Genomic DNA, 57,671 nt, shown 5'->3' with positions numbered 1-57,671 from the left:
AGGAGCAGGATGGGCCAGTTGGTGGTCCCCGGCAGGTTCGGGACCAACCCCGCGTGCGCGGGGAGCAGACACCGGCCGAGGACAGGCCCCGCCAGGTGTCGGGACCAACCCCGCGTGCGCGGGGAGCAGGACGCCGATGGCGACTTTTCCCAGCTCACGCGGACAGGGACCAACCCCGCGTGCGCGGGGAGCAGCGGTCGGGGGGTAGAGAGCCGGGCGCTAGGGGGGACCAACCCCGCGTGCGCGGGGAGCAGTCGGTCATCTTCCAGACGTGGGCCGACGCCTCGGGACCAACCCCGCGTGCGCGGGGAGCAGATCTCGTCGGCCTTGGCCAGCCACGGAGCCTTGGGACCAACCCCGCGTGCGCGGGGAGCAGCAGGCGGGAGACGATCGCGTGCAGGGTGGACACGGACCAACCCCGCGTGCACGGGGAGCAGACCGCGTCGCTGCTTACCGTGAACCGCTGCGGGGGACCAACCCCGCGTGCGCGGGGAGCAGGAAGGCGTGACCGTCGGATCCGAGATGGTCAGGGGACCAACCCCGCGTGCGTGGGGAGCAGAGGAAGGTTGCCATGCGGAGATCGGAGACCACGGGACCAACCCCGCGTGCGCGGGGAGCAGGGACTGAATATGCATCTGCACATTGGGTTCATGGGACCAACCCCGCGTGCGCGGGGAGCAGGAAGCGGGGCAGCGGAGGAAGCGCGCGCGACGGGACCACCCCCGCGTGCGCGGGGGAGCAGGCGAAGTTCCTCACCCCTAACCAGAAGTCCTGGGCGGGACCACCCCCGCGTGCGCGGGGAGCAGGCCGGCATCATCACCGCGCCGTTCCGGGCCGCGGGACCACCCCCGCGTGCGCGGGGAGCAGAGGCTCTCTGTGCTCCACCTTTGGGCTCCCTAGGGACCACCCCCGCGTGCGCGGGGAGCAGGTTCAACTCGCGAAGCACGCGCTGGGGCGCCGGGGACCACCCCCGCGTGCGCGGGGAGCAGGTCGAGTCCGTTGCCCCACACCTTCGGCTGTCCGGACCACCCCCGCGTGCGCGGGGAGCAGATGGCTCGATGACGCGGTCAACGGCCCGACCGAGGACCACCCCCGCGTGCGCGGGGAGCAGCTGCAACCGCAACGGCGCGAAGACCGACTTCGGGGACCACCCCCGCGTGCGCGGGGAGCAGAGGCCGCGCGCTTCCTGCTGGACGGCGTTGGCCGGACCACCCCCGCGTGCGCGGGGAGCAGATGAGGTGCCACCCCACGATGCTCGTGTCGGTGGGACCACCCCCGCGTGCGCAGGGAGCAGGGGTCGGCGAGTCCGTCGGTGGCGCCGAGGAAGGGACCACCCCGCGTGCGCGGGGAGCAGATACCCCCACGCTTCCAGGAATTCGGGCCCCAAGGACCACCCCCGCGTGCGCGGGGAGCAGACGCCCAGGGCCGGGTCCACTGCTGGCCTGCGAGGACCACCCCCGCGTGCGCGGGGAGCAGATTGGCGTGTCGCCCAGCCGGGCAGCGAGACGGGGACCACCCCCGCGTGCGCGGGGAGCAGGGTCTTCGTCTCCGGGGCATCGCCGGCAGCCCGGACCACCCCCGCGTGCGCGGGGAGCAGTGGTGCGCTGGACGGGCAGCGCCGCACCTCCGGGGACCACCCCCGCGTGCGCGGGGAGCAGGCGATCCCGGCCGCGCGGACGTTCGGCGCGACCGGACCACCCCCGCGTTCGCGGGGAGCAGCTAATCAAGTGGCTGGCCGATTCCATCAACTCCGGACCACCCCCGCGTGCGCGGGAGCAGACCTGGCCGCCCTGCACGGCCGAGGCGGAACGGGGACCACCCCGCGTGCGCGGGGAGCAGGCTACCGGGACGTACGGCTGCCCATCCGCCCGGGGACCACCCCCGCGTGCGCGGGGAGCAGGTCCGCATCGGACGGTCCGTGCGTCGCCATGAGGGGACCACCCCCGCGTGCGCGGGGAGCAGACCGCAACCACTCCCCTAGGGTGACATTGGCGGGGACCACCCCAGCGTGCGCGGGGAGCAGGTCGATCCGACCGCGGCGCGAGGCCGCGAGAGGGGACCACCCCCGCGTGCGCGGGGAGCAGTCCGGCTTGGGTGGTGGACCCATTCCAGCCATGGGACCACCCCCGCGTGCGCGGGGAGCAGCAAGCCGAGCAGCCCGGAGGCGTGCTTGGCGAGGGACCACCCCCGCGTGCGCGGGGAGCAGGACACTGGCGGCGACCCGAACCCGCCGATCCCGGGACCACCCCGCGTGCGCGGGGAGCAGCGGGCACCGCACGTACATGGACGCTGGAACTCGGGACCACCCCCGCGTGCGCGGGGAGCAGCTCGTCCGCGCGCTGGAAACCCAGTGGCCCTGGGGACCACCCCCGCGTGCGCGGGGAGCAGAGCTGGTCGCCGAAGTCGAGGACCCGCACCGCGGACCACCCCCGCGTGCGCGGGGAGCAGTGAGCATCGATCCACGCGCTCGCCTCGCGCTCGGGACCACCCCCGCGTGCGCGGGGAGCAGCTCAGACAGCCTGCGCCGACGCCGTGGCCGACGGGACCACCCCCGCGTGCGCGGGAGCAGAGCGTCACAGACGGGTATTGCAGCGGCGTCGCGGGACCACCCCCGCGTGCGCGGGGAGCAGGCGAGGTCGAAATGGCCGCGTGCGGGGCGTTCTGGACCACGCGACGGCCTTCAATATCCGCCTGGCCAGCTCGCTGTACCGGCCATGCCGCACGGTCAGGCCGTCGATCTGCTCGGCGAAGATCCGGCGCACACAGCCGATGAACGTGCAGAAGAACCGGCGTACGCGCAGGTGCAGCACGGTCTCCCGGCCAGCGACCGCACCGTCCAGCAGCCGCCGCTCGTACCGGCTGTGCACCCGCCGCGACAGCGTCGCACAGTCCGGACACCTCACCGCGGCGCTGCTCGTCTCGGCGTGCACTCGCACCGTCGCACCCCTGGCCAGCACGTTCGTGATACGCAGCCCGGACAGGCGCGGGAAGAAGACCGCAGGAAGCTCCACTATGGATACGAGGCATGATCTACCATCGACCGCCCGGATCATCGAGACCGTGCCAGAGCCGCTTCGTCCTGACCCTTGACACCGCCCGCTGGCTGACTCCTGTGCGCTGTCATGCGCGGCGGCAATCTGTTACTCGGTATTCGAGCATGCAAAACTATGCGTGTGGGGGTACCTACCCAACGCCAGGGTACCGGCGACGACGCGTTCACTGATCGCGAGTCCGCCCTCGATGCGTTTGCGCAGTTCGCAACCCAAGATCGCTGCAGGGTACTCATCTTCTGGGGCTTGGCAGGGCAGGGAAAATCGACTCTATTGCGACAACTCGTGCGTTCGGCGCCGCCCGGCCAGCGACGAGTGTTGATAGATCTCGATGGGCTGCTCGACTTCGATGACCGACGGGCGGCCTCGTTTGAACTGGTGGAAGTCGTTGTCCACCGAATCAGCGAGGTCCTGCTCGACGCGGGGGGCTTTCGTCGCATCAAGTGTAGGTTCCGCCATGCCCGCTTTGTCCGCCAGGTACGTCGCGTTCGCCGCGCGGCATCTCAGCACACGGTATCCGTCGCCTTGAACGCCCAGACGGGAGGGCAGATCAGCGGCTCGACCATCAAGGTCGCTACAGATGGCCGGCGCACCCTCTCCGAACAGACCAGTTATCGCAGGGGCCTTCTGACCGCTATGACCCGAGCAGTACGCCGTCTGCCAAGCCGTAATGTCGTGCTGCTTTTCGATACCACGGAACGTCTGCGTTACCTCGATGACAGCACAGTCATGGATCCGGCGACGATGGCCGTGCGGCATTGGTTCGTGGCCGAGCTAATCCCGCAGCTGTGCCTGGCTGTCCCGGACCTCAAGATCGTCCTCGCGGGCCGTGAGGATGTGCGGATCCCGACATCGATCGAGGTGCGCTCTGTCGAGCTGACCGAGTGGACCCGGGAGGACAGCAGGGCGTACCTGCGCCGGCGAGGCATCGATGCGGCCGGCGTCGCCGATGCGATCTACGACTACTGTCGCGGCGTGCCTGTTTGGACAAGCCTGATGGCGGATCTCCAGCAGGAGCGCGGCGAGGACATCTCGGAGGCGTGGCTGGCTGCCGCGTCCCGAAATCGGCTCGCCGGTGAGTGGCTGCCACAGGAGTTCCTGCGCAGGTTGGCAGCTGACCGGCGGGCGGTCGTCCTCGCGGCGGCGACCCTGCGGTCAGTGCGGAAAGAGGCGATCGAATTCATGCTCGCTGACGACGTAGCGTTGACCGATCCGCATTGGTACGCGGACTTCCTTGAGCAATCCTTCGTTCGGACCTCGTACGGCGTCGACGGTGGGCGGGACAATCGTGTTCACGAGCTGGTGCGGGTTGCCGTGCTGGAGTACCTAAGCCACGACGAACCTACGAAGCTCGACCTTTTGCACCACCGTGCCGCGCACTACTTCGCGGCTCAGGGGGCCTTCCTGGAGGAGACTTACCACCGGTTCGCTGCGGGCGACATGTCATTGGCGGTGTTGTGGAGCGACCGTGTGCGCTCAGCGTTGGAGACGTACAAGGTTGGCAGTGTGCTGGCACTTACTAGCGTCTTGCTTGCACCTGAGGTTGTGGGCCGGCTCGCCCGTACGGCGCCAGAGATTGTTGGCCATGCTGAGCAGGCCGCCGGACGAATCGCATTTCACCAGGGCCACCTGCCCGAGGCCGCGCAGCTACTCGCCAACGCGATCGGGCGTCTTGACGGAAACGATGCAACCTGGCGGGCGGCCACCCTCGAACTGCTCGGCGATATCGCGGTGAGGGTTGGCGACCTTGATCAGGCGGAGCGGCACTACCGGGCCGAGCTGGAGGTGGCGGAGCGGCTCGGGCAGGTTGAGGAGCGCATGGGCGCGTTGGTGTCTCTCGGGGATATCGCTCGGCGCCAGCGCCGGGTCGAACAGGCTACGACGCTGTACGAGGAGGCTCTGGAAATTGCCAGACTCCACGGGCATCACCTGCGGTACGGGAAGACGCTGCGCTCGCTGGGCCGGGTCGCGTTGCAGCAAGGAGACCTGAAGGTGGCAGAGGAGCGTTTCCGGGCGGCCTTGTCGCAGTTGGAGAAGGCCGGCGATCTGCTCGAAAGGGCCCGAACCCTCAACGCGCTTGGCGAGCTCCACAGTGGGCAGCGGACGTACGGCCAGGCGTTGGCGTGGCTTGAGCAGGCACTCGCCCTGTGCCGATCGGTTGGCAGCCCGCACCACGAGGCGAATACTCTGGTGCTGTACGCAGACGCCCTTATTGGCTTGGGGGAGCTCGAGCGAGCAGCGGAGCACTATGACGCCGCGTTGCAGATTTTCGATCGAACCGGCGGGCTCCTCGGACGAGCGCGCGTGTTGCGCGGACTTGGCGATGCGGCTATCGGCCAACGGGAGGCAGCCGTGGCAGCCGAGTGGTATGGGCAGGCGATTGAGGCATACCGGCGGGTCGACGGACGACTCGGTGAGGCGCGTGCGGCCTACAGTCGCTGGTTCGCTATGGCAAAGATTAACGCGGTCGGCCTCAAGGAGGCAGAAACGACGGCCGAGCGTCTGCTCACCGAGTCGCGCAGCGAGGACCTGCGGCGACGAGTTGCGACGTACGTACAGAACCTATGGGCGACCGGCTGCGGCCCACAACCGCAGACGTGACCGGTCAGCTAGCCTCAAGGGTGCCGCCCTCGATGACGCCGCCGTCACTCGTTCGTCGGACAGTGGCGTTGTCCGCATCGATCTTGGAGCGTCGTATTACCCCCTCGTTCGTCGCATGTTCTTCGACGTCAGCCTCGCGCATGGCGCGGATGACGCCGTCGGAGATCCGGCCACCCTTGCTGGCCGACTGAATTACGGTCGTCTTTGCTGGCCGTGCGGTCGTTCCAGTCATCACTGCCAGGACAGTGGCAGTTACCACCAGTCCCAGGAGCGCCACTAGCGCGATCCAGTTCCAACTGTCCGTCCACACATTGACGACCACGGCCAGCGCTGTCGTGGTAACGACGCCAGCCACCGCGAGGATGATCGGTCGGGAGAACAACTTCATGTACCACCCCGATGTATGTCTAATTCGTAGACCCAAAGTATCAGCCTCGGTCGAGCCCGAGTGCGACGCGCATAAGAAGAACATCCCGATGGTCAAAGACTGGCCGCCGTTCCGGATGCCACATCATCCCGGTGATAGGATACGACACATGCCTGACCTGTTCGATGACACTGCCTGCCCGCGTGAGTACCTCAAAACCTGACGGCGCGTCATAGGCTCCCCAGCGGTGGTGGCAACGCACGTCCCTCGCAACTCCGTTGATCAACATCGTGTGATCGACACCAAGATGCCCGTCGACCCGTCGCAATTTCCCGCCGAAGTAGTCGAGTAAGAACTGCATACCGCGGCAAACGCCGACTATCGGGGTGGCGTTGTGAAGCGCCCACGCCAGGAGGGCGCCCTCCGTGGCGTCACGTGCGGGCGACTGCCCATCGCATGGAGCAATCGCCTCACCGCCAGAGAACACAAGAGCTTGTACGCCAAAGCGTAATGCGTGCCGTACCGCGATCGACGGGTCGTTTGGCAGCGGCAGACAGATCGCCTCGACCGCCTGGAGAAAATGATGCCAGCGGATGTCCAGACCGTCTCGACGCTCATACTGGGTTTGCGTCGGGCGGAAGGCCCGTTGGGTCACGCCAACGATCGGATATGTGTGTTCTGGGTTCATCGCAACACGGGTGTCGAACGGATGCGGTCACCAGATACGGCGGAGTGCACAGGGCTCCTGTCGCGAGTTGCAAGGCTCGCCCCCCACCGCATCAATACGTTTCGGGCCTGGCTAACCAGATAGAGGGAACCGGTGACCACGACCGGAGCAGATGCGTCGAGCGCCCGGCACAGCGCCTCCTCGGTGTCCTCAACGGGCTCGGCCGATGGCACGCCTTTGGACAGCGCGATGTTCGCGAACTCCGTTGCGGACACTGACCTCTTAACCGGAACCGGCGTCGACTGGAAGCTTGGAACGATGACATGATCGCCGAATTGCGCCAGCTCAGCGCACGTGTCAGCGATCCGGCCGCCTGTACTTTGGACCATATTCGCGACGATGTTCCTCCGAGCACGTGAGCTGCTGGTCAAGTGTCTACGCAAGGCTCCCATCTTTTGAGGATTGTGCGCGCCGTCCAGCACCAGCTCGCGACCACCCAATTGCCATCGTTCCATCCGCCCTGGCGGTTGGTCGAGCGCGACGGAAGCGAGGGTACCTGGTGAGAGTTTCGGGAGCCTATGAACGCTCGCCATGTGCCGATATGCAGCAGTCGCCAGCGCCCAGTTACGCCGCTGGAAGGCCGGCAGCCCGGCAGGAGCACTGCCGGCCCCATCCACGTATTCGACCGTAGCGTCGCGAGTTGCAGCCGCCGAGGAGATGACCGACATCGCCACTGGATGTTGTTCTAGCGCTACCACATGACATCCCCGCTTGATGATACCTGCCTTGTGGACCGCGATCTCGGCGAGCGAGTGGCCTAGCACGCCAACATGATCAAGGCCGATATCGCCGATGACACACACTTTGCCCGTAGCGGCGAGGAAGTTAGTTCGATCGTGGAGACCGCCCACACCCACCTCGACGACGGCGCAATCGACCTTCGCACGGGCAAACATCCACCACGCGAAGGCCATCATCAGGTCAAGGTAGGTAATGGTGTTTCGAACGTCGCGGGGCAGTTGGCCCAAGAAGATACCGAGGTTTTGTAGCATGTCGTCGGCCTCGACCGGACCATCACCGATCTGGATCCGATCGTTGACAGCGACTACATGTGGCGACACCGTAAGGCCCGGCGTCCAGCCTGCCAGCCACAACAATGACCGCAGGTAATAGCAGATCGACGTCTTCCCAGATGTCCCGGCGACGTGAATGGCCGTCAGGCTGTCCTGAGGGGAGCCGACAACGTCGAGCAACCTGCGAAACCGGAGCGATGCGCGAGGAACGGCGCCCTTGCTGGGGCGGATCATGAACGAGCTCAGCAACCGCTCGACGTCAGCCAAAGCATCCACCATGCGACTACCCCCCAACGGCGTGTCCGTGGGAGCCTACGATGAGCAGCAGCGACGAGTCCATGCGCACAGCGAGTGCTCCTAGTGACTGGCCGACGGCGCACGTCGACGAACGATGCCGGCCGGGCCGGCAAAGCCACGACCCCCGTTAACCCCCGAAAATCCCGGTATACCGTTGGCAATCAGTAACAAGTGACGATCATCGACTGGTTGGGTTTGCGCAGCTCATGCAAGGTTTCGACAACCAGCAACAAGCGCGGGATGGTCGCGGTTGGTATTCGATCGTCCCGGTTCGAAGGGGGGCACCGCCGGGCAGATCTCCGCAGGCGAGGGCGCGACGGCGGAGGCCGGCATCGTGACCAACAGGGCCTGGCAGACGCCGCAGGAATCGACCGGTCATTCATCTTCGACGTGGAGACCGGCAGGCACAGCATCTCCGCCGACCGCGCCTACCAACTCGCCGCCCTCCGCGTGCCCGTCGACGCCCCATTCGTCGCTCGTGTACCCGAGCCACTGGACAGCGGCAAGAGCGCCGATCAGGTTCTGCTGATCGCCTCGCGAAGGAGGTCGACGACCGCCTCCGACGTCAGCGGCTCCCTGTCCATGTGCCACACGTGCATCATGGGGCGGACCATGAAGGGGCGTTGTGCGGCGAAGACGTGCCAGGCGAATCCGTGTGGCCGATCCCGCGGGCCGTACTCGTAGCGGCTGGTGAGCGCGCTCGCCCTGAATCGCAGCATCGACCAGGACAGCCGGCCGTCTTTCGTCTCGCAGACGATGTTCGCGTACGGGTCGGTGTCATTCGGGCCCGCAGCCACGACACCGGCGATAAGCAACGGATCGTCTCCCGGCACTTCCAGCCGGGGCGTCGACTGTGTCCACACGTCTACCACGATCCTGCGCCGCTCCCAGCGCATCTCCCACGACAGTCCCTGTTTGGTCAGCTCTGCCTCTGGCAGCGCTTCCCTCGCCTGGTCGGCCGCCTCCTCCAGCACCGCGTGAAGATCGGCGAGAGCCTGGGTGATCTGCTCTTCTGTTGCTGCCTGCTTTGCCGCCAGGGCCGCGCCGACCGCATCCTCACGAGAACGGCGCTGCTGTGCCGCGAAAGCTGCCTCCCGCAGCGCCTCCTGCTGCGCGCTGAGCCGTCGTATGGCGGCGTCGAGGGTTTCCACCACCGCTCGCGCGTCCTGCGGGCGGGCGGCGGGATCCTTGGCCAGCAGGCGCAGGACAAGCCGACCGACGGCGGCGGGCACGCCCGCGGGCAGCTGGGGCGGCGGGTCCTGCTGGTGCTGGCGCCGCAGCGCCACCTCGTCCCCACCCAAGAACGGCCGCGCGCCGGTCAGGACCTCGAACGCCAACACCCCAAGGCATACAGATCGGTCTTGACGGTTGCGGGTTGCCCGGTCCACAGCTCAGGCGCCATGTAGGGCAGGGTCCCCGCACCGCGAAACGTGTACGTATCCGTCGACTCCAGGAGATTGCGGGAAATCCCAAAATCTGCGAGCTTCCACGTGTCCCCGAATTCGAGCACGTTGGCGGGCTTAAGATCGCGGTGCAGCACGGGTATCTCAGCCAGTTCGGCCAGTCCCTGCGCCACCTGGCGCAGCACCTCGACACGGGCCACATCGTCAAGGTCACCGGCCCCGAGCGCTGCGGCAAGCGATCAATCCGCCCGCGGCATCACCAGCATCAGGTCATCGCCGACCCGCCCGACATCGAGCAGACCCATCACGTGCTTGGCCGAAGTCGTGGCGAGAACCTGATCGATCTCGACCTCACGCTCACGACGTCGCCGCTCGCTCTCGACATCCCAGCGCAGCGGGACCCGCTTGACCGCGACCTCCTGACCGGTCGGACCCGTCCCACCAAAGACGAGCCCGAAGCCGCCCCTATCGCCAATCTGAGCGCTCGGGTCATACGACCACCGCGCGCCGCTCTCACCGTCGAACGACCTCACAGCTGCGATGATGGCAGACCGCGCCGGGCGAGCCCCACAACACCGGGGCACCGGGGTGTTGGACGGCTCGGCTCGCGGGCTCACGCCAGCTCAGCCGATCCAGCGACCGCGCCGGCTGCACCGATGAGGGCAACCACGCGACGCTTGACTCCTGTTAGGCAGTGTGAGCACGTGGTGCTCGGGCCGTGGTGGAGTAGTAAGCAGCCGGACTGGTCGCGGGCTGATGACCTACGGTTGTGGGGCGTCCCTTGATCGTCCGCAATTGATCTGCGGCGAGCCGGGCTGCCCTGGCTTGATGGAACCTTTGCTGGGATTCACGCAGGTCCGCGAGGTTGTCCGCGAGCATGGCCATCTGGAGCACCAGTTGTAGCGCAGCTGCGGTGTCATGGTCGTCCGTAAGCCGTCCCACGACGGCGATGAGGCGGGACATCGCGCGGAGCTCAATGGCCGGTCGGGAGAAGCCACGCCGCCGCCGGGATGCTTCGCGGGCAGCGCGGTCGAACGTGTCGGCGGCTTCGGTCAGAGGCCCGCCGCGGCGGCCCTCGAAGGCGCGCGCCGTGGAGGTCAGGACGTCGGCTGCGGAGTAGGCCAGGGCGGATGTGTCGTCGTTGGCCTCGCTACGAGCGAACTGCCCGGCGGCGTTTCGAGTTGCGGCTGCCGCGCGGCGGAAGGCGTTGGCGCGTTGACGTGCCCGCGTTTCCGGCCGTCGCGTGCGTGGTGCGGTGCCTCGGACTGGATGCCAGCGGCGGCGAAGCTGGGGGAGGGTCAGGTCGGGCGCAAGGCGACCGCCGCCGTACCACACGGTGTCGCCGGCCGCGGTGTGGTGGTCGGGGAGCCCGACGGCGTAGCCGGTTACCTCGTCCGGAGTGACCGTACTGTGACGGAGCCGGACGAGAACACCGGCTGCTCGCAGCCCGCTGAAGAAGTCGGTCTCGTCAACGGCTGCCGCTGCAGCGGCACGTACCTCGCGGCGAAGTCGATCCCGAGGGATCTCGGCGCGTCGCTGGCGTTCGGCTTTGCTTTGCTCGGCTGAACTGGGTCGGCGGTGGCTGGTGTGGTCGACTGGGCCGACGCGGTACAGCCCGTAGCGCTCTTCGAGGTCGCGTGCTGCTGCCTGGGCTTTGAGGCGTTCGTTCCAGGCCCACACGGTCTCTCCGTTCTGGCGGACCAGCGTCGCCACGATGTGGATGTGGTCGTCGGCGTGGCGGATCGCGATCCACCGTACGGCGTCTGGATCGCCATGCGGCGCGATGCCTACGGCGGCGACAATCTCGGCAGCGATGTGCGCCCATTGGGCGTCGGTGAGGGTGCGGTCGGTGATGTGGTTGCGGATGGACGCATGCCAGACGGGCTTCTGCGGGGGGTTCCTCCCTGCGCGGACCGGCTGTTCGAGTAGACGAGCCAGCTCGCGAATGTCGTGGCGACCGGACGGGGTCCTCGGCGGTTCCAGGGACTGGAGCTGGGTGGGGCCGGACCACGCGGCGACGAGGTGTGGGTCTCGGTGTTCTTCTCGTTTGCCCGGGCCGAACAGGTAGCGGAGTAGGCCGCCGACGTTCTTGCCGCGGGGGTGGATGGCGGGAATCAGCGCAGCCGCCGGTCGATGTCGGCCACGAGGGCGTCGAGTTGGTCCAGCGAGCGCTCGCACCGTTTGACGGCTCGGTCGAGCCATGCCGGCGGCTCGCCCGTTGCGTTGAGCGCGGCCGTCGCCTGGTTCAGGTTGGTGCCGGTGCGGATGACGGCAGTGCGGGCGGCGAAGAGTTTCCGCTGCACCTCGGCCAGTTCGTAGCGGGTGACGCGAGTGCCAGAGACCAGGCTCCCCGGAGCGGCGGTGCCGCGGGCGGCGGCCAACGCAGAGTTCGCGCTGAACCCGGCAGGAGTCACTCCGGAGCGGGCGGCAGCCGCTGCTACGTCCTGGTACTCCGTCGCATCGAGCCGGAGGTTGACCCGCTGGTGGCGTCCCGGGAACTGGTGGCGCCGGTCGGAACCGCGTACTACGGGGTTCGCTGTGTGCCCAGGTTGGTCCACGCCCGTACCTCCGTGCCTGGTTCGCGTCGCCGTCGTCGGAAGCGTTCGTCGCGAGGGTTGTCGGCAGGGCTACGGGTAGCGCCGTACGGCTGTGTCCCGGCGGCCGAGGAGGAGGGAATGGAGCGCCCTTTCGAGTACCTGGACCTGGAAGAGGAAGGAATCAGGAAGCGGAAGGAAGTACCTCCGATCTATCGGCCTGATTGCGGCGACGAGCGGGCAGACGGCTCCGCATTTCCATCACCACCTGGACGTTGCCGTCTCGGCCAGAGGTAGCACTGGCCGCGGCGGACCTGGCCGTCACCGGGTTGCGTTGCTCCGTCGCGCGATCCTTCTTCGTAGCCGTTGCCACGCCCTAGGGTCCGCCGCGCTGACCCCGCTGGGTCAGCGTTTTCACCGGTTCCCGGATGTGCCGACCGCGCTCGGTCGGCACATCCGGGAACCGGTGCTACAACTTGCTCCGCCCCTGCCGCTGTCTCTCGGGACCGCTACGTGTGTGTGATGTCCCGTCCACCGGCGACGTCCCGTCGCTACCCGGCCGTTGGTTCGGACCGTCGACTCCGGCGCCGTTCGAGCTCGCGAGAGATGATGGCAAGATCCTCGTCACAGGCACGAATGACCGGCCGCCAACCCTCGCGGGCTTCCCTCATCACGCTGGTATCGGCTGTGCCCCACGCCTTGGTCATCTGCTTCTCCGCGTAGGCGCGCCTCTTCAGCAGGTCGCGCATTGCGCGGTTCAGGTCGCCCGTCCGGATCCGGTGCACGGGCGTCCCGTTGTAGCTGGGCCCAGTCATCGGCAAGCCTCCCATGTGCCGCTAGCTAGCGTCCCCTGCCGTCGACCAACAGCACGATCCACCGAATCCGCCAAACCAAACCTGGACGATCAGCCACCCCGAGCGTCCAGATCGAGCTACGAGGCGGACTCCATGACGACGACTTTGACTTCACCTGGACTAGACAGTGCGCACGGTGGGGGCGTCGTGAGGTTCGTGTCGCCGAGGTTCTGAGAGGGCGGTTTGTGAGTTTTTCGTAGTTCGTCATCGCTCGATGAAGTGATGTTGGGGCTGGTCCGGTGTCTGGCGATAGGCGCTCGCGTTGGCTGGTTGTGGGCAAGCGCAAGGCGTATCCGAGCGACCTGACCGACGAACAGTGGGCGGTCGTCGGCCCGTTCCTGGCGGCGTGGAAGGCGAAACACCCGTCGGTGTCTGGGCATCAGGGCCGTTACCAGCTGCGGGAGATCGTGAACGCGATTTTCTATCAGAACCGGACCGGGTGTCAGTGGGCGTACCTGCCGCACGATCTGCCGCCGAAGTCAGCGACGTACTACTACTTCGCGTTGTGGCGCGATGACGGCACCGACCAGACGATCCACGACCTGTTGCGCTGTCAGGCGCGGGAGAAGGCCGGCCGGGCCGAGGATCCGTCCGCGGTTGTGCTGGACACCCAGTCCGTCCGCGCGGCCAACCACGTCCCGGCGGCCACCACCGGAAAAGACGCCGCGAAGAAGGTTCCGGGACGCAAGCGCGGCCTCGCGGTGGACACCCTGGGCCTGATCATCGCCGTCGTCGTCATGGCCGCGTCGGCCACCGACAACCAGATCGGCGTAGCCCTGGTCGACCGGGTCGTCGAGCACACCCCGACCGTGACGAAGGCGTGGGTCGACGCCGGGTTCAAAGACGACGTCCAGATCCACGGCGCGGTCAACGGGATCGACGTCGAACAGGTCAAACGGTCCGACACCAAGCCGGGATTCATACCGGTGGCCAAGCGGTGGATCGTCGAACAGGTCCACGGCACCCTGATGCTGCACCGCCGGTTGGTGCGCGAGTACGAGACCCGACCAGCCTCCAGCGAGTCACGCACCTGGTGGGCATCGACAGCAAACCTGGTCCGCCGGCTGACCGGCACTACCACCCCGACGTGGCGCCAACCGTTGCCCCACAACGGATGAACCACGAACGGGTCCTGGAACTGATCGCCACACGGGAAACCGTCGCCGGCGCCCAGGCCGAGCAGCTGCGCGTCCAGATCGCCGAGCTCACCGAACAACTCGTAGTCGTCAACGCCGAGTTAGCCGACCTCGCCACGACCCGCACCACGCTGCTGCGGCTCACCGGCACCACCAGTAGCACGCCGCCAACGGACGCCAGCACGGATGCCACCGTGGCAAGTCCCGCCTACCAGCAGATCCTCGCCGTGTTCGCCGCCACCGACAATCCGTTACGCGCCAAGGACATCTGCGTCGCGCTCGGCACCGGCACCGCCGCGAAGAACACCGAAAGCCTGCGCGCCAAACTCAAACGCCTCGTCGCCCGTGGCGTCCTCACCGAGCCGGAGTCCGGCATGTTCACCCTCACCCAGCCCGCCGGAAACAAGCCCGAGCCGACGCCAGAGTCATAACGGACATCGGCTCCCGAACCACCCTCTCAGACCTGTCCCGAAACGCGGTGCCGGATCGGCGGGACGACACTATGCGCCAGTGGTGATCGATTCCCCAACGGTAGTCGATTCCGCGGTGATACCCCCTGCCGTTGCGGTGCCTTGGTCGATCGACGGGACCGCGGACCTGGGCGCCGACTGGCCGGCCACTTCTTGGGAGCCAAGCGCAATCGCCTCGCCGCCAGACGCGACGCACCCAGTTGGTACCACGCGCCGCGCTGTCCGCCTCACCCGTCAGGTTTGCCGCGGCAGCGACCTGTCCTCAGGCCCGGCCGGAATCCGGTGACCTGGCAGCACTCGGGGGCAAGATTCGTTCTGCGGCTACAAGCTGGCGAGGACTTCGGCGATGAGCCGTCGGGCGTCGTGGCCGTAGATGGCTTCTGCCTGCAGCTGACTGAACAGGGACAGGTAGAGCGCGACTTCTTGCGGCCTTGTTACCTTGATCGCGGCGGTGGGGGTCTCCAGGGCGACGGCTGACTCGTCGAAGATCCAGAAGCCGATGCTGGCGATCGCCTGTCGTTGTGCGTCGGCGGGGATGATCCCGACGGAGACGAACGGCAGCCGGCTGACTTGCATGAGGTGGGTGAGTTGGTCGGCGTGTTCCTCCGGTGTGCCGCGTCGGGTCCGCAGTGCCTGCTCGCCGAGGACGATGACGATGCGTTTGCTGGGGTGCAGCGCGGTCGCGGTGCGCTGTGCCCGCATGTCCAGCACCGCTTCGGTGTCGTCGGGAGCGTCGAGGAAGGTGTACCACCAGGCCAGCATCCTGCGCTGGTACGCCTCGGTCTGGACGATGCCGGGCAGCACGCCGGGTTCGTGGATGCGAAACGTCGAGGTGCGTTGGTAGGTGGCGATCGAGTGGAGGTCGCCGAGGCGTCGCATGCCGGCCCGGGCGGCGCGGGCCCATTCCATGTATGCGGTTTCGACCGCTCGTGCGGTGGCGAGCAGGTCGGCGAGTTCGTCTTCGGCGCCGCAGGCGGTGCACCAGGCGCGCAGGTTGGCCTCGGTGGGTGGCTGGCGGCCGTTCTCGATGCGGCTGATCCGGGTGACGTGTTGCCCGGTCGCCGTCGCGATGTCACGTCCGGTCAGCCCGGCGGCCTTGCGGAGCTGGCGCAGCCGGGCGCCCAGTTCCTTGCGGGCCCGGGCGCCGGAGCTACTCGGGTCGGTACTCACGGGCCGGGATGCCGCTGGCCCAGACGCCCGCAAAGACCGCCGAATCCTCAAACACCTGGGCATGCTGACCAGCACAACCCATAGAAGATCGACTTTGCCGTGCCCGTGGCGCCTACCGGTCCCCGGCTGCGCCGACGAAATCGGGCCCGGGTCTCACCACGGTGAGGACCGAGCCCGATTCAGGGCTACGCTAATACAAATACCATGTGCTTGTTGAACTGAGCGTGTACCAATCGGCCTGGCCGTGTCCGACCCGCAGGATGTACATCCCGGACTTCGGCCAGTTCCACTGGCATTTCACCCAGGTGCCGTTGCCGGATGAGTTCGCCTTGTTGTTCTGGCAGCGGTAGATGTTACTGGAGCTGCCTCCGGCGAACTGTCCGAGCTTGAAGTAACCGTCGGCCTTGTCGCTTCGTACGTAGAGGGTTCTGCGGTCGTACCGGATGCACATTGTCGCGTAGAACCCACCGGCGGTGAAACATTGGATGTTGTTGTTGTTTGACCCGGAAAACACCGTGGAGTGCGATACGGCCGTTCCGACTTTCCAGTACAGATCCTGGGCGGAGGCCGGGGATGAAAACACCGTCACGAAGCCAATCGCGAGCACAGTTCCCATCAGCGCCGCGTACACCTTCTTGCGGATTCGTCTCACTGTCTTTTCCCTTCCAGGATTCGCCAGTTCCGACAGCAATTGGCCTCCCCCTTGGATGCCAACGATCACCGCCGATGCGAAGAGATGTTGGCATCCGGTGCTGTCGTCGTCAACGAATGTCTGATGCGTAAGACGAAACTTGAGCAAATCTTGCGCTGGCCGGAGAGATTCAGCCGATTGAGCCTTTGTCAGTAACGACCTGGGGATCAATAGTGGAGTATTGATGTAACCCGGCGTGTCGGCTTGATCAAAGTGGTGGCGGGCCGCACGGTCGCTGATTTGTGACGATCAAAACGGCCCGTGCGGCCCTGTCCCATTCTGTCTTCACCGGGATCTCCCGCAACCATCTCGACCGGCTTGTGACCGAACTGGCCGGCCCGTTCGCCGCTGCGCGGGAAGGCCGGCTGTACCACCGTCGCGGTGGCCGGGACCGTGTAACTGCCGACAATCACATCCGTGCAGGTCAAGCGGCGTGCTCGTACTCTAGGAGGACGCCTCCGAGGCGGTCGCGTCGACGGATGTTCAGGTGGGCGAGCCGGTCCGGATCGGTGACCGGTTCGGGTAGCGGTGCCAGTGGTCGGGCGTTCGCGAGGCCCTGGTGCGGGCGGTGTGTGTTGTAGAACGCCTCGAACTCGCGCAGCGCGTGCAGTAGATGCTGCTGGTTCCAGATCAACGTCCGGTCCAGCAGCTCGTGGCGGCAGGTCCGTACCCAGCGTTCCATGATCGCGTTCATTCGGGGTAAGCGCACACCGGTCAGTACGACCTCGATACCAGCGTCGGCAAGGACTTCGTCGAACAGGTGTGGGTACTTGCCGTCCCGGTCTCGGATCAGGTATTTCACCCGGCAGCCGGCGTCCTCAAGGTCCATCACCAGGTTGCGGGCGGCCTGGGTCACCCATCCGGTGGTCGGATGCGCGGTCGCGCCGAGGATCCGGATGCGGCGGCTGGCGTGCTCGATCACCGCGAGGATGTACATCCGGGTGCCGGCGAGTGTGACGGTCTCGATGAAGTCGGCCGCCAGCAACGCTTCTGCCTGCGAACGGAGGAACTGTGTCCAGGTCGTGGCGGCCCGGTTCGGGGCAGGGTCGATCCCGGCCTGGTGGAGGAGCTCCCACACCGTGGACGCTGCGACCGTGATCCCGAGCGTGAGCAGCTCCCCGTGCACCCGGCGATACCCCCACGACGGGTTCTCGGCCACCAGACGGAGCACCAGCACCCGGATCGAGCGTATGGTCGGCGGCCGGCCCCGACCTGGGGGCCGTGACGCGACCGCATGCCGGCGGGCGGCGAGATCCCGATGCCAGCGCAGCACCGTGTCAGGACGCACCAGCAACCGCAGGCCCTGCAGGCTCGGTTTCGGTAGCCGGTGCAGCAACGCCGCCAGCCATGCCCGGTCGGCCGGGTCGAACCGCACCCGCTGCCCGTCGAGCTGACGCTGCAGCACCGTGAGCTGGTGGCGCAGAGCGAGAATCTCCGCGTCCTTGTCCCGATCGCTACCCGGCAACAGCCGCAGCAGCGCGAACGCGTTGGTGATCCCCAGGTACGCCAGTCGCAACAACACGAACGGGCATCATCGCGTAGTCACCGACTGCGATGTACAAGGAGGACATGACGGAGCGACTCAAGATCGACGCATCGGCGCCGGAGACGGCCCTGAACAGCACGGATGCATTTGTCGGCAGGCACAGGGCTCAATCCTAATCACTTCCCTGGTAGTCCTGGAAACAACCCTGATGGATCTGCTCATTTTGGAAACAAGCTGACGGCGACAGAATGGGCGCAGAATCATGGAGATACCCACGGTGTCGGATTTGGCGTCAAGGTGCCGAATGACTGGCTCAACGAACATGTCAAAGCTGGTAGAATCGACGTCTATGATGGATTGACGGAAAATCATTTGGAGTACATTATTCCGAAAGAACTCTTCGAGGCGTTCAATCGATTCCCACGTTTTCCCTGGTCAGGTAGGTAACGGTGATCGACAGGTTGTCAAGGTGGGCGATAGTGGAGGGAACGGTGGTTGACCACGTTCCATACGGACTGCTGGTTCGCATTCCGTCCGGTGAAACCGGGGTAGTGGATCGTGCGTTAATAGCGGACTCTCCAACCGAACGGCACGACTGGCCCGCCATAGGGGAATCCATCGCGGTCGTCGGCGCCGGCTATACGAGTGCTGGCCAGCTGCGTCTAAGTGCTCGGCAGAGCCATCTCTCGGAGGCGCGGACCCGATCGGCGGAGAAGGAAGAATGAGCCCGATCTGATGGTCGACGATTGCGAGTTCAGGTTACTCAGAGTGGCACCTGATGGTCAGGGCGTGTCGGAGGGCGCGGTGGCGCGGCTTCGGTTGGTTGAGTGCGGCGGACAGATGTTCACATTAGACAATAGGCGCCTCGTTGCCTTTCAGAAGTCAGGCGTTTCGAGTGTCCCATTCGTGCGAGCAACCGCCACAGAGGCTGCCGCGGAGGCGTGGAGGTTCACAACCTGAAGTTCCCCCGGTTTCCGGACAACCCAGGTGTGAGGGCAGCAGTTGTCCTCACTGAGAGGAGTCCGGACATGCCCGCACCACATCCTGCGGAGTTCCGCCGTCGTGCGGTGGAACTGGCGCGCCGGCGTGAGAAGCCGGTGGCCGAGCTGGCCAAGAGTTTGGGGATCTCCGAGTCGTGCCTGCGGAACTGGATGTCCCAGGCCGACGTCGAGGAAGGGCACCGTGAGGGCCTGACCGGCGCTGAACGCGAGGAGCTTCGTGTGCTGCGCCGTCAGGTTCGGGTGCTGGAGATGGAAAAGGAGATCTTGGTAAAAGCCGCGGCCTTCTTCGCCCAACAGAACGTTCTGCCACCCCGATGATCTACCGGTTCATCGAGGTGGAGAAGGCCACCTACCCGATCACCCTGCTGTGCCGCACCCTGGGCGTGTCCCGTTCCGGGTTCCACGAGTGGCGCACCAACGGCCCCTCCGGCCGCGATCTGGACGACGCCTATCTGACCAATGCGATCATCGACATCCACGCCGACTCTCGCGGCAGCTACGGCTCGCCGCGGGTACACGCCGAACTACGGCTCGGCCACAAAATCCACTGTGGACGTAAACGGGTCGAGCGGCTAATGAGAGACGCTGGCCTGCAAGGCATCCACCGCCGCCGGCTCCACGGCTGCACCGTCCGCGACCCCGAGGCGGCACCCGCCGACGACCTGGTCGCACGCAAGTTCACCGCCGAGCAACCCAACCAGCTCTGGGTCGCCGACATCACCCAGCAGATGACCTGGCAGGGCTGGCTTTACCTCGCCGTCGTCCTGGACGTGTACTCCCGCCGCGTGGTGGGCTGGGCCATCGGCGACCACATGCGAGCCGAATTGGTCTGCGACGCCCTGGACATGGCCACCTGGACCCGCCGACCCACCGACGGCACCGTGATCCACCACAGCGACCACGGCGCCCAGTACACCTCCTACATCTTCGGCAAACGGCTCCGCGACGCCGGGATCCTCGCCTCCATGGGCAGCATCGGCGACTGCTACGACAACGCCATGGCCGAAGCGTTCTTCGCCAGCCTGCAAACCGAACTGTTGGACCGGCACACCTGGCGCACCCGCGACGACCTCGCCAACGCCATCTTCGAGTGGATCAACGCCTGGTACAACCCGACCCGGCGACACTCCGCCCTGGGCTACCTCAGCCCCGTACAGTACGAACAAACCCACCACACGCCCGCTCAACGAGCAGCGTGATCACCACACGTCCCCGTCCGGAAAACCGGGGGAACTTCACTGCAACGCACAGCCCTCAGCGAACACCTCACCAGCCTGAACACGCTGATCGACGAGATCAACGGCGACGGCCCTACCCGGCGCCGGCATGAGCCCCGATCGGACCGGCGAACACATCAGGTCCGCGTTCGCCCAGCTCACCCGAGAACAGCGAGACCTGTCCGACCTCGACCGCGCCGCCATGGCCGCGTTCGAGCGCCTCATGCAGGGCCGGCCCGAACTCACCGACGGGGCCATCACCGTCACCAACATCTGCACCGAGGCAGGGATCTCCCGCGCCTCCTACTACCGCTCGCCCGCCGCACCGGTCATCAAGAGCATCCTGGCGGCCCCCGAAACCACCCGTCCTGAACCCGACGAGCTGCGTGAAGAGGTCACGCGGCTACGCCAGACCGAACGGGCACTACGCCGCGAGCACGCCGCACAACTACGCGAACTAAAGGACACCATCACCACCTACGCCAACCAGATCCAGCTGCTGACCCTCGCCAACGCTGAACTGCGGGAGGAGAACAACCAGCTCCAGCGCCAAGCCGCAAAGCACACCAACCTGCGAGTGCTAGACCAGGACGTTCCAAGAACAGGCGGCAGCGAATCCGGAGGAGCCTTGCGAGTGTCCGGGCTACCTCACGAGTGATCCTGCGAGCTGTCGAGAACGTCGCGAGCTGGCCTTGGTTGTCCGGTTCGCGCGAGGTTGGCAGGGTTCTTAGCGATCCGAACGGTTGTGACGGTGGATTCTCGTGCAAGCAAGGACTGTCCAGCTGTGGGGCGACGCGCGGCGGCTACGGCAGGCGCGTCACGCCAGTTCCTCCTTGAAGCCCTGCCGCCACGAGGGGTAGCGCAGCGTCCAGCCGAGTTCTCGCTTGGCCTTGGCGTTGGAGAAGCCGCGGCCCTCGGTCATCAGGATTACCGCTACCTGTCCTGCGAGCGGCCGGGCCAGCCAGACTGGAACCCGCATCGGTTTTTTCGCCCCCGCGCATGCGGCCGTGTAGGGCAGCCATTGGTTCGCCGGGGCCGGTTCGTCGTCGACGATGTTGAACACGCCCTTGGCGTGCTGCTCCACGGTCAGGATGGTGGCGCTGGCCGCGTCGTCCAGGTGCACAAACGATGTGTGGCCCGCGCCGTCGCCGACGATCGGGAACTGGCGCTTGCGGACCGGCTCGGCCAGGGCCTCGGTGGCGTCCGGCCCGTAGAACCAGCCATAGCGAAGGACCGCGCCGCCGGCCTTGACGACGGCATTTTCCACATGGCCGATCGCCGCCATTCCAGGCGCCGCCGTAGTCCCCTTCATCGGGTCCAGCATGTCCCGCTCGGTCTTCACCCAGCCGCCCTGACGCAAGCCGTTCCAAGCGGCGTAGCTCTGCGCGACGATGTTGGTCACACCGGTCGCCTGCGCCGCGGCCAGCAGGTTGTCCGTGCCCTCGGTGCGCAGCCGGTTGGTTCCGGCGAACCAGCGGTCCATGTGCTTGAAGCTGGGCTGGCCCGCGTGCACCGGGTTGATGGCGGTCATCTGGTGGAGGATCGCGTCCGGCTGTGCGGCGGCGACCGCGTCGCGCACCGACATTCGGTCCAGCCCGTCCATCACCACACCCTTGGCGCCCAACTGCACCACCAGGTCGAGCTTGGCCGCGCTGGTCGTCGTCGCGATCACCTCGTGCCCCCGCGCCACAAGTCGCGGCACCAACCGACGGCCAAGAACCCCAGTCCCACCGGCAACGAACACTCGCATGATCATCATCCTTCCGCGTGATGTTGCGGTCATCCCCACAACAAGAACGGTACGTGTCGTGCCGTTCGAGATTCACAGTAAATCCGCGTGCCTGGCACTGTCAATACGGCACGTGCCGTGCTGATCGATAACAGAACTGACCGGCGTCCCGCTCAGACGACGGCGCGTCGCGGCTGGAGAGGGCGGCGCTGGCGCCCTACGGGCTCGGTCGCATCCCGGCGAAAAGTGCCGAGAACACGCGATCAATGTAACCGTGAGTCACGATTTCCTGCGCTATCAGGAACTGGAAGTAGAGCGGGCCGGACAGGATGGCAAAGGCGAGATCGAGATCAAGTTCCGGCGCCACCTGCCCTTGTCGTTGGGCGAGCTTGAGCCGGGCCCGCACCCTCTGGGCTTGCGGGCCGATGAAGCGCTCGTTGAGCGCCGCGGCGACCGACGGGTCATGCTGGGCCTCACCCAGCAACGCCTGGTAGAGCGGGCCGAATGGTGGCCGACCCAGCAGGTCGACGGCGGCATAGGTCTGCGTGCGCAGGTCGGCCTCGATGTCCCCGGTGTTTGGGATATCGAGCGCCTGCGCGTCCGCCGGAAGCAGGGCATCGAGGAACAGGGCGCCCTTCGACGGCCAGCGACGATAGATCGTGTGCTTGCCGACTCCCGCGCGGGCGGCGACAGCTTCGATGCTGAGCTTGGTGAAGCCAAGCTCCTGGGCCAGCTCTAGGGTTGTCTGCTTGATGAGCTCGGTGCGGTCCAAGGCTCGGTCGGTGCGCTTTTCGGCCATGCGAGCATCCTACTAGAACGGCACGTGCCGTCTTGACAGGACGGGTGAGTGTTCGTACCGTACGAGGAGAACGGCACGGCACGTGCCGTCCGATCGGTACGGTAGGAGCGCCGATGAATGCCGCACTTCCGATGGCCACTCGGTCGCCGTTGCGGATCCGGTTCAGCTGCGGCCACATCGTCGCCGTGGCTGGTTGGCGCGCGGGTTCGACGTAGCGGAGCTGATGTTTGCGGCGTCGTCGTGCACTCCGAACGGAGGCCGGATTGAGAAGTAAACCAGAACCCCTGGTGGTGGTGGGCGTGCTATTGAGCGCGGCCAGCATGTCGGTGTTCGGCCTTTGGGCGCTGCTGCCCGCTGGCTTCGTCGACTACGTCAACTACCACCCCCTCAATGAGCATCTGGTGCACGACGCCGGTGCCTTCCAGGTCGGCATCGGCGCCGCCCTGCTGTTCGCGCTGATCTGGTCGGACGCGTTGGTGGTCACCCTGGCCGGTTTCGCGGTCGCCAGTGGCCTGCACACGATGACCCACTTCCTGGACCGCCACCTGGGCGGTCACGGCACCGACGTGCCGATCCTCGCCGTCTTCACCGTGATCTCCCTTGCCACCATCGCCCTGCGTCTACGAAAGAAGGCCACAGCATGAAGATCCTCCTTGCCGGCGCCACCGGCGCGATCGGCCGCCCGCTCGTGAAGGCGTTGCGTGTGCAGCGGCACGAGGTGTACGCCCTGAGCCGCAACTCCGCCGCGCGGGTGCCCGGTGCCCGGCTAGTGGTCGCCGATGTTCTGGACCGGGACGCGCTGCTGCGAGCGGTGGACGGGATGTCGGCCGACGTGGTGATCCATCAGCTCACCGCGCTGGCCAAGCCCCCGGCCAGATTCACCGACATGGAGATGACCAACCGCCTGCGCACCACCGGCACCACCCACCTGCTGCAGGCCGCGCGGGCCGTGGGTGCGCGCCGCTTCCTGACCCAGTCGATGGTGCCTGGCTACGGGTTCACCGACCACGGCACGCGCGTTCTGACCGAACGCGACCCGTTCGGTCGGCAGCGCGAGGGCAAGGCGGCGCCGATCGTGGCCGCCATGGCCTCGACCGAGCAGCAGGTGCTCACCGCTGACGGCATCGAGGGCATCGCCCTGCGCTACGGCGCCTTCTACGGCCTGACCGGCTCCGAGGCGCTCATCACCGCGCTACGAGCCGGCAAGCTGCCGGTACCCCGGGACGGCGGCGGGTTCATGTCGTGGATCCACCTGGCCGACGCCGCGGCGGCCACGGTGGCCGCCATGGACAAGGGCGTGGCGGGCCAGGCGTACAACATCGTCGACGACGAACCCGTCACGTGGGGCGAGATGATCACCGAACACGCCAAGGTGGCGGGGACCAAAACGCCCCGACGCCTGCCCGGCTGGCTCATCCGGCTGGCAGCGCCGTACTTCGCGACCCTCATGATCGACACCTCTATGCGGGTGTCGAACGCCAAGGCCAAGGCCGAACTGGGCTGGACACCCACGCTGCCCAGCTACCGCGAGGGCGCACACGCCCCCCGCAACTGACACCGCCGCCAGTCCTCCACCTGCCGGACATCCCCAATCCGCCGGGATGTCCGGCAGGTACACGACCAGCTACACGGTCCCGGCCGCCACGGTGTCCCTGCGTCACCTTCGCGAGCACGGCGCCCAGCCCTCAACCACTACCTAGAATGCAGACCCCACCTCGACAGAGACCCTCCACTGCCGCAACACCCGGCAAGCCCCGGTGACTCCCCTCGCTGCCACCGAGACAGCCGGAGCCGATCCGCCTCAGCCCGACAGGCCGCCTCGCTCGTCCCGATAGGAAACGCAATCCAGCAACGATGCGCCTGCGCCGTGGCGAACAGCCCAGGATCGTGCCCGACCTGATCTATCTCGCCCTGGCCGTCTTCGCGGCGTGGGCCGCTTCGGCCCCGAGCCATTCACCGGCTAACTCAGCACGACATCCATATGAACGCGGAAGGATACAACAAACATGTACCTTGTGACCGGAGCGACCGGCCTCATCGGACGCCCCCTCATCGAAACGCTGCTCGCGGAAGGCGCCGAGGTCCGGGCCGTCACCCGCGACCCGCACAACGCTGGGCTCCCGGCCGGAGTGGAAGCCGTCGCGCCCGAGGCGATCCATACGGCGCTGAAAGATGTTCGCGGACTGTTCGTCCATCCCCGCGCCACCAAGGACAGCATCGAGGAGCTTTTGCGACTGGCTGCCAGTCAGGGCGTGGAGAAGGTGGTCGTGATGTCGGCGATCAACGTGGACGACGACCCCGACCACCAGCCCTCCCGATTCAACGGCGACCGCAACACCGAGGTGGAGCGGACCGTCACCGGCAGCGGTCTGCCGTGGGTGGCGGTGCGCCCCGGCTCGTTCGCGATGAACACGCTCGGGATGTGGCGCGGCCAGCTCACCCTCGGCGACACCGTCCGCGGCCCGTACGCGGGATTCGCCGAAGCTGTCATCCACGAGCGTGACGTAGCCGAGGTGATCGCCCGGGCATTGCTGGATGACTCCCTTGTGGGCCGCAGGATTCCGATCACCGGCCCAAAGGCGCTGCGGCTCGACCAGATGGTCCCGATCATCGGCTCCGTGCTCGGCAGGCCCCTGCTGTTCCAGGAGGTCCCGGCCGAGCTGGCCGCCCAAGGAATGATCCGAAACGGCCTCGACGAGGGTTTCGTCCGGGCGCTCATGGCGCGCTACCAGCGCGAGATGCAGCGGTCCGCGACAGTCACCGACGAGGTTGAGAAGGTCCTCGGTCGTCCCGCTCGCACCTTCGCCACCTGGGTCGCCGACCACAAGGGAGCATGGTCATGACGACGTACGCACGTTTCGCCAGCCTCCTGTTCGCGGGACTACTCGCCGGGTTCCTCACCGCGGTCCTCGTCCTGGAGCTTTCGCTGCGAGGCTTCGACGGCACGGTCTACACCCAGGTCCGGCTGGTCGAGCTCGACTCCCTCGACAAGCTCGCCGTCGCCACGCTCCTGCCGGCGTTGATCGCGACAGCGGTGCTGGTTTACCGGACCTTCCGAACGAATACGCGATGGTTGGCCGTGGCGGCGCTCGCCCTGCTGGTCTTCGTCGTCGGCCTCACGCTCGTGGTCAACCTTCCGATCAACTCCGACCAGCTCGACTGGAACGCCCAGTCCCCGCCCTCTTCATCCGCGGCGAGGGCGGGTTCGGCGGAGATCGCGGCCACTCCGCCGACTGGCCGGTCCCCCGCCCGCTCCGCCGACCTGCGGGTTGCCTACCGTACCCGGCCTGAGCAGGCGTTGCTGTACCGCCTCACCGGCGACCGGAATCCCTTGCATTCCGATCCGGTGTTCGCCGCCCGCGGCGGCTTCGACCGACCGATCCTGCACGGCATGTGCACCTACGGGTACACCGGCCGGGCGCTACTGCACGCGGTCTGCGGATCCGATCCGGCCCGGTTCAAGGCGATGGAGGGCCGATTCACCAAGTCGGTGCTGCCCGGGGACGAGCTGACCGTTTCCATCTGGGTCGACGGCAACACCGCCTACTTCCGCACCACCAGCAACGGAGCCACAGTCATCGACCGCGGTCGCCTGACGTTCACTGCGGGGTGAGGGCAGAATGACCATGCCGCCAAACGCCGCCGTCGTCATCGGTGTGGGCGGGGTGGGGCTCTCGATCGCGCGGCGCGTCGGCCCGGGCACCCAATGCGTGCTCGCTAATCTCGACAAGACGATGCTCGACGCAGCAGCCCGCAGCATCGAGGAACTCGTTACCAGCGGCGGCCCGCACGTAGTTGCCGGCGACGACGACGGCTCCCCTGTTGTTCTGGCCACGCCCGGGAGTCTCACCACGGCGTTGGCCGCCGCCGACAACCACCTGCTCAGCATCGCCGACCGGTGGGTCGAACTGCGAGACGAGGAAGGCGAAACCATTGACGGCGAACTGGCACAGGAGATTGTCAGAGCGGTGGCTGCCCTAGCTGTCGGCGCGGTACGAACAGGAAAGTCCCTCTCCTGCTGGATCTGTTGACCTCTGGGGCTGGGGCCGCGCGGGCGCGAAAGTGTCGGTGGGCGTTGCTGTCTCGGCACTGTTCTGGAGGGTGTGCCTACGGGCGAGGGTCGGGCGCCGGAGCTCCGGCCAGGTGGTACGCGTCGCGTACGCCCTGGTAGACGATGCGATCAAGATGTATACGCGTGATGTATACACCATGGTGTACAGTGCTTCGCATGTCGATTGGACAAGCCTTCCTGGGGCTGCTGGAGTCCAGCCCCAGGCATGGATACGACCTCAAGCGCGCCTACGACGAGCGGTTCGGCCGGACCCGGCCGCTGCCCTACGGGCAGGTCTACGCGACCCTGTCCCGGCTGCTGAAGAACGGCCTCGTCGAGGTGGACGGCGTCGAGCCGGGCGAAGGGCCGGAACGCAAGCGATACGCGATTACCTCCGCCGGCGTCACCGACGTCGGCCGCTGGCTGTCCCAGCCGGAGAAGCCCGAGCCCTACCTGCAGAGCGTCCTGTACACCAAGGTGGTGCTGGCGCTGCTCACCGACCGGCCCGCCGCCGACCTGCTCGACACCCAGACCGCCGAGCACCTGCGGCTGATGCGCGAGCTGACCCGGCGCAAGGCCGAGGGTGACCTCGCCGAGCAGCTGATCTGCGACCACGCCCTGTTCCACCTGGAGGCCGACCTGCGCTGGCTGGAGCTGACCGCGGCCCGGCTGGACGAGCTGGCGCGGGAGGTGCGCTCCCATGGCTGAGCTGCTGGTCGCCGCCGACCTGCGCAAGGCGTTCGGCGCGACGCCGGCGCTCGACGGCGCCTCGATCAGCGTCGACGCCGGCGAGGTCGTGGCCGTGATGGGCCCGTCCGGCTCGGGCAAGTCGACGCTGCTGCACTGCCTGGCCGGCATCACGCACCCCGACTCCGGCCAGGTGCGCTACGAGGGGCGCGAGCTCACCGCCATGCCAGACCGCGAGCGAAGCGCGCTGCGGCGCGGAAAGTTCGGCTTCGTGTTCCAGTTCGGCCAGCTCGTACCGGAGCTGACCTGCCTGGAAAACGTGGCCCTGCCGCTGCGGATGGAGCGGGTACGCCGCCGTGCGGCCGAGCGCCGTGCCGCGGAGTGGCTGGAGCGGTTGGAGGTGACCGACGTCGCCGGCAAGCGGCCCGGCGAGGTCTCCGGCGGTCAGGGCCAGCGGGTGGCGGTGGCGCGGGCGCTGGTCAGCAACCCACGGGTGATCTTCGCGGACGAGCCGACCGGCGCGCTTGACTCGCTCAACGGCGAGCGGGTGATGCGCCTGCTGACCCAGGCCGCCCGGGAGTCGCACGCCGCGGTGGTGCTGGTGACGCACGAGGCACGCGTCGCGGCGTACTCGGACCGGGAGGTCGTGGTCCGTGACGGCCGCGTCCGTGACCTGACGGGCACCCGTCATGGGTGATCTTCTGCTGGGCACGCGGATGGCGATCGCCGGCGGACGCGACGGATGGACCCGCGCCCTGCTGGCGGCGGTCGCCATGGGCATCGGGGTGGCCGCGCTGCTGATCGCGGCCGCCGTGCCCGGCGCGCTCGATGCCCGCCAGGACCGCCTCGATGCCCGCCGTACGGCGTCCATCGCCAATGTCCCCGCCGCGGACAACACGCTGCTGGCGGCGGCGCTGTTCGACGCGGCGTTCCGTGACCAGGCGGTGTACGCGATGCTGCTGCGTCCGGAGGGGCCGCGGGCGCCGCTTCCACCCGGCGTCACCCGGCTGCCCCAACCCGGTGAGGTGGTCGTCTCTCCCGCGCTGCGTGACCTGCTGGCGTCGAAGGACGGCCACCTGTTCGCGCCTCGGCTGGGCGGCGCCCGGGTCATCGGCACCATCGGCCCCGCCGGTCTGGCCGGTCCGCGGGAGCTGGCGTACTACCTCGGCACCGACCAGCTACAGCCCGACCACGACCAACGCATCACCGCGTTCGGCGACGTCAGCACCGCCGAGTTCAGCCCGGTCCTCGCGCTGCTCATCGTGGTCATCTCGGTCGTACTGCTGCTGCCCATCGCGGTGCTCATCGGCGCGGCCGTGCGGTTCGGCGGCGAGCGACGCGACCGGCGCCTGGCCGCCCTGCGGCTGGTCGGCGCCGACCAGCGGATGACGCGCCGCGTCGCCGCCGGCGAGGCGCTCGCCACCGCGCTGCTGTCCCTCGTGGCGGGCGCGGCCTTCTTCCTTCTCGGCCGGCACGTGGTGCCGCTGTTCACCCTCTGGGACATCAGCCTGAACGCGGGCGACCTGCGGCCCAGCCCGCTGCTCGCCCTCGCGGTGGCGCTGGCGGTGCCGGCGCTGGCGGTGGTGGTCACCATGGTGGCGATGCGGGGTGTGGTGATCGAGCCGCTCGGCGTGACCCGCCGCGCCGGCGCCACCCGCCGCCGGTTGTGGTGGCGGCTGATCCTGCCGCTGCTCGGCCTCGCCGTGCTCTACCCGCTCTTCGGCGACGTCCGCTCCAGCACCGTCGACAACCGGTACCAGATCGCGGCCGGCGCGATCCTGCTGCTGTTCGGCGCGGTGGCGTTGCTGCCCTGGGTCATCGACCTGGTCGTACGCCGCATCCGGGGCGGGGCGGTGCCCTGGCAGCTGGCCATCCGCCGGCTCCAGCAGGACAGCGCCACCTCCGCCCGGATGGTCAACGGAGTCGCGGTGGCCGTCGCCGGCACGATCGGGCTCCAGATGCTCTTCGCGGGCGTGGAGGGCGACTTCCGCACCGAGACCGGCGCCGACACCTCGCGGGCGGACATCATCGTGCGAAGTGGAAGTGTCGACGGGCGGGAGCTCCCGCAGCGGCTGCGCGCCGTGCCCGGCATCGCCGCGGTGAACAGCATCCTCGGGACGACCGGCGCCCTGGCCGATCAGCCGGACCGGTTCACCTTCCTCTTCGTGGCCGACTGCGCCGGGCTGGCCGAGGCTCTCGTGCTGGAACGCTGCGCGGACGGCGACGTGTTCGTGGCCAAGCCCGGCGCTGGCGCCCACGGTGAGTTCTACGTCGCCGCCCCGGGTGACCGGCTCCTGCTCGGCACCGACAAGCAGTTGGCGTGGACGGTGCCGGCCAGTGCCCGCGAGGTGTCCAGCCGCCGGGACCCTGGTGGCTTCGACCGCGGCATGGGCCTGTTCGTCACCCCGGGTGCGGTCGACATGTCGCGGTTCGGCCCGCTGGAGGCATGGGCGTGGCTGCGCACCGACCCTGGCGACCGCGACGCGCTCGAACGGGTACGGAACGCGGCCGCGACCGTCGACCAAAGGGCCTTCGTCGATCGCCTGAGCCGCGTCGACGAGGCCAACCGGTTCGTCAACGTGCGGCGCGCGCTCTACATCGGCGCCGTGGTCACGCTGCTGCTGGTCGGCGCGAGCCTGCTCGTCGGCCTGCTGGAGCACCTGCGGGAGCGGCGCCGGCTGCTGGCGATCCTGGTCGCGATGGGCACCCGGCGCGGCACGCTGATGTGGTCGGTGGTGTGGCAGACGGTCGTGCCGGTGGTGCTGGGGCTGGCCCTGGCGGTCGGCTTCGGACTGGCGCTCGGCGCGGTCCTGCTGCGCCTGGTGACCGTGCCGATCTCGGTCAGCTGGCCGGTGGTCGGGCTCTCGGTGGCGCTGGCCGCCGCGGTGATGGCCCTGGTCACGCTGCTCAGCCTCCCCCCGCTCTGGCGCCTGACCCGCCCGGACGGCTTACGCACCGAGTAACGGCGTGAGCCGGTAACACCATGGGAATGTCAGCGGACACGGCATCAACCTTCTCGAAGTTGCCGGCCTCTACGTGTTCGCCACGTCGGGCGCCCTGATGGCCATCCACAAGGGTTTCGACGTCGTCGGAATCGTGGTCCTGGCCATGCTGACGGCGCTCGGCGGCGGCATCCTGCGTGACCTGATCATCGGCGACACGCCGCCGGCCGCGTTCACGAACGCCAACTACCTGATCATCCCGCTGATCGCCGTGGTGGTGACGTTCTTCGTCCACCCCGTCGTGCAGCGGCTGGCCTTCACGGTGCTCGTCTTCGACGCCGCCGGGCTCGGCCTGTTCTGCGTAGGAAGCGGAGTTCCGGTATAGGGATTTGTCACTCCAAGACAACCCCAAGAACCAGGAACTCCGCTTGGCCGATCAGATTGCCATAATCCGTACGGTGACAGTAGCCGCGGGTGTTCGCGCCGGGTCATCTGGGCGAGTTGACCCAACTCATACCGTTCGAGATGGTCGATAGGGTTCCTCGCCGCGACCCGCCGGGTCCAGCAGCGGGTCCGGCTGCCGCCGGCTCGGGTAGTGGTGTACCTGATACTGGCCGGCTGCCAACGCTCGTAGCGGGGCGGGTCCGAGTCGCCGCCCACTCCGGCCACCGGGTGTCGCTTACCACGGCGGCAGCACCGCAGCGACCGCATGAGCTGTCGCCATCCCCGCCCCGGACGGCACGGCTGCGCCATTGTTCGTCGGTCCGGTCCGTGAACCCGCGTCGTCCTGCCGGCGCTGCGGCCGGGCCGCGCGGGCGGCCGCGAAACTGAGGGCGGGTCCGCTCAGCGGGTGGTGGGTCGTGGCATGATCGCGGTGAGCCATGCGGTGCCGGCCACGAGGTGCATCAGCGCGAGGGTGACGGCGGTGGCGGTGTCTTCGGCGACGGTGAAGGGCATCGCCGCGGTGAGAAGGGCGAAGGCGGCTCCTGCCCACGCGAACCAGCGGCGCGCGGCCGGGTAGCGGCGTGCCAGGAGTACGACGAGGGCGCTTGCGGCGAGCATCGGCATGGCGGTGGACAGTGCTACCGCTGCCGCGTTGAGGTCGTAGGGTGCGTCGATCTCCAGGGATGCCCCGGCGGCGGATCCCGCCCACAGGATGAGGAGATTGACGACCACTGCCGCGGCGGTCGCCGCGCCGATCCGGACGAGCTCTGACGCCGTACCGCGCTGGGTGTGGACGGCGGTCTGCTGGCTGCTGCTCATGATCGGAGCCTTTCGCTGGTGACGTAGGTTCGATGCCGGCTGGCTGCTGCTTAGGCGAAGGTCCCGGACAGGGCTTGGTCGACCTGGCGGGGATCGTGCAGTTGGAGGGTGCGGTTGTGCACGCCCGTCCCGTTCGCGGCGAGCGCGGCGAGGTAGTCGCCGACCTGCTCGCCGGTCAGCGGGGAGCCGGGGCGGGTGCCGCGCGGGCCGAGGAAGGCTTTCATCACGACGTCGTTGACCCGGGGTCGTCCGGCGGTCTCGGCCGCGATGGCCTCGATGAGCTTGTTCTGCGCTGCTGCGGCGACCGCGATCGCGCCGATGCCGGGTGGTGGTGGGCTGATGAAGCCGGCCGGGCCGTTGATCGTCGTGTAGGAGCCGGCGGTGGCGATCAGTGGCAGGAGCGCCTCGGCCGCGAGGTAGTGCGGGTACAGCCTGGTCTCGATCACGTGCTTGAAGTCCGCGAAGCCGGCCTGGAGCATCGAGGCGGTCTGGTGCCAGCTCGCCGGGGCGGCCGCGACCGCGTACAGCTCGCCGGTCAGCTCCCCCACCCGTGCCTGGATCCGGGCGGCGCCGTCGGCGGTGCCGATGTCGCCGAGGACCGGCACGAGGCGCTGCGCCGCCGCGGGACCGAGGCGTGATCGCAACCGGTCCAGGTTCGCCTGGGACCGCGACGGGACGAGGACGCGGGCGCCGGCCCGTAGGAAGCCGTCCACCAGGAAGTAGCCGACGTTGCCGGTGCCGCCCACCACCAGCGTGTCGTGTGCCTTGAGCTCGGTGCCGTTGAGAGTGGTCATGGTGCTCCCTTGCAGATGCCCATCGAAACTTCGTGCCGCGAATTAATTTACTTCGCGGCGCGAAGTTGTGCAAGGTAAGATCGTCAGATCACACCGACGAGGGGATGGAACCGTGGCGGACAACCGGGGCATCTCCGCGGCGCTCGTACGACTGTCGTTCCTGGTGCAGCGCCTCTACGCGCAGGTATGCGGCCGGCACGACCTCAGCCCGGCGCAGGCCCAGCTGATGTGCGTCATCAAGGACCAGCCGCGTGGCATGACCGAGCTCACCCACATGCTCGGCCTGGAGCGGCCCGGACTCACCGGCCTGGTCGACCGCATCGAACGACGCGGGCTGCTGCGCCGCGAGACGACCCGGCACGACCGGCGTGCGGTGATGGTCGCCCTCACCCCGCGCGGCAAAGAGATCACCGAGGCGTTCTTCGCCGAAGTGACCGACAACCTCCAGCGTGTCGTCGCACACCTGCCCGCCGACGACCAGCGACAGTTCGAGGACACCGCCTTCAGCATCATCCTGACCGAACACGTGCCGGCCATCTTCGGCGACCCCGAGGCTCCCGCGGCCGACCCGACACGGCAGGAATCTCAGTAGCGCGGCGCTGCTGCCGAGCGGCGTGACATGTCTGACGTCCTGGCCGCTCCGGTCAGGCTGCCGGGACGATGACGGCCCGGATTGCGGGTCCGGCCAGGCGAAGGATGTCGTCGAGGTCCACGTCGGCGACGTACGGCATCTTCAGCAGGTAGCGCTGGGCGGCAATGCCCATCATCATGGCGCCGGACAGGGCGGCGCGCAGGTGGGCGTCGGGATCGTCGAGGGTGGCGGCGACCGGGTCGACGATCTCGGCGGTGATGTGGTGCCGTAGGAGCTCGGCGGCCTCTTCGCTGGTCATGCTGGCGCGCAGGAGCACCGCCATGGGGCTGTTGGGGTCGGCGGCCCAGCTGGTCAGCATGCCGTGCATGAGGTTGTGCACGGTCTGGACGGGGTCGTCGGTGGTCATTTCCTCGATGGGGATGTGCCAGTGCACGGCCGCGCGGAAGAGTTCCTGCTTGCTGCCGAAATACTGCAGGATCGACGACTTGTCGACCTCGGCCGCGGCGGCGATGGCGCGAATGGTGGCGCGCTCGTAGCCGAACTCGGCGAACAGCCGTCGGGCGGTTTCCAAGATGCGCCGGCGGGTGCGTTCGCCCTTGCGCTCGCCTTGCGGCGGCGGTTCGCCGTCGGCGACCGGCGCCGGCGTAGCGGCCCGGGTCATGTCTGCACCTCCGTACGTCGGCAGTCCGATCGTACCGAGTCGATCCCCGGTAACCCCTGGTGAGGGGCGCTGGTGACCACCGACACCGACCCTTCCAAAAAAGTAGACAGTTGTTGAGATATTGTCGGAGACCCCCGGCCCTGTCGAAAATTTGGAGATCGGATGTCGACAGACTCGCAAGCTGCGCGCCTGGACTCGCCAGGTGCCCCCGCGCCCACCATCCGGCCCTCGGCCCATCCCGCGCTCGCGCTGACCGTCATCGCGGCCGCGCAGCTGATGGTGGTGTTGGACGGCACGATCACGAACATCGCGCTGCCGAGCATCCAGAAGGACCTCGAGGTGTCGGCCTCGGGCCTGTCGTGGGTCGTCAACTCCTACGTGCTGGCCTTCGGCGGGTTGCTGCTGCTGGGCGGCCGGGCGGGCGACCTCTATGGCCGGCGGCGGATGTTCCGCCTCGGCTTGGTGGTGTTCATCGCCGCCTCGCTGCTCGGCGGCTTGGCCCCGAACACCGAACTGCTCATCTCCGCCCGGGTGCTGCAGGGCCTCGGTGCGGCCGTCATCGCCCCCACGGCGCTGTCCCTGATCGCCACCACGTTCGCCGAGGGGCCGCCGCGGAACCGGGCGATGGGCGTCTACGCCGCGATGGCCGGGCTCGGCTCGACGGTCGGGCTGCTATTGGGTGGGGTGCTCACCGATTATCTGAGCTGGCGCTGGGTGATGTTCGTCAACGTGCCGATCGGCCTGGCTGTGCTTCTCGGTACCCGGCTGCTGGCCAGCGGCGAGAAGGTGCACGGCGAGCTGGACGTGCGTGGCGCGATCACCGGCACCGGCGGCCTGACCGCCCTGGTCTACGCCATCACCCAGGGCGGCGCCCGCGGCTGGGACGACAAGGTCACACTCGGCATGTTCGCCATCGCGGCCATTCTGCTGGTGACGTTCCTGCGGATCCAGACCCGTACCCGGCGCCCGCTGCTACCCCTGCGGCTACTGCGCAACCGTAACCGGGCCGGTTCGTACGCCACCATGCTGTTCATCGGCGCGGCCATGTTCGCCACGTTCTACTTCCTGTCGCTCTACATGCAGCAGGTCAAGGGCTACAGCCCGGTCCGCGCAGGCTTCGCTTACCTGCCGTTCAGCCTGGGCATGGGCCTGGCGGCCGGTCTCGGCTCCCGGCTCGTCGGCCGTTTCCCGCCCCGGCTGCTGGCCGGCCCCGGCCTTATCGCCGCCGCCGGCATGGTCTGGTTCAGCCTGCTCGAACCGACATCGTCCTACGCGACGCACTTGATGCCGGCCATGTTCGTCACCGCCCTCGGCCTTGGCGCGAGCTTCCTGCCGATGACCCTCGGCGCGGTCGCCGGCGTCGAACGCAACGACACCGGCATCGCCTCCGCGATCCTCAACACCGCACAGCAGATCGGCGGCGCCGTCGGCCTGGCCGTCCTGGCCACCGTGTCCACCAGCGCCGCCGACGACAAGCTCTCGCGCGCCGACGCCGCATTCTTCCAAGGCATCGCCACCGGCGACATGTCCCTCGTCCAGCGGGCCGCCGACGCGCTCACCCACGGCTACACCGTCGCGTTCACCGCGGCCGCCGGGTTCCTGCTGGTCGCCCTGATCATCACCGTCACCGCGATCAACGCCGCCCGCCAGCAGCAGACCGATGACCCGGCGCCGGTACACCTAGCCTGACCGTTCGTCCAGGACTCAGTCGTCCGGCGCCATGAGGGCGGCGCGCCGGGCCAGGGTTGCGGCGATGCCCGCCGCGGCAACACGGACCGAGGCCGCGTGCTGTCGAGGATGGAATCGGGTCGCCGGCCCGGTCACGCTGACGGCCGCAACGACCGCGTCGCTACCGTCCACAATGGGCGCTCCAACGCAGACGATGCCGACAGCGGACTCCTCGAACTCGAATGCCACGCCCTCCTTGAGGATCTTGTCGAGTTGCTGTTCCAGGACGCGCGGCGCGGTGATGGTACGTGGTGCGAGCCTCGTCAGCGGCCCGCTGAGCACCTGGGCTCGTACCTCGTCGGGAGCGTGTGCCAGAAGGGCCTTACCGATCGCCGTCGCGTGCAGGGGCATCCGTCCACCCAACCGGGATGGCGCCTTGGCCTGGCGGTGGCCGCCCAGCTTGGCGACGTACACCACCTGGACGACTGGCGCCTACGCCCCCGGATTGCGGAACGTTGGCTGCGGACTGGCCCGGTTCCGCACAGACGAGCACCCCAGGAGCACCCCGGGTCCACATAGGACCACACAGCACATCGAAGTTCGTAGATAGATGTAGCTAGGTGGGCCAAAAAGATCGGTGCACTTCTATGCTCCAGCGGCTGAGCTGAGGACTTTTAATCCTCATTAGGCACCTTTGTCCGTACTACTGAACGTAAGGCATATTCGTCCGAAGTCTTGCCCGCAAATCCAAGCAGAGGTCGCGGCGTACCAGCAGGTCAGCACGGTCGTCACGCGCTGTAGTCGCCTGGTCGGCGGTCGCTCGTGGTCGAAATCCAGAACCCAGCGGTGGAATCCGTCTAGGGTCGCTTGCATCCGAGCACCCACGGAGCACCCACAACCCCCAACGTCTTGTCGGCACCGCCGGAGACGACGATGGTCCGCCCGTCCATCTGTCCCACCGCCGCCGACCAAACCTCGTCGATGTGGCCGGTGTATGGGTCACCGACCGGGGCGCCGGTCGCCGCGTCCCACACCCGCACCGTCTTGTCGGCACCGCCGGAGACGACGATCGTGCGCCCGTCCATCACCGCGACAGCGGAGCACCAACCCGCACCGTCCATGCTCACTCCAGCGCCGCCGTCATGCTCATCGCGAACGCGCAACAGCATGACGAGGGCCGAACCGAACTGGTCGAGTTGCCTCACCCTGAAGCGGGAACGGGGCGAAGGGGTTCGGGATGACCTGGGTGGCGTGCCGTAAGGCAAGGGCCGCCGGGTCATCTCGCCCGTTCGTCCGGGCTGAGAATGTCGGCGGCCCTGCTGTCACCCGGGCTAGCGATCGTGCGATGGCGTTTGCCCAGGCAGGGTTCCTATTAGGCTAGGGGGATCGTCCGAACCAGACGGGGCCCTTGTTGGGCATCGGTTTGGGTCGATCCTCGGACACGTACCAAAACCCCACAGGAATCCGGGTCAGGGCTTGCCTCGACTCGGATTTCGTTGTTTCCGGGGTGGTAGGTGAGTGTGAGCCGGAGCTGCCGGTAGACCTCGCCCTTGGTTTCGGCTTCTGCCCGCCTGATCATGTCGCGGACCCGGTCGAACGTCCGTGTTAGCCGTTCGATGTCTGTTTCGCTGAGTCGGGTGATCTTGGTCGTTTCGACTTTGGGTGCCGGTCTGCGGGCGAGGGCCGCGGCGCGCTCGGCGTTGACCTCGGCGATCCATCCGGCGATGGTCGCGGGGTCGCCGCCGGCCTCTGCGATGGCGCGGTAGCGGGCGAGTTTCTCGTCGCAGGCCGCGATGACCGCCGCTGTGTCGTCCTCGACGGGCTTGACCTGTACGGCTTGCCGGGGTTGCGCCGTGTGGAGTTCGCGGACGGTGTCGGCGACGCGTTGTGGTGCGAAGGCTTGCGCGAGCCATTCGTCGAGCAGCGGTAGGAGGTCTTGTTCGCGCAGGTACACGTTGCGGGGATGCTGGACGTGGTTGGCCAACGCGTACTCGGCGGGGTAGCGGCAGCGGTAGTAGGCGGCGTCGTGGCTGTACTGGCCTTGCATCTTCCGGCCGCACAGACCGCACAGGAGGAGGCCGCGCAGCGTGTAGGCACGCCGTACGCGTACGCGTTGGCGGGTCTTGCGGTCGCGTCCGTGCTGCGTGGCGATCCGCCGGGCTGCCTCGAAGTCCTCGACGGTGACCAGTGGCTCGTGGACGACAGTGTCCGACCAGACCCAGGTGTCGGCGTCGTTCCATCGCATTCGGGTCTCGTAACCGAGGGCGACGTCGTCGACGTCGAGGAGGACTTCGTCCTTGCGTTGCTTGTTCCATACCTGCCGGCCCGTGTAGCGGGGGTTGGCGAGGATGGCTTTGATCGCGCTCTTGGCCCAGCCTTCACCGGTTCGGTGGCGGTTGCGCCCGGGATCTGCGGCGGATGGTGACGAGATGCCATCGCGGGTGAGCCGTTCGGCGATGGTGAAGATGCCCAACCCGGACAGGTACAGCGCGAAGATCCGCTTGACGACGGGACCGGTCGCGGGGTCGGGTTCGAGTTTGTGGAGGCGCTTGCCGTCGGCGGCCTTGGCCGGGTTGGGGTGCGGTCCGGCGTCGGTGAGGCGGTAGCCGTAGGGTGGCCTGCCGCCGAGGAAGCGCCCCTCGATCTTCGCCTGAGCCGCCATCGCGGTACGGACGCGGATCTTGACACGGGACCGTTCGCCCTTGGACATCCCGCCGAACACGCTCATGATCAGGTCATGGGCTTCGGAGTCGGGGTCGATCGGTCCACCAACTTCGGGTACCCAGAGTTGGACGCCGTAGTGGGTGAAGACGGGCATAGTCAGCCCGTACTGGTTGCCGTAGAAGGCTCGTTGCGGCTCGCCGATGACCACGGCGTCGAAGCCTCGGTTGGGGTCGGCCAGCGCGTCGAGCAGAGCCGAGGCTCGTGGGCGGCGTTTCCACGGCAGCGACCTGGACATGCCGATGTCGAAGAACTGCGCGACGATCAACCCGCCGCGCGGCTCGATGAGCGCGTTGGCGCGGGTGATCTGCCAGTTCTTCGATGCTTCGGGATCCTGGTTGTCTTCGGTGGAGACGCGGCCGTAGAAGGCGAATCTGAGGTTGGGCGGGTCGAAGGCCAGCTTGGCTACGTCACGCTGAAGCCGTGGAACGTCGATCGTCATCGCGTGCTGGATCCCTTCCCGGGTGAAGGCGCCGGCATGACACGGGTGTGGATCATCGGGACGCCGACGGGCCGGCCACCGTCCCTGTGTCCGGGCCGGCCCGTGCGACGTCCATCAGATCCAGACATACCGGGGTGAAGCGATCAAGACCGAACGCCGGGTCGGCCTGTGCTGGCCGCGACCTCTGCGCGGCTACGTTGGGCGGGCGACTCCGATCGAGAAGCTGTCAGAGTCGATACGCCCTGGCCGGCAGTCAGCTGTCCTTGACCAGATCCCGGCGGTCCGAGGACAACAGCAGCCCGAGTAGCGCTCGGGAAGCGCCCGGAGTGAGAACCGGCGCATCGGTGTCGAACTTGATCGTCAACGTGGACGGGACTTTGCGGTCCGGCTCGACGGATGGCGTGCACGACATCGGCGCGTTCGGCGTCGAGGGCTCGGTCATTGCGAAGCCCCGGTCGCGGTGCGGATTCGGCTACTGAGTTCGACAAGGCAGATCGACGCCGAGACGATCAACCCGTCCACGGTGAATGGGATCAGGAAGGGACTGGCCCCGATCTCCCCGTATCTGCGGACGACCTCGACCATGTGGCCGTAGGACACCCATGCGGCGATGGCAGCGATAGCGGCGGTGGCTACCATCCGCAGCGCGGCGAGCGACCTGCGGTGCACTGGCACGCGGGAGATCAGCTCGATCGCGGCCAGCAGCGCTAGCGGCGGCCAAGCTGCGATGGCCTGGCTGATCAGGTTGTCCTGGGCATGCAGGATGTTCGCTGCCGTGGAGGACGCGACGGCAAGAGACAGCGTGGCCCGTACTGCCCAGCGGACGCGGGTGAGCTGTGACAAGGTCTCGGCCGGAGCGGCGGGTACCGAGTTTGGCCGCGAAGGAGGTTGTGGCTGCGGCATCGCCGCCGGTTCGACGTGATCGTCGATGCCATTGGCAAGATCGGCAGGTTCGGCACGCTGCTCGGCAAGCTCGGCACGTACTTCCGCGATCCGATCGCGGCCCCACCGGTCACTGAGCCCGAATGCTGCGCCGAGTTGCTGATCGGTGAGCGGTTCGGCTGCGGCAAGGCTCTCGCGGTACATGACACGTGCTGCTTCACGACGAGCGGGCACCGGCAAGGCCCTGCGTGTCACGGATTCCTGGGCCTCCGGTACGGCCGCCGGAACCGGCGTGAAGCTGGAGCTGGTGGTCGTTGGGTGAGTCTGCGGCATGGGCTGTTGGCCGTATCCCGCTTGAAGGCGCTGACATTAAGGGAAGTCAAAACGAGGGGCCGGATTGGAACTCGCCGGGGCCGCTCGTGCTCCGCAATGGTCACTTCGCCAACGTTGAACAAGATCGAGATGGGGTTGAACACGCAGGTCACAGGGGTGTACGCGCTCTCGGTAGATCTGGCATCAAGCGAATGGCGTAGATCTTGACGTTCGTCAGGTTGAACACGAGCATCTGCGTACGTGGAGGGGTGAACGCCTCGACAGGCGGGTTGAACACGATGCCGCAGATCAACCTCGGTGGGTTTTCCAATTCGGTCCTCGAATTTGACTTCCCTTGATGAGGGACTCGTTCACCATGCAGGGTTGCCGACCGAACCCGCCGACGGCGCTGACACCCGTCCGCCCAGGCCATGCTCGATCTCCAGTGAGGAGGACGGCCCCGTCGGTCGGCACCGAGATCACTGCTGGTTCCTCCGTACGTACCCGGGCTGGTGCCATCGCCGCAAGGCTCCTTGCGGAACGTATTGCCCTGACACGAGGCTGACGTGGGCCGCGGCTCTTGACCGTACGAAACGAGGACGAGACGGACCCAGCGCGTTGAGGCGCCCTCCAGCCCGGGCCCAAGCCGCCGGTCGGTGGCTGCGCCGGCGAGGGTCCCGCAGGCCCAGGGCTCTGTCACCTTCACCGGTCTCTATGAACGCTCGGGGCGCGTGTTCTAACGAGCCACCTAACGAGTGTTCTAACGAGATTTCTAACGGCGACGAAAATGCGGGTCAGCTAGCGCCCTTGAATATGGCCTATCTGCTGGTCGGTGCCATGGAGGAGGACTGCCGGACCGGAGCCGACTGATAGTTCCTATCACGCGTGGTGGCCAGCCAGATTTGCTCAGTTCGGTGGCGTGGCCACCGAACTGAGCCCGCACGCTTCGCGTGGCAAGCGCACCGCGTGACCTTCTGACCAGGGCCCAAACGTTTGCCCCCTTGGTCGTGCCCGATACCCACACAGCCGCGGCCGCGATGCGCTGAGAGTCGTGAATCGACACCGAGAAAGAGTCTTGAAAACCGGCGTTGACAAACCCCTGGTGCAGAGCGTCCATGGACGTGGGGCCGAAATAGCGGCCACCGGGACCGGAATCACAATGCGCGTCCTGCGCACTTTTCGGACCGGATTTCCTGCCATTTCCTTCGGGAGGTAATTCGCCATGACCACGACCAGCCGCCGCACCCGCAAGCCCGCCGCCGCGACCGAGCCCGCCGTCGCCCTGGACACCACCGCTGACCCGACCCCGGCCGAGGCGGCCACCACCGCAACCCCGGAGGCCGACACGCCTACGAACATTGACGTGACCCCGGCCGCCGCGCCCGTGTCCGCCGTGCCGGTGTCAGGTGCCCCGACCTCCGGTACACCGGCGACGAGCGCCGACTACATGAAGGTCGTCATGGTGGCCGGTGTACTCGGTGACCACCCGAGGGCGTGTCCGCCGCGACCGTGGTGGACGAGTCCGGGCTGCGTGCCGCCATCGTCGGTCGGGTGCTCGGTGCGATGGAAGCTGCCGATGCCGCCGTGCGTATGCCGCCTGTCGAGGGCGACGAAACGGGAGTGGAGGTGTGGCTGCGTGGCGAGGCGGATCTGTCCGCCGTGGACCTGTCCGTTGCGGCGGTGCGTGAGGTGTGCCCAACATGCCAGCGTCCGATGCCGCGCCGTACCGGGGTCAACACCCGCCGCACCGTGTCCACCGCGCTCGGCACCAACGGCGACGGTTCCCCGACCCTCGGCAAAGGCCAACTCGCGGACCTGGTCCGCGACTTCCTCAACGCGCACCCCGGGCACGAGTTCAACGCGGGCACCATCGCCAGGGAACTGAGCCGCTCGTCCGGCGCTGTGGGCAACGCCCTGGCCAAATTGGTCGTCAACGGTGGAGCCGTGCTGACCAACGATGCACCGATGCGCTACACCGCCCCCGCCAACAAGGCGACGGCCCCGGGCGATGCCGCTGCCGCTGCGGAGTAACGAAACGGATGCACGGGGCCGGGAACGATTCCCGGCCCCGTCGCTGCGTGATCGCATTCCCTAGTGCGACACGGGGCGTGTCACGGCCGTGGCAGTCCGACCGGTAAGCGTCGCGGTGCCGGACGGGCCGCTGTGACGGGCGGCACCGCTTCCGTCCGCGTTCCATCGCCGCCCTGCCGAAGGGCTGACGGGCGCCAGGCACCGGGGTGGCTGTCGCTAATCATCATCTCGTTCGCCGGAAACGGGGCTACGCAGGTGGGATAGTGATCATCCGTCTTCATTCGGTTCTCACTATTTGTGATCTTGCCTTGCAAGGTGGCCGATTTGTGTCGGGTTTCCGCAGCGGCGGGGGTGATGGGTGACATCACGGTCGGGGTGGGGTGGGATGTGTCGGTGGTTGCTCCGGTGCGGGTGTTTGTCTCGTATGCGCAGGACGATGCTGATCATGTGGAGTTGGTGCGCCAGTTCTGGCTGTTCCTTCGGCGGAACGGTATCGACGCGCGGTTGGATCTTCCTGCGGCGTCGGTACGGCGTGATTGGTCGGCGTGGATGGAAGATCAGATCGATCGCGCGGATTTTGTGGTGGTGGTGGCGTCGCTCGCGTATCGGCGGCGGGCGGGTGCCCAGGCTGCCGCTGATGATGGTCGCGGTGTTCAGTACGAGGCTGGTTTGTTGCGGGATCGGTTGATGGCCGATCGGCCGGTGTGGGAGCGCAAGGTCATGCCGGTGGTCCTGCCGGGCCGGAGCGTGGACGAGATCCCGTTGTTCTTGCAGCCGTACGCGGCGAGTCGTTTTCCGGTGACCGAGTTGACGGTGGCGGGCGCGGAGTCGTTGTTGCGGGTGTTGACCGGGCAGCCGTTGGACGAGACGCCGCCGGTGGGTCCGGTTCCGGTACTTGGCCGGCGGACCGCGGCGGCCGATGGCGGGTTCTCGTTGGTGGGGGTGCGGCAGGCGGTGAGCGTGCGGGTCGATGTTTCCGCGGCCGGGCTGTCGACCGTGGTGGAGTTGGCCGGGGCCGTGCTGGGTGAGCGAACCGCGCCGGTGCCGCCCAGGTTGGACGGGGTGTGGGATGAACTCGGCTCGGATCCGCAGGCAGCAGAGGCTCGGTTGGCTGAGGCCGGGCGCAGGCTGTGGGAGGCGATGTTTGAGCCGGATGCCGGGCGGGAGTTGGTGCGGCTGATTGATCATTCGGCGTGGGGCACGGTGGTGGACGTCGAGGTGGTGTGCGGCGAAGGCGCGTTGTGGCTGCCGTTGGAGTTGTTGCGGTTGCCGGATGGGCGGGCGTTGGTGACTTGCCCGACGGTGCGGGTGTCCCGCCGGATCGAGGGCATCGATCGGGCTGCTACCGGTTCGCTGGCGGGGCCGTTGAAGGTGTTGGCGGCGGTCGCCGCGCCGGAGCAGACGAGTACGCCGAGTCCGCCGTTGGATGTTGAGGCGGAGATGCAGGCCATCTTGGAGGCGCTGACGCCGTTGGAGCGGCGCCGGGATGCGCAGGTGAAGATTCTGGAGGTTGGTGGGCTGGGGCAGGTCCGGGCGGCGTTGGCGGCGGACCAGTATCACGTGTTGCATCTGTCGGCGCACGGCACTGCCAGCACGGTGGAGTTGGAGGACGAGGACGGCAACGCCCACCTGGTGCCGGCTGAAGAGTTGGTGGCGGCGTTGAAGTCGGCGGGTCGGCCGTTGCCGTTGATCGTGTTGTCGACCTGTTCGGGTGCAGGTGCTGGGCTGCACGGGTTGGCGGCCCGGTTGGTGCGGGAGGGCGCGGACCGGGTGGTAGCGATGCAGGCGGCGGTGTCTGACCGGTACGCCACCGACCTGGCCGGGGTGTTCTATCAGGTGCTGGCCGGCGACCCGGACAGCGGCGTGGGCGCCGCGTTGGCGCGGGCGCGGCGCGAGGTTGAGGAGCGACGCCTGACCGCGATCACGGCCGGCCAGCCTGCGGGGCGCCCGGAGTACGGGGTGCCCACCTTGATCGCCGCCGCAGGTGATCCACCCTTGCGGACCTCGTCGCTGCCGCCGCAGCCGCTGTCCCAACCGACCCTGCCCCCGGGCGGGCGCAGCGTGCGGGAGTTGCCGGTCGGCTATTTGATCGGTCGGCGGGCGCCGTTGCGGACCGGGTTGGGGGTGCTGCGCGGCACCCGCAAGGCGGTGGATGCGTACGGTGCTGCGGGTGGGGTGGTGTTGACCGGGATCGGCGGGATCGGCAAGACCGCGGTGGCCGGGCGGATCGTGCACCGGCTACGCGAGGACGGCTGGCTGAGCGTGGTGCACGACGGTGTGTGGAGCCCACCGCAATTGTTCTCCGGCGTCGCCGAAGCGCTCCAGGCTACGGACGCGCCCCAGTACGCCCAGGCGTTGAACGACGTCGAGGTCGACGACACCGCCAAGCTCGGCCTAGTCGGGCGGATGCTGGCCCAGACCAAGCTGCTGTTGCTGTTCGATGACTTCGAGCAGAACCTGACCAGCGGCGGCGAGGAGTGGATCGATCCGGGCTTCGCGGACACGTTCACTTGGCTGGCTCAGGTGGCGCAGACCGGCAAGCTGCTGGTGACGTGCCGCTATCCGCTGCCCGGCGAGCCGGACCTGGTCGGAGTGGATCTGCCGCCGTTGAGCCCGGCTGAGTTGCGGCGCATGTTGCTGCGCATGCCCCAGCTACGCGACCTCAACGTCGAGGATCGGGCCACGATCATCGCGACGATAGGCGGGCACCCGCGGCTGATCGAGTTCGTGGACGCGTTGCTGCGTCACGGCCGCGGCAGCCTGCGCGAGGTCACCGCGAAGCTGCGGCACCTGGCCGCCGTTGAAGGCATCGACCGCAACGCCCCGACCGTGCCCGACGCTGTGGACCGTGCGGTGTTGCTCGGCAGCCGGGACATCGTCCTGACCGAACTGCTGGACCTGCTCACCGACCAGCAGCGGGAAGTGTTGCTGCAGGCAAGCGTGTCCACCATCTCGCTCAGCCTCGACGACCTGGCGGTCGCCGTCCACGGCGAGGAACCCGACGCGGCGCAACATCAGCGGGTGGCTGCCGACGTGCAACGCCTGCTCGCCCTCACCCTGCTCTCACCAGCCCCGAAACAGCAGGTCACGGTGCACGCCTGGGTCGCCGACGCGCTGCAGCCCTACCACGGCGACGGCTTGACCGAACGGCACGACCGCGCCTTCACCATGCGCTATGAGCGGATCCGTAGCGGCCGGTGGCAGTTCGAGGACCTCACCGAGGCATGCAGGCACCTGGCCGCCAACCGTCGATACGACGACCTCACTAGCCTCGCGCTGGCCGCCGCCGATTCGGGCATCGGAATGCTGGCGACGGCCGCGCTGCTCGGACAGGTGGCACCAACAGTCCCGACCGGCCACCCCAACTATCTGGCCATAGTCGACCGGGAAGCGCAGGCGCTGCTCAACACCGGCAACATCGACGCCGCCATTACTCGCTACCGGTCGGCCCTCCAACTTGTCGAAGAACGCGTCCAGGCCGATCCCGGCAACGCCCAAGCCCAACGCGACCTGGGCATCTCCTACGAACGGCTCGGGGACCTGAGCCAGGCCGTCGGGGACACCGAGCAGGCCGAACGGTTCTACCGGGACAGCCTGGCCATCCGCGAACGGTTTGCGCAGGCCGATCCCGGCAACGCCGAAGCTCAACGCGACCTGGGCATCTCCTACGAACGGCTCGGGCTCCTGAGCCAGGCCGTCGGGGACACTGAGCAGGCCGAACGGTTCTACCGGGACAGCCTGGCCATCCGCGAACGGTTTGCGCAGGCCGATCCCGGCAACGCCGAAGCTCAACGCGACCTGGGCATCTCCTACGAACGGCTCGGGGACCTGAGCCAGGCCGTCGGGGACACCGAGCAGGCCGAACGGTTCTACCGCGACGGCCTGGCCATCCGCGAACGGTTGGCGCAGGCCGATCCCGGCAACGCGCAAGCTCAACGCGACCTGAGCATCTCCTACGAACGGCTCGGGAACCTGAGCCAGGCCGTCGGGGACACCAAGCAGGCCGAACGGTTCCACCGGGACAGCCTGGCCATCGCGCAGCGGTTGGCGCAGGCCGATCCCGGCAACGCCGAAGCCCAACGCGACCTGAGCATCGCCTACAACAAGCTCGGGGACCTGAGCCGGGCCGTCGGGGACACCGAACAGGCCGAACGGTTCTACCGGGACAGCCTGGCCATCCGCGAACGGTTGGCGCAGGCCGATCCCGGCAACGCCGAAGCTCAACGCGACCTGGGCATCTCCTACGAACGGCTCGGGAACCTGAGCCAGGCCGTCGGGGACACCAAGCAGGCCGAACGGTTCCACCGCGACAGCCTGGCCATCCGCGAACGGTTGGCGCAGGCCGATCCCGGCAACGCCGAAGCCCAACGCGACCTGAGCGTCTCCTACAACAAGCTCGGGGACCTGAGCCAGGCCGTCGGGGACACCGAGCAAGCCGAACGGTTCTACCGCGACGATCTGGCCATCGCGCAGCGGTTGGCGCAGGCCGATCCCGGCAACGCCCAAGCCCAACGCGACCTGAGCGTCTCCTACAACAAGCTCGGGGACCTGAGCCAGGCCGTCGGGGACACCGAGCAAGCCGAACAGTTCTACCGCGACAGCCTGGCCATCGCGCAGCGGTTGGCGCAGGCCGATCCCGGCAACGCCCAAGCCCAACGCGACCTGAGCATCTCCTACAACAATCTCGGGGACCTGAGCCAGGCCGTCGGGGACACCGAACAGGCCGAACGGTTCCACCGGGACAGCTTGGCCATCGCGCAGCGGTTGGCGCAGGCCGATCCCGGCAACGCCGAAGCCCAACGCGACCTGAGCATCCTCCGACAGCGTCTTGAAACCCCTACCACGTAGAGCACAACCGAACTTGTGAACCATGCGCAGACAGCATGCAACTCATCCTGGCGACCCACGATCGACATACCCGCGCGCGGCAGGTGGAAGCCGCAGCACCGTGGTGTGGCATCGACGGAGGGCTTGGCACATCCCACCCGAATGCACGATCGAGCGGTGAGCCACCTACTCAGCGGACGCCCTTTGTGCCCGATAAGCAGGTTTCGGCAGGTCGACTGCGGCCTCGATGACCAGCACAGATGGGATCGACGATCTTGACGATCCTTGGATAGTCCCTGGACGAGCAGGTTACAACCAAGACCGATTTCCGAACTGCGCAGTGATCAATTCCTAAGTGGAAGGATGAGTGTGCACCATGGCGGGAGCCCGCTGTCGGGCAGCGTGGTGGCGACGTGGCGCCATCCCATGCGTTCGTACATTTGATGAGCTTTGAGGCCGGGTAGGGTGCTGAGCATTGCGTATTGCTCGGGTCGGTCCCGTAGTAGTTCGTCGAGCAGCGCTCGTCCTATGCCTCGTCTGCGCCAGGACTGGCATACGTTCAGCTCGACGACGGCGAATTTGGTCGCGGCGAGGATGTCGTCCGGTGGTGCCGTGTCGCCCTCGAACCATCGTCCCGGGGCGATGGGGCGACCGTAGGCGAATCCGACCATCTCGGTGTCTGCGTAGGCGGCGACGAGAGCGATCTCGGGGTCGTTGGCCTGCTGGCTGAAGCGGGATACGAATGCCGGGCGTTGCCATCTGGGGTCGGAGTCGTAGGGCGGTTCGGCTCGGGCGTCGGCGTACACGTCCGCGATTTCGCCGATCAGGCGGGCGGCGGTGATGACGTTGTGGTGGCGCAGTTCAATGCCGCTGGGGCGGCTAGTCATGCGGTGACCTTGCGGATGGAAGCGCAAGCATCTCGTAGAGCCCGGTCACCGACGACCGATCGCGTTCTCCGGCGGGGACAGTGTTGAGGACCCGGTGCCCAACTTGCATCACCAACGCCGTGCGTTGCGAGGTGGGGAGTGCTCCGATGGTGTGCTGGGCGTGCAGGCTGCCGTCGTCGAGGTGGCCGTCGGCGATCAGGCACATGGCTTGATGGAGTTGGACCAGCGCTCGCGCCCGCTGTTCTGTGGGTGGGTACAGCGCTAGCGCCTGCCGTTGAGCACGGCGTGCCTCGTCGCTGTCGCCGATGTGGCTGTAGACGTAGCTTTCGGCGTGCCGGAGGCAGTGTTCCGGCCAGCCGTAGACGGTCACCTGATCGTCGACGACGCTTGCGGGCATTTGCTCCAAGGCCGGCTCGATCATCCGGATGACGGTCTTGGCCTCATCGGCTCGTCCCATCGCGGCCAGGGCCTGGGCCTTTCCGGCCAGTGCCTTGCCCCGGTAGTAAGTGCCGCTGATCGCGAGCGCCTCATCGGCCAAGTCGATCGCCGCCTGCGGTGAGCGGTGGCTGTAGAGAGCGCGGATGGCCTGCTCGCCGCGGATCCACACGCGGGTGAGCGGGTCTTCGGACGCGTCGGCGGCCTGCCTAGCTGTACGCCACCAGCGCCGCGCCGCCCGGAGTTGACCGAGGTTGGTCAGGCTCATCGCCATCAGGCCGGCCAACTGGGCACTGACGCGGGAGAGTTCCTGACGGTGGACGTCGTCGTCCTCGTCTTGGAGGCGCTGCTGGACATCAACGACATCGGCGGCGATGTCGGCGACCAACACGTCGGGCGCCGTGGTCAGGTACGCGCGTCCGTACTCCCAGGCGACCTCGGCCCATTCGTCGACATCATGTTCAGCTCCCGGGCTGGTGGAGACTGAACGTGCGAGGCCATCGCGGATGGTTTCAAGTGCTGCTGCCGTGCCAGCCGTGCCGGCCGCAAGGGCGGCCAGCGCATGTTGCAGCAGCAGACGGCGCTCCATGCTTCCTTCCACTTCCCCCGCCTGGCGAGTGCGCCCTGTACGGCGCGACTCCTCCTCGATCACCTCCCCGAGCGTAACGAGCAAACCGCCGGCCTCGACTGCGGCGTCGAGCGCCTTGTTGATCGACGGGTTGGGCAACCGCTTGCCCGACTTGATCAGATAGAGGTACGACGAGTCGCATCGCGCGGCAGCGGCGAGACTGGCGGCCGTTACGCCTTTCTGCCGCCAGAAATGATCCAGTGCCGCGCCGTACAGGCGCTTGAGCGGATCCGGCCGCTGCTCCACTGTCGATCTCCTCGAAGTCCAAATGGCCGCGACAGCCGACAGCAATTGCTGTCGAAAGGTGTCAGGCCGTCACGTCTGTCCTATCGCAAGCGTACCGGCAATGCTGGTGCCCAGATAGACGCCGTAAGCGCTGCCGTACCAACGGACGCATATCCGCGAACAGGTCTATTGGCGCCCGACATAGCGCCTGCCGCCCTGCGGAAAGAAGCAAATTGTACGGCTACGCAAATGCGCTGAAAGGAGATTGCGGGTGGTCGCCTCCCTGCGCTCGCGATGGCTGGGCCAGCAGATGCGGGACCTGCGCGACGACCGAGGCTTGACGTTGCGGTACGTGGCAGTGCAGGTCGGCTTCGAGTACGCGGATGTGAAGGCATTCGAGCACGGTGAGCGGGTTCTGCATCATGCGCAGGTGACAGCGCTGCTGGACGCGTATGGCGTGTACGAGCAGCGCGTGCGGGACCGGCTGCTGTCGCTGGCTCGCGACGCGTTCCGGTTGTCGCGGTGGGAGGACGACTTCTACGCCCCGGATCTGGACGTGTCCATGTTGGACAACCTGTGGTTGGAGTCGATCGCCGAGCGGGTCAGCTGCTACGGCGCGACGTTGGTGCCGGATCTACTACGGGTGTCCGGTTACGTGGAAGCGGTGGTTCATCGCGACTTCGGCCCGGCTGTCGTGGAGGAGCAGGTGCGTTGGTGGGTGCGCGCGATCCGGGACCGCCAGGAGCGCTTTGACGGCGAGCCGGCCGGTCTGCGCGTGGTGGTCACCGAATCGGTGCTGCATCGCCCGGTCGGCGGTAACGGCGACGCCGCGCGCCTTCAGCTTGCACATCTGGGCAAGGCGGCCGACCGCGGGCAGATGCGGGTACTGCCATCACGGGCAGCCTATGTGTCAGGCATGGATGCCTCGTTCACCGTTTTCGGGCTACCCCAGCCGTATCCACGGACCGTGGCCTCCACGAGCCACGTCCACGATGCGGCTGTCCACGAGGGACAGGCGGCCCAGTCTTACGCGAGCGTCTTCGACAAGCTCTGGGCCGCAGCGCTGCCGGCATCCGAATCGGCCGCGTTGATTACCGAATTGATGTGAAAGGAAGGAGGCACGAAGGTGCCGACGAAGCGAGAACAGTTCGTGCAGACCGTGCGCGCCCAGTTCCTGGGGGAGCGAATGCGAGCGTTGCGCGAGGAACGCGGGTTGACGTTGAAGTACGTCGCCGAGTATCTGGGGGTCGAGTTTTCCACGCTGGCCCGGTATGAGCGGGCGGAATGGCCCTTCCGGCGCGAGCACGTGTCCGCGCTGCTGGACGTGTACGGCGTGCACGACCAGGCGAAGCGGACCCAACTCGTGGACCTGGCGCAGGAGGCATGGCGTATCAGCCAGTGGCAACAGGTATACGGCGCCTACGACCCGGTTGACGATGCCGAAGGGACGGTGATCGACCCGTGGTGGTTGCAGTGTAGGGCTGAGGAGCTGTGCATCTACGCCGCCGCCCTGGTGCCAGATCTGGTACAGACCCGCGAGTACGCCGACACAGCTGTGCGCGCGGTGGAGAAGGACGGGTTGCGGGCAGACAACGTGGTGCGGCAGGTGATCGCCCGGCAGCAAGTGTTGGAGGACAAGAAGCCCCCGACCCGATTGACGATCGTGGTGGAGGAGCCGGTGCTGTCGCGGCCGGTCGGCGGCCGGCTGGTGTTGCAGCAGCAACTCGAGCACCTGACCCGCATGGTCGAGCGGCCGCACGTAAACGTCCGCGTCTTACCCACACAGGTGGGCTGGCATCCCGGCGTCAACGGAGCATTCCTTCTTTGCCGAATGGCCCGGCCGTACCCGCCGGTCGCGGTGGTGGAGCACCTCGGGGGCCGCCTGATCCTAGAAGCAGATGCCGCCGACCGGTATGCGGCGGCGTTCGACAAGCTCACCGAAGTCGCTCTGGACCCGGCCCGATCCGCAGAGATGATCGGCCAAGCTGCCGCCAAGCTCGCCGGCTCCCGTTCCGCCCAGCCGACCGATGAGCTGGCCGGGCAGGGGGTGGCGGCATGATGCCGGTGAACTCGGACGCTGCGAAGGCGGCGGTGACGGTCGCAGCGCAGCGGATCGCCGCGTACGCAGACAAGCACGCCATCGTGATCGAGCCGTCCCAATGCGAGGAGTTGGCCGAGAGCCTGATGCACCTCTATCAGGCGTTCTTCACCGGGCTGGCCCAAGTTGCGGGGCAGCCGTACGCCGCCCCTACCGCGTCGACAGCATAGCCGCAGACGGATCTACCGGGGTCTGCCACACTCCAGGTTGGTGGGAGCCAGCCTTGTTGGACGCGGCAGGCCCCGCCATCCTCAATGATCTCGAAGGGTTGGGAGCGTGGGCGACGGATGGGGCCTACACGTTCATGGTTCACCTGCTTGCTGCCGTTGTCGGTAGTTCGGCGGTGATCCTTGGGGGCGCCGTAAACGCCGGCCGAGGCGTTGTGCATGGCCTCGATGAAGGGCAGCTCCGATGGGAGCTGCGACCAGCAGGTCTTCCAGGTTCCTCCGAGTACCGTCGCGGCGCCTCGATGAAGGCAACTCCGATGGGAGCTGCGACGTGAATGCGCCGGCTTCTACGACGACGTGACCGCGCAGACGCCTCGATGAAGGGCAGCTCTGCTGGGAGCTGCGACAGACGCCCGTGACGGTGCAGATCGCCTGCGGCCGGCCTCGATCGATGAAGGGCAGCTTTGCTGGGAGCTGCGACCACCCCGATTGGGGTGTGCCGCGGATCCGCCAGACAGCCTCGATGATGGGCAGCTCCGCTGGGAGCTGCGACTCGACCTGATGACCGGGACCGCGCTGACCACGGCGAAGGCGCCTCGATAGGGCAGCTCCGCTGGGAGCTGCGACGGGGGCCGAATACCGGCCCGTGCGCATCCCCAACGCGCCTCGATGAAGGGCAGCTCCGCTGGGAGCTGCAACTCGGATACCGGATCACCAACGACCCGGTCTTCGTCCAGCCTCGATGAAGGGCAGCTCCGCTGGGAGCTGCAACGCGGCACGGGTCCACAGTGGCCACGCTGCGCGCGGCGCCTCGATGAAGGGCAGCTCCGCTGGGAGCTGCAACGTTGGAACCGGTCACCGGCGGCCTTCCGGCCTCGCGCCTCGATGAAGGGCAGCTCCGCTGGGAGCTGCGACCGAGCTGCTGCGCGCGTGGCGGGCGTGGTGGCGGCCGCCTCGATGAAGGGCAGCTCCGCTGGGAGCTGCGACTCTACGATCGTGCTGTACCCAATCCTGACGCCATACGCCTCGATGAAGGGCAGCTCCGCTGGGAGCTGTGACTTCAGCGGCGGTGGAAGTGCCCGCACTGCTCTCGTTCCCGCCTCGATGAAGGGCAGCTCCGCTGGGAGCTGCGACCTGGTCCAGCAGCCAGCCGCCGGCCGCCGCGCTCGCGCCTCGATGAAGGGCAGCTCCGCTGGGAGCTGCGACACGGCCACAAACGGTGGGAGAGGTCAGAGAACTAGCCTCGATGAAGGGCAGCTCCGCTGGGAGCTGCGACTTCATCGGGCCGAAGCGCTGCGGGGCCGCAGACGCCGTGCCTCGATGAAGGGCAGCTCCGCTGGGAGCTGCGACCGTCCACACAGGAGAGCCGTCGACCTTCGCCAGGCGGCCTCGATGAAGGGCAGCTCCGCTGGGAGCTGCGACCTGCACCACGGGCGCTGGAAGCGTCAGGGCGATCCACGCCTCGATGAAGGGCAGCTCCGCTGGGAGCTGCGACCGTGTCGTGGGATCGGCTGGAGGTGCCCTGATGGCCTGGCCTCGATGAAGGGCAGCTCCGCTGGGAGCTGCGACCGCGATGCCGACCTACATGGACGACCCGGGCGGGGACGGGCCTCGATGAAGGGCAGCTCCGCTGGGAGCTGCGACAGCACGTCGCAGCGCGGCCAGCCGGGCCGCAGGTGGGCCTCGATGAAGGGCAGCTCCGCTGGGAGCTGCGACCTCGGCCCCTGACGATCCGCGGCGAACTGCGCAACGCTGCCTCGATGAAGGGCAGCTCCGCTGGGAGCTGCGACCTCATGTCTTCGCCGGACGTCTACGATCGTGCTGCCTCGATGAAGGGCAGCTCCGCTGGGAGCTGCGACCTGACGGTGCGAGAGGCGCTCACCGCGGAGCTGGGCCTCGATGAAGGGCAGCTCCGCTGGGAGCTGCGACATTGAAATTGACGGAGATCCGTCACCGGAAATCCGTGTGCCTCGATGAAGGGCAGCTCCGCTGGGAGCTGCGACCTGCTCCGCCGGGCAGGCCAGCCGCGACGACGTTTCGGGGGCCTCGATGAAGGGCAGCTCCGCTGGGAGCTGCGACCGGACTGCTCGGCTTCCCGCTCCATCCGGTCGAGGATCGCGCCTCGATGAAGGGCAGCTCCGCTGGGAGCTGCGACGCTGTTCGAGCGTCTGCCCGCGCCCGACGAAGGAAACGCCTCGATGAAGGGCAGCTCCGCTGGGAGCTGCGACTAGTCGGTCGTGATGTCCGAGCCGTCGTAGTTGCCTCGATGAAGGGCAGCTCCGCTGGGAGCTGCGACCTTCGACATCTTCGGCGACATCCTGCTGCCGGACATGCCGGAGCCTCGATGAAGGGCAGCTCCGCTGGGAGCTGCGACCAGCGTGCGCAATCTCGCGGTGCTCGCCGATCTCCGACACGCCTCGATGAAGGGCAGCTCCGCTGGGAGCTGCGACGCGGATCGGCCCCCGGGTCACTCCCGAGGGCCGATAGAAGCCTCGATGAAGGGCAGCTCCGCTGGGAGCTGCGACAGGGCAGCCAGGGCACGACGGGCACCCCGGGCAGCCTCGATGAAGGGCAGCTCCGCTGGGAGCTGCGACCGGCCGACACCCGCACCATCTTCACCGTCGCCGGCGGCCAGGCCTCGATGAAGGGCAGCTCCGCTGGGAGCTGCGACCCATCTGCACGAGCACGCACGAGGGCGCGACCTCGCCTCGATGAAGGGCAGCTCCGCTGGGAGCTGCGACCAGTCGATCAGCCGACAGTGATCACGTGAACCCGAGGAGCCTCGATGAAGGGCAGCTCCGCTGGGAGCTGCGACCCTTAGTGGACGATGAGCGGGAATCCCTTGCTGTGCCTCGATGAAGGGCAGCTCCGCTGGGAGCTGCGACCGTCGAAATGCCGCCTCCGTACGCCCAACCGAGCCTCGATGAAGGGCAGCTCCGCTGGGAGCTGCGACTGTCTGTTTTTCCCCGTATGGGTACCCTTGGACACCCCCGCCTCGATGAAGGGCAGCTCCGCTGGGAGCTGCGACCCACGAACGACACGATGGCCGCGGCGGCGAGTCGGGGCCTCGATGAAGGGCAGCTCCGCTGGGAGCTGCGACCGCAGTACCCCGGCGCCCCCGCCGGCTACCCGGCGCCGCCTCGATGAAGGGCAGCTCCGCTGGGAGCTGCGACCCTGGGCTGATCGGGGATATGACCGTGACTGCCACGCCTCGATGAAGGGCAGCTCCGCTGGGAGCTGCGACGACGCCGGCCGGCGCCAACGCATCGAGAACTTCCGCCTCGATGAAGGGCAGCTCCGCTGGGAGCTGCGACTGTTGAAGGTCGCAAACTCGGCCGGCTCTACCGGCGTCACGCCTCGATGAAGGGCAGCTCCGCTGGGAGCTGCGACGGGAAGGTGCTCGTCGTCCTGGGCGTGGCCGTGGTCGGGCCTCGATGAAGGGCAGCTCCGCTGGGAGCTGCGACGCGGACGCGATGAAAAACGCGGCCTCCGACACCGTGCCTCGATGAAGGGCAGCTCCGCTGGGAGCTGCGACGCCGCCCCCGCCGCCGCCTGGCCGCACGCCGCGCGCGCCTCGATGAAGGGCAGCTCCGCTGGGAGCTGCGACGGCTGTTCCAGGCCGACTGCACGGGCACCGCACGCCTCGATGAAGGGCAGCTCCGCTGGGAGCTGCGACCTTGCGGCCGTGCCCGTGGCTGGAGTGGGACTCGTGACGCCTCGATGAAGGGCAGCTCCGCTGGGAGCTGCGACAGGGCCGAAATTCTAGCCACCTTGAGCAGCGCCCAAGCCGGTCGGTTGCGAAGGGTGCGTTCTCCATGATCGGGTGGCGTCGCCGGGAACTGCGACTGTGGTGTGCCGCAGGGTGCGGTAGCTGGATAAACGCCTCCGCGACAGGTGCGCGCTTGAGTGCGGGACGACGGAGGCTTCGCCGATGATCTAGAGGATCGTGGCGAGTGATCGGTGATCGAACGGCGGCAGCCGATCAAGTCGCAAGATCGCGTTCTTGATCCCGGGATCCTGTCCTGCGTCGACCGAGTGTACCCGGAATAACCCCGTTGATCGGCCAGCAAGTGGTGCCGGACAGTGCCGACTCGTCCCCGACCGGGCGATTGCCGCCCTACTGGCGGCCCACCAAAATGAGCGCCGTCATCTCATGTTAGGTGTGCCGGTGGCCTTTTCTCTTTCAGAGATTCCGACTGATCGGGTGGTATGGATAAAGTGCTTCCGCCCGAACGATCTCGACCTGGCGGTAGCGAATGCGCCGCTCAATACTCCGGCCGTCCTCGTCCAACAGGTGACACGGTCCCGGAGCCAGAACGCGACGGTCGCCTCCACTCTGGACGAGATGGAGGTGGCCGCCGGTCAACTTTTCCCGGCTTGGCTGCCGGGGTGGAAGGCATCGTGACGTCGGCCGGTGCCGCGGTGACTGCCGTCCGGGCGGTCGCTTTTGCTCATGCCGCCGAAACCGCCCAGTACGGTCCTTTTCTCGCCGACCTGGCGATCGGTGCTCTGGCCAGGCGGGGGCCGCGAACGCGACGGCACCCGCCCGAGGTACGCGTGCTCGGGCTGGCGCGGGTACTCGCGGCCAGCTTCGGGCGGCCGGCCTGTGCGTTGCTCCTGCAGGCACCCGACGATCTCGACGAGAGTGAAGCGCTCGCCCTGGTGCGGGCGGCGCAATGGCTGGTCGACTGTGGTCGGCTCGCGGTGTGGATCTGCGGTGAATCCCTGCCGGCCATCGACTGGTTGTCGGAGATTGCTGTGGCTCGGCCTGGACGGGAGACCGTGGTCGCGGGATCCGCGCCGGCGGTTTCCAGCGTCCGACCCCGAGAGCCGATCGACGAGAATCCGCGGCCGCGTCGGGAGCGATCGGCTCGCAGGTCACAGCGTCATATCGTCGTCGGCAAGCCGCATCCCACTAGCCGCGCCGAGGTGGTGCTTGAAGCCGTCCTCGCCGATCGGGCGTGGGCGGCCGGCCGGGCCTGGAATCACACCATCCGGCCGGGCCCGTTGGTTAACCCCGTCCGCGTCGACCTGCTGTGGAAAAGGGAGCGGTGCATCGTCGAAATCGACGGCGATGATCATCGGGCGGCAGGGAAATACGCCGAAGATCGTCACCGTGACGTGATGCTCCAACTCAACGGGTATGCCGTGCTCCGCTTCACCAACACGCAGGTGCTCGACGACATCGAGAACGTGCTCGCACTTCTTCAGCAGTTTCTCGCCAACCGTAGGCGGGCCGGGAAAGGAAACTGACGTGCCGAACGAACACCTGACATCGGTCGAGGCGGCCGCGCTCTTCATTCTCATGGCCGAGGCGGGGCCGGTTCCCAATGTGAGTTTGACTCGTGACCATGGGTGCCAGTTGAAGAAGGGGTCGCGGGAAAAGCTGGAGCGGTTGAAGTTGATAGAGGTAGAGCGCGCCTCGGGCCGGCTCGTACTGGCGTTGGGAGACAAGGGATGGGCGCACTGCGCCACCCAGCTTGACGTCGGGGCGGCGCCACCTCGTTCAGGTGCCGCCGGTGGCGCTCTGTACGCGGTGCTCCGGCGGTTGGGTCGCTTCCTCGCGGCCCAGCGGTCCAGCCTCGCCGAGTTCGTCGCCATGTCGAACCCTCCCGTCGCGACCGGCTTGCCATCTCGCGAACGGGCCCCGGCCGAGCAGAATGTCGAGGAGCGCGTGCGCGCGGCCTACCGGATGATCGCCCACCGTGCCGGTGACCTGGTGAACCTCGCCGACCTGCGTGACGTGATCGGCGACCTCGTCCCGGCCGACGTTGACGCGGCGCTGCGCCGGCTCAACCGCCGGCGGGGCGTGACCCTCCTGCCCGAGGCCAACCAGAAGACGCTCGACGCGCGTACTCGGGCCGCGGCGGTGGTGATCGGTGATCAGCCCAAGCACTCGATCTCGATGGGGGTCTCGTGACCGAGACGATGCTGAAGGCGCTCGCGCACCTCCAGTTCAACTACGCGCCGACCAGGAACGACGTCTGGCACCCCCCACGGTTCCATGTCGATGGCCTGCATACGGACGTTCTCACGACCGTCCTCGACGGCTTGGCCGCGGCCGAACGTAGTCCGGACGCCAGCCCCATCGGCGTCGCGGTGAAGGGCCAGCGGGGTGCCGGGAAGACCCATCTGCTCAGCCGGGTCCGTGAGTTAACCCAACTCCGGGGAGGTTACTTCTTTCTGGTCAACCTGCTCGACGCCGACGCGTTCTGGCGCAGTGCCTCGGTGTCGATGGTTGACGGCCTGCACCAGCCGGTCGATGGCGACGGTACGACGCAGCTGCACGTGTTCCTGCAACGCCTTACCGACGCGCTCGACCTTCCCGTGGTTACCCGGATGGCGGTCGCTGGTCGGGCACCGATGACACCAGAGCGGCTGGACGCGTTCGCCGCGGCCCTGGGCGGCATGAGCCGCCAGATCGGGATCGGATGCCGGGACACCGCCCGTGCCCTGGCCCTGCTCGCCGGTCCCGACCAGCGAGTGCAGGACGTCGCGATGTCGTATTTGCTCGCTGCGGACGAGGCGGAAGCCGGCGAACGGACCGCGTGGGGCATCGGGCCGACCCGCAGGTTGGCGCAGGAACTCGTCTCCGACGTGTCCCGACTCCTCGCGCTCACCGGGCCCTCGGTCATCGCGGTAGACCAGGTCGACGGCCTCATCGCTCAGGTGGCAAAACGAAGCTTCAGCGCTGCTACGCCCACCGAGACCGATACAGAGGACTGGCGCGCGGCGGTCCGGCTCGACCAGGTCGCCGGCGGCCTGATGGAGCTGCGTGAGATGACCTGGCGCACGGTGACCGTTCTCGCTCTG

Annotated in this window: 49 protein-coding genes, 2 pseudogenes and 3 CRISPR repeat arrays (1 of these 54 running past the window's edge); of the genes and pseudogenes, 27 read left to right on the top strand and 24 right to left on the bottom strand. The window is 67.5% G+C overall.

Annotated elements, in window-relative coordinates:
- Positions 1-39 precede the first annotated feature (39 nt).
- A CRISPR array of direct repeats spans positions 40-1,719; the repeat unit is 28 nt; unit sequence GGACCACCCCCGCGTGCGCGGGGAGCAG.
- A gap of 91 nt (positions 1,720-1,810) precedes the next feature.
- A CRISPR array of direct repeats spans positions 1,811-2,509; the repeat unit is 28 nt; unit sequence GGACCACCCCCGCGTGCGCGGGGAGCAG.
- 64 nt (positions 2,510-2,573) lie between these two features.
- Complete coding sequence (locus Prum_RS05855; RefSeq protein WP_173074622.1) at positions 2,574-3,011, bottom strand: transposase family protein; 438 nt, start codon at positions 3,009-3,011, stop codon at positions 2,574-2,576.
- A gap of 156 nt (positions 3,012-3,167) precedes the next feature.
- Here Prum_RS05855 and Prum_RS05850 point away from each other — a divergent pair, with 156 nt between their 5' ends.
- Entirely contained in the window at positions 3,168-5,651 is a 2,484-nt protein-coding gene (locus Prum_RS05850; protein ID WP_173074620.1) for a tetratricopeptide repeat protein, read from the top strand.
- Positions 5,652-5,655: 4 nt separating this feature from the next.
- Here Prum_RS05850 and Prum_RS05845 read toward each other — a convergent pair whose 3' ends face one another.
- The 8 genes from Prum_RS05845 to Prum_RS05805 all read right to left on the bottom strand — a co-directional run bounded on the left by Prum_RS05845 (position 5,656) and on the right by Prum_RS05805 (position 12,016).
- The gene (locus Prum_RS05845; RefSeq protein WP_173074618.1) at positions 5,656-6,039 is read right to left on the bottom strand and encodes a hypothetical protein; all 384 of its coding nucleotides are present in this window, start codon (positions 6,037-6,039) and stop codon (positions 5,656-5,658) included.
- Positions 6,040-6,079: 40 nt separating this feature from the next.
- Positions 6,080-6,706 carry a gamma-glutamyl-gamma-aminobutyrate hydrolase family protein gene (locus Prum_RS05840; protein WP_173074616.1) on the bottom strand — a complete coding sequence of 209 codons (627 nt, stop codon included), beginning with the start codon at positions 6,704-6,706 and terminating at the stop codon, positions 6,080-6,082.
- The gene (locus tag Prum_RS05835) at positions 6,703-8,025 is read right to left on the bottom strand and encodes a bifunctional folylpolyglutamate synthase/dihydrofolate synthase (RefSeq protein ID WP_173074614.1); all 1,323 of its coding nucleotides are present in this window, start codon (positions 8,023-8,025) and stop codon (positions 6,703-6,705) included. Before Prum_RS05835 ends, Prum_RS05840 begins: the two co-directional genes overlap by 4 nt.
- A 545-nt stretch (positions 8,026-8,570) precedes the next feature.
- Complete coding sequence (locus Prum_RS05830; RefSeq protein WP_173074612.1) at positions 8,571-9,392, bottom strand: serine/threonine-protein kinase; 822 nt, start codon at positions 9,390-9,392, stop codon at positions 8,571-8,573.
- The gene (locus Prum_RS05825) at positions 9,374-9,658 is read right to left on the bottom strand and encodes a protein kinase domain-containing protein (protein WP_173074610.1); all 285 of its coding nucleotides are present in this window, start codon (positions 9,656-9,658) and stop codon (positions 9,374-9,376) included. The genes Prum_RS05830 and Prum_RS05825 overlap by 19 nt, the downstream gene beginning before the upstream one ends.
- A gap of 39 nt (positions 9,659-9,697) precedes the next feature.
- Positions 9,698-9,991, bottom strand: coding sequence for a protein kinase family protein (locus tag Prum_RS05820; protein WP_173074608.1), 294 nt, complete (start codon positions 9,989-9,991; stop codon positions 9,698-9,700).
- Positions 9,992-10,145: 154 nt separating this feature from the next.
- Positions 10,146-11,660 carry a relaxase/mobilization nuclease domain-containing protein gene (locus tag Prum_RS05815; RefSeq protein WP_371871190.1) on the bottom strand — a complete coding sequence of 505 codons (1,515 nt, stop codon included), beginning with the start codon at positions 11,658-11,660 and terminating at the stop codon, positions 10,146-10,148.
- Positions 11,573-12,016: a hypothetical protein gene (locus Prum_RS05805; RefSeq protein WP_173074606.1), complete on the bottom strand. Its 444-nt coding sequence runs from the start codon at positions 12,014-12,016 to the stop codon at positions 11,573-11,575. The genes Prum_RS05815 and Prum_RS05805 overlap by 88 nt, the downstream gene beginning before the upstream one ends.
- A 1,102-nt stretch (positions 12,017-13,118) precedes the next feature.
- Between Prum_RS05805 and Prum_RS05800 the strand changes: the two genes are divergently transcribed.
- Entirely contained in the window at positions 13,119-13,964 is an 846-nt protein-coding gene (locus Prum_RS05800) for an IS5 family transposase (protein ID WP_173074604.1), read from the top strand.
- Positions 13,961-14,413: a hypothetical protein gene (locus tag Prum_RS05795; RefSeq protein WP_173074602.1), complete on the top strand. Its 453-nt coding sequence runs from the start codon at positions 13,961-13,963 to the stop codon at positions 14,411-14,413. The genes Prum_RS05800 and Prum_RS05795 overlap by 4 nt, the downstream gene beginning before the upstream one ends.
- A 360-nt stretch (positions 14,414-14,773) precedes the next feature.
- Here the strand turns inward: Prum_RS05795 and Prum_RS05790 are convergent, their stop codons facing one another.
- From Prum_RS05790 to Prum_RS50985, 3 genes are all read right to left on the bottom strand, one after another.
- Positions 14,774-15,622: a helix-turn-helix domain-containing protein gene (locus tag Prum_RS05790; protein ID WP_173074600.1), complete on the bottom strand. Its 849-nt coding sequence runs from the start codon at positions 15,620-15,622 to the stop codon at positions 14,774-14,776.
- Between the two features lie 190 nt (positions 15,623-15,812).
- A complete protein-coding gene (locus tag Prum_RS05785; RefSeq protein WP_173074598.1) occupies positions 15,813-16,343 on the bottom strand; it encodes a hypothetical protein in 531 nt (176 codons plus the stop codon).
- 394 nt (positions 16,344-16,737) lie between these two features.
- Positions 16,738-17,835, bottom strand: coding sequence for an integrase core domain-containing protein (locus Prum_RS50985; RefSeq protein WP_173074596.1), 1,098 nt, complete (start codon positions 17,833-17,835; stop codon positions 16,738-16,740).
- Positions 17,836-17,940: 105 nt separating this feature from the next.
- On the opposite strand from Prum_RS50985, the gene Prum_RS05775 reads away from it, so the two are divergent.
- The 3 genes from Prum_RS05775 to Prum_RS05760 all read left to right on the top strand — a co-directional run bounded on the left by Prum_RS05775 (position 17,941) and on the right by Prum_RS05760 (position 20,675).
- Positions 17,941-18,246 (top strand): hypothetical protein, encoded by a 306-nt coding sequence (locus tag Prum_RS05775; RefSeq protein ID WP_173074594.1) that lies wholly within the window; start codon positions 17,941-17,943, stop codon positions 18,244-18,246.
- 581 nt (positions 18,247-18,827) lie between these two features.
- Positions 18,828-19,999, top strand: a protein-coding gene (locus Prum_RS05765) for an IS3 family transposase (RefSeq protein WP_371871189.1) whose coding sequence is annotated in 2 segments (ribosomal slippage) — positions 18,828-19,068 and positions 19,068-19,999 — 1,173 coding nt in all. Because the reading frame shifts where the segments join, the coding sequence is not laid out codon by codon here.
- Positions 20,000-20,126: 127 nt separating this feature from the next.
- Positions 20,127-20,675 (top strand): hypothetical protein, encoded by a 549-nt coding sequence (locus Prum_RS05760; RefSeq protein WP_173074590.1) that lies wholly within the window; start codon positions 20,127-20,129, stop codon positions 20,673-20,675.
- Positions 20,676-20,834: 159 nt separating this feature from the next.
- Here the strand turns inward: Prum_RS05760 and Prum_RS05755 are convergent, their stop codons facing one another.
- On the bottom strand, positions 20,835-21,767 hold the full coding sequence (locus tag Prum_RS05755; RefSeq protein ID WP_173083442.1) for an NAD-dependent epimerase/dehydratase family protein: 933 nt from the start codon (positions 21,765-21,767) through the stop codon (positions 20,835-20,837).
- 196 nt (positions 21,768-21,963) lie between these two features.
- A complete protein-coding gene (locus tag Prum_RS05750) occupies positions 21,964-22,545 on the bottom strand; it encodes a TetR/AcrR family transcriptional regulator (RefSeq protein ID WP_173074588.1) in 582 nt (193 codons plus the stop codon).
- A gap of 263 nt (positions 22,546-22,808) precedes the next feature.
- Here Prum_RS05750 and Prum_RS05745 point away from each other — a divergent pair, with 263 nt between their 5' ends.
- The 10 genes and pseudogenes from Prum_RS05745 to Prum_RS54935 form a co-directional block, all read left to right on the top strand.
- A complete protein-coding gene (locus tag Prum_RS05745; RefSeq protein WP_173074586.1) occupies positions 22,809-23,189 on the top strand; it encodes a hypothetical protein in 381 nt (126 codons plus the stop codon).
- Positions 23,186-24,100, top strand: a complete 915-nt coding sequence (locus tag Prum_RS05740) for an NAD-dependent epimerase/dehydratase family protein (protein WP_173074584.1) — start codon at positions 23,186-23,188, stop codon at positions 24,098-24,100. The genes Prum_RS05745 and Prum_RS05740 overlap by 4 nt, the downstream gene beginning before the upstream one ends.
- Before the next feature lie 451 nt (positions 24,101-24,551).
- A complete protein-coding gene (locus Prum_RS05735) occupies positions 24,552-25,388 on the top strand; it encodes an SDR family oxidoreductase (RefSeq protein ID WP_173074582.1) in 837 nt (278 codons plus the stop codon).
- Positions 25,385-26,158, top strand: a complete 774-nt coding sequence (locus tag Prum_RS05725; RefSeq protein WP_246277673.1) for a MaoC family dehydratase — start codon at positions 25,385-25,387, stop codon at positions 26,156-26,158. Before Prum_RS05735 ends, Prum_RS05725 begins: the two co-directional genes overlap by 4 nt.
- A 7-nt stretch (positions 26,159-26,165) precedes the next feature.
- Positions 26,166-26,576, top strand: a complete 411-nt coding sequence (locus Prum_RS05720) for a hypothetical protein (RefSeq protein WP_173074580.1) — start codon at positions 26,166-26,168, stop codon at positions 26,574-26,576.
- Positions 26,577-26,773: 197 nt separating this feature from the next.
- On the top strand, positions 26,774-27,304 hold the full coding sequence (locus Prum_RS05715) for a PadR family transcriptional regulator (RefSeq protein ID WP_173074579.1): 531 nt from the start codon (positions 26,774-26,776) through the stop codon (positions 27,302-27,304).
- Positions 27,297-27,980 (top strand): ABC transporter ATP-binding protein, encoded by a 684-nt coding sequence (locus Prum_RS05710; protein WP_173074577.1) that lies wholly within the window; start codon positions 27,297-27,299, stop codon positions 27,978-27,980. Before Prum_RS05715 ends, Prum_RS05710 begins: the two co-directional genes overlap by 8 nt.
- The gene (locus tag Prum_RS05705) at positions 27,973-30,246 is read left to right on the top strand and encodes an FtsX-like permease family protein (RefSeq protein WP_173074575.1); all 2,274 of its coding nucleotides are present in this window, start codon (positions 27,973-27,975) and stop codon (positions 30,244-30,246) included. The genes Prum_RS05710 and Prum_RS05705 overlap by 8 nt, the downstream gene beginning before the upstream one ends.
- Positions 30,247-30,289: 43 nt before the next feature.
- Positions 30,290-30,610 carry a trimeric intracellular cation channel family protein gene (locus Prum_RS05700; RefSeq protein ID WP_173083440.1) on the top strand — a complete coding sequence of 107 codons (321 nt, stop codon included), beginning with the start codon at positions 30,290-30,292 and terminating at the stop codon, positions 30,608-30,610.
- An 89-nt stretch (positions 30,611-30,699) separates the two neighbouring features.
- Positions 30,700-30,841, top strand: a pseudogene (locus tag Prum_RS54935) (transposase domain-containing protein); the annotation flags it as partial.
- A 227-nt stretch (positions 30,842-31,068) separates the two neighbouring features.
- On the opposite strand, the gene Prum_RS05695 reads toward Prum_RS54935, so the two are convergent.
- Both Prum_RS05695 and Prum_RS05690 read right to left on the bottom strand, forming a co-directional pair.
- Positions 31,069-31,488, bottom strand: a complete 420-nt coding sequence (locus tag Prum_RS05695; protein ID WP_173074573.1) for a DUF6069 family protein — start codon at positions 31,486-31,488, stop codon at positions 31,069-31,071.
- Positions 31,489-31,538: 50 nt separating this feature from the next.
- Entirely contained in the window at positions 31,539-32,282 is a 744-nt protein-coding gene (locus tag Prum_RS05690; protein WP_173074571.1) for an SDR family NAD(P)-dependent oxidoreductase, read from the bottom strand.
- 112 nt (positions 32,283-32,394) lie between these two features.
- Here Prum_RS05690 and Prum_RS05685 point away from each other — a divergent pair, with 112 nt between their 5' ends.
- The gene (locus Prum_RS05685) at positions 32,395-32,874 is read left to right on the top strand and encodes a MarR family winged helix-turn-helix transcriptional regulator (protein ID WP_173074570.1); all 480 of its coding nucleotides are present in this window, start codon (positions 32,395-32,397) and stop codon (positions 32,872-32,874) included.
- Positions 32,875-32,926: 52 nt separating this feature from the next.
- Here Prum_RS05685 and Prum_RS05680 read toward each other — a convergent pair whose 3' ends face one another.
- Positions 32,927-33,535, bottom strand: coding sequence for a TetR/AcrR family transcriptional regulator (locus Prum_RS05680; protein WP_173074568.1), 609 nt, complete (start codon positions 33,533-33,535; stop codon positions 32,927-32,929).
- 162 nt (positions 33,536-33,697) lie between these two features.
- On the opposite strand from Prum_RS05680, the gene Prum_RS05675 reads away from it, so the two are divergent.
- Entirely contained in the window at positions 33,698-35,224 is a 1,527-nt protein-coding gene (locus Prum_RS05675; RefSeq protein WP_173074566.1) for an MFS transporter, read from the top strand.
- 15 nt (positions 35,225-35,239) lie between these two features.
- Here Prum_RS05675 and Prum_RS05670 read toward each other — a convergent pair whose 3' ends face one another.
- From Prum_RS05670 to Prum_RS05650, 5 genes are all read right to left on the bottom strand, one after another.
- Entirely contained in the window at positions 35,240-35,680 is a 441-nt protein-coding gene (locus Prum_RS05670) for an IclR family transcriptional regulator (RefSeq protein WP_218577080.1), read from the bottom strand.
- A 380-nt stretch (positions 35,681-36,060) separates the two neighbouring features.
- Complete coding sequence (locus Prum_RS48780; RefSeq protein ID WP_178132638.1) at positions 36,061-36,324, bottom strand: WD40 repeat domain-containing protein; 264 nt, start codon at positions 36,322-36,324, stop codon at positions 36,061-36,063.
- A gap of 251 nt (positions 36,325-36,575) precedes the next feature.
- Entirely contained in the window at positions 36,576-38,366 is a 1,791-nt protein-coding gene (locus Prum_RS05660) for a recombinase family protein (RefSeq protein ID WP_173074562.1), read from the bottom strand.
- Between the two features lie 253 nt (positions 38,367-38,619).
- Positions 38,620-38,808, bottom strand: coding sequence for a hypothetical protein (locus Prum_RS05655; RefSeq protein WP_173074560.1), 189 nt, complete (start codon positions 38,806-38,808; stop codon positions 38,620-38,622).
- Positions 38,805-39,452, bottom strand: coding sequence for a DUF2637 domain-containing protein (locus Prum_RS05650; RefSeq protein WP_246277672.1), 648 nt, complete (start codon positions 39,450-39,452; stop codon positions 38,805-38,807). Before Prum_RS05650 ends, Prum_RS05655 begins: the two co-directional genes overlap by 4 nt.
- 1,602 nt (positions 39,453-41,054) lie before the next feature.
- On the opposite strand from Prum_RS05650, the gene Prum_RS05645 reads away from it, so the two are divergent.
- The 3 genes and pseudogenes from Prum_RS05645 to Prum_RS05640 all read left to right on the top strand — a co-directional run bounded on the left by Prum_RS05645 (position 41,055) and on the right by Prum_RS05640 (position 46,439).
- A complete protein-coding gene (locus Prum_RS05645) occupies positions 41,055-41,591 on the top strand; it encodes a hypothetical protein (protein ID WP_173074558.1) in 537 nt (178 codons plus the stop codon).
- 354 nt (positions 41,592-41,945) lie between these two features.
- A pseudogene (locus Prum_RS54930) lies at positions 41,946-42,257 on the top strand (toll/interleukin-1 receptor domain-containing protein); the annotation flags it as partial.
- Between the two features lie 21 nt (positions 42,258-42,278).
- A complete protein-coding gene (locus Prum_RS05640; protein ID WP_246277671.1) occupies positions 42,279-46,439 on the top strand; it encodes a tetratricopeptide repeat protein in 4,161 nt (1,386 codons plus the stop codon).
- Between the two features lie 323 nt (positions 46,440-46,762).
- Here the strand turns inward: Prum_RS05640 and Prum_RS05635 are convergent, their stop codons facing one another.
- Together Prum_RS05635 and Prum_RS05630 are read right to left on the bottom strand one after the other, a co-directional pair.
- Positions 46,763-47,305 carry a GNAT family N-acetyltransferase gene (locus Prum_RS05635; RefSeq protein ID WP_173074554.1) on the bottom strand — a complete coding sequence of 181 codons (543 nt, stop codon included), beginning with the start codon at positions 47,303-47,305 and terminating at the stop codon, positions 46,763-46,765.
- A complete protein-coding gene (locus Prum_RS05630; protein WP_173074552.1) occupies positions 47,298-48,614 on the bottom strand; it encodes an NsdA family TPR-like regulatory protein in 1,317 nt (438 codons plus the stop codon). The genes Prum_RS05635 and Prum_RS05630 overlap by 8 nt, the downstream gene beginning before the upstream one ends.
- A gap of 250 nt (positions 48,615-48,864) precedes the next feature.
- Between Prum_RS05630 and Prum_RS05625 the strand changes: the two genes are divergently transcribed.
- The 6 genes from Prum_RS05625 to Prum_RS05600 form a co-directional block, all read left to right on the top strand.
- A complete protein-coding gene (locus Prum_RS05625) occupies positions 48,865-49,701 on the top strand; it encodes a helix-turn-helix domain-containing protein (protein ID WP_173074550.1) in 837 nt (278 codons plus the stop codon).
- Positions 49,702-49,719: 18 nt separating this feature from the next.
- Positions 49,720-50,652: a helix-turn-helix domain-containing protein gene (locus Prum_RS05620; protein WP_173074548.1), complete on the top strand. Its 933-nt coding sequence runs from the start codon at positions 49,720-49,722 to the stop codon at positions 50,650-50,652.
- 5 nt (positions 50,653-50,657) lie between these two features.
- Complete coding sequence (locus Prum_RS05615) at positions 50,658-50,861, top strand: hypothetical protein (RefSeq protein WP_173074547.1); 204 nt, start codon at positions 50,658-50,660, stop codon at positions 50,859-50,861.
- 368 nt (positions 50,862-51,229) lie between these two features.
- Positions 51,230-54,608: direct repeats of the CRISPR family, unit length 36 nt; unit sequence GCCTCGATGAAGGGCAGCTCCGCTGGGAGCTGCGAC.
- 639 nt (positions 54,609-55,247) lie between these two features.
- Positions 55,248-56,111 carry an endonuclease domain-containing protein gene (locus Prum_RS05610; protein ID WP_173074545.1) on the top strand — a complete coding sequence of 288 codons (864 nt, stop codon included), beginning with the start codon at positions 55,248-55,250 and terminating at the stop codon, positions 56,109-56,111.
- A gap of 1 nt (position 56,112) precedes the next feature.
- Positions 56,113-56,778: a hypothetical protein gene (locus Prum_RS05605; protein WP_218577078.1), complete on the top strand. Its 666-nt coding sequence runs from the start codon at positions 56,113-56,115 to the stop codon at positions 56,776-56,778.
- Positions 56,775-57,671: the beginning of a helicase HerA domain-containing protein gene (locus Prum_RS05600; RefSeq protein ID WP_308785333.1), read on the top strand. It continues 2,451 nt past the right edge of the window; 897 of the gene's 3,348 nt are visible here — the first part of the coding sequence; its start codon is at positions 56,775-56,777; its stop codon lies off the right edge, out of view. Before Prum_RS05605 ends, Prum_RS05600 begins: the two co-directional genes overlap by 4 nt.

Origin of the sequence: Phytohabitans rumicis, from assembly GCF_011764445.1 — a bacterium.
Taxonomy (GTDB): Bacteria; Actinomycetota; Actinomycetes; order Mycobacteriales; family Micromonosporaceae; genus Phytohabitans; species Phytohabitans rumicis.
Note: the sequence above shows the minus strand (reverse complement) of the source record. Positions and strands in the feature narration are given on the sequence as shown.

Coding starts and splice junctions, on each gene's coding strand:
- Prum_RS05850 (WP_173074620.1), top strand. CDS start 3,168: ATGCGTGTGGGGGTACCTACCCAACGCCAGGGTACCGGCGACGACGCG.
- Prum_RS05845 (WP_173074618.1), bottom strand. CDS start 6,039: ATGAAGTTGTTCTCCCGACCGATCATCCTCGCGGTGGCTGGCGTCGTT.
- Prum_RS05840 (WP_173074616.1), bottom strand. CDS start 6,706: ATGAACCCAGAACACACATATCCGATCGTTGGCGTGACCCAACGGGCC.
- Prum_RS05815 (WP_371871190.1), bottom strand. CDS start 11,660: ATGGCTCGACCGAGCCGTCAAACGGTGCGAGCGCTCGCTGGACCAACT.
- Prum_RS05795 (WP_173074602.1), top strand. CDS start 13,961: ATGAACCACGAACGGGTCCTGGAACTGATCGCCACACGGGAAACCGTC.
- Prum_RS05775 (WP_173074594.1), top strand. CDS start 17,941: ATGCATTTGTCGGCAGGCACAGGGCTCAATCCTAATCACTTCCCTGGT.
- Prum_RS05760 (WP_173074590.1), top strand. CDS start 20,127: ATGAGCCCCGATCGGACCGGCGAACACATCAGGTCCGCGTTCGCCCAG.
- Prum_RS05755 (WP_173083442.1), bottom strand. CDS start 21,767: ATGCGAGTGTTCGTTGCCGGTGGGACTGGGGTTCTTGGCCGTCGGTTG.
- Prum_RS05750 (WP_173074588.1), bottom strand. CDS start 22,545: ATGGCCGAAAAGCGCACCGACCGAGCCTTGGACCGCACCGAGCTCATC.
- Prum_RS05740 (WP_173074584.1), top strand. CDS start 23,186: ATGAAGATCCTCCTTGCCGGCGCCACCGGCGCGATCGGCCGCCCGCTC.
- Prum_RS05735 (WP_173074582.1), top strand. CDS start 24,552: ATGTACCTTGTGACCGGAGCGACCGGCCTCATCGGACGCCCCCTCATC.
- Prum_RS05725 (WP_246277673.1), top strand. CDS start 25,385: ATGACGACGTACGCACGTTTCGCCAGCCTCCTGTTCGCGGGACTACTC.
- Prum_RS05720 (WP_173074580.1), top strand. CDS start 26,166: ATGACCATGCCGCCAAACGCCGCCGTCGTCATCGGTGTGGGCGGGGTG.
- Prum_RS05715 (WP_173074579.1), top strand. CDS start 26,774: ATGTCGATTGGACAAGCCTTCCTGGGGCTGCTGGAGTCCAGCCCCAGG.
- Prum_RS05710 (WP_173074577.1), top strand. CDS start 27,297: ATGGCTGAGCTGCTGGTCGCCGCCGACCTGCGCAAGGCGTTCGGCGCG.
- Prum_RS05705 (WP_173074575.1), top strand. CDS start 27,973: ATGGGTGATCTTCTGCTGGGCACGCGGATGGCGATCGCCGGCGGACGC.
- Prum_RS05695 (WP_173074573.1), bottom strand. CDS start 31,488: ATGAGCAGCAGCCAGCAGACCGCCGTCCACACCCAGCGCGGTACGGCG.
- Prum_RS05690 (WP_173074571.1), bottom strand. CDS start 32,282: ATGACCACTCTCAACGGCACCGAGCTCAAGGCACACGACACGCTGGTG.
- Prum_RS05680 (WP_173074568.1), bottom strand. CDS start 33,535: ATGACCCGGGCCGCTACGCCGGCGCCGGTCGCCGACGGCGAACCGCCG.
- Prum_RS05675 (WP_173074566.1), top strand. CDS start 33,698: ATGTCGACAGACTCGCAAGCTGCGCGCCTGGACTCGCCAGGTGCCCCC.
- Prum_RS48780 (WP_178132638.1), bottom strand. CDS start 36,324: ATGGACGGTGCGGGTTGGTGCTCCGCTGTCGCGGTGATGGACGGGCGC.
- Prum_RS05660 (WP_173074562.1), bottom strand. CDS start 38,366: ATGACGATCGACGTTCCACGGCTTCAGCGTGACGTAGCCAAGCTGGCC.
- Prum_RS05655 (WP_173074560.1), bottom strand. CDS start 38,808: ATGACCGAGCCCTCGACGCCGAACGCGCCGATGTCGTGCACGCCATCC.
- Prum_RS05650 (WP_246277672.1), bottom strand. CDS start 39,452: ATGTACCGCGAGAGCCTTGCCGCAGCCGAACCGCTCACCGATCAGCAA.
- Prum_RS05640 (WP_246277671.1), top strand. CDS start 42,279: ATGGCCGATCGGCCGGTGTGGGAGCGCAAGGTCATGCCGGTGGTCCTG.
- Prum_RS05635 (WP_173074554.1), bottom strand. CDS start 47,305: ATGACTAGCCGCCCCAGCGGCATTGAACTGCGCCACCACAACGTCATC.